General features: G+C 62.2%; 52 protein-coding genes, 2 tRNA genes and 1 pseudogene (2 of these 55 only partly in view). 28 read left to right on the top strand and 27 right to left on the bottom strand.

Annotation, left to right across the window (positions count from 1 at the left end; translation table 11 throughout):
- The 3 genes from AC19YR_RS03505 to AC19YR_RS03495 form a co-directional block, all read left to right on the top strand.
- Positions 1–246: the 3' portion of a hypothetical protein gene (locus AC19YR_RS03505; protein WP_500597164.1), read on the top strand. 60 nt of this gene lie to the left of the window's left edge; only the last 246 of its 306 coding nucleotides appear in the window; its start codon lies off the left edge, out of view; the stop codon is at positions 244–246.
- 98 nt (positions 247–344) lie between these two features.
- Positions 345–710 (top strand): hypothetical protein, encoded by a 366-nt coding sequence (locus tag AC19YR_RS03500; protein ID WP_500597162.1) that lies wholly within the window; start codon positions 345–347, stop codon positions 708–710.
- Between the two features lie 49 nt (positions 711–759).
- The gene (locus tag AC19YR_RS03495; RefSeq protein WP_500597160.1) at positions 760–1,854 is read left to right on the top strand and encodes a DNA-methyltransferase; all 1,095 of its coding nucleotides are present in this window, start codon (positions 760–762) and stop codon (positions 1,852–1,854) included.
- Positions 1,855–1,889: 35 nt separating this feature from the next.
- Here AC19YR_RS03495 and AC19YR_RS03490 read toward each other — a convergent pair whose 3' ends face one another.
- A complete protein-coding gene (locus tag AC19YR_RS03490; protein WP_220172829.1) occupies positions 1,890–2,132 on the bottom strand; it encodes a hypothetical protein in 243 nt (80 codons plus the stop codon).
- A 130-nt stretch (positions 2,133–2,262) separates the two neighbouring features.
- On the opposite strand from AC19YR_RS03490, the gene AC19YR_RS03485 reads away from it, so the two are divergent.
- Positions 2,263–2,757, top strand: coding sequence for a hypothetical protein (locus tag AC19YR_RS03485; protein WP_500597158.1), 495 nt, complete (start codon positions 2,263–2,265; stop codon positions 2,755–2,757).
- Positions 2,758–2,794: 37 nt separating this feature from the next.
- Complete coding sequence (locus tag AC19YR_RS03480) at positions 2,795–3,010, top strand: helix-turn-helix transcriptional regulator (protein WP_500597157.1); 216 nt, start codon at positions 2,795–2,797, stop codon at positions 3,008–3,010.
- A gap of 2 nt (positions 3,011–3,012) precedes the next feature.
- Here AC19YR_RS03480 and AC19YR_RS03475 read toward each other — a convergent pair whose 3' ends face one another.
- The 5 genes from AC19YR_RS03475 to AC19YR_RS03455 form a co-directional block, all read right to left on the bottom strand.
- Positions 3,013–4,239: a tyrosine-type recombinase/integrase gene (locus tag AC19YR_RS03475; protein WP_500597156.1), complete on the bottom strand. Its 1,227-nt coding sequence runs from the start codon at positions 4,237–4,239 to the stop codon at positions 3,013–3,015.
- Positions 4,240–4,401: 162 nt separating this feature from the next.
- Positions 4,402–4,488: transfer RNA gene (locus tag AC19YR_RS03470), tRNA-Leu, on the bottom strand.
- Between the two features lie 346 nt (positions 4,489–4,834).
- On the bottom strand, positions 4,835–5,767 hold the full coding sequence (locus tag AC19YR_RS03465) for a glycosyltransferase (protein ID WP_500597154.1): 933 nt from the start codon (positions 5,765–5,767) through the stop codon (positions 4,835–4,837).
- A 172-nt stretch (positions 5,768–5,939) separates the two neighbouring features.
- Positions 5,940–6,013 (bottom strand) — tRNA-Cys (locus AC19YR_RS03460).
- 275 nt (positions 6,014–6,288) lie between these two features.
- A complete protein-coding gene (locus AC19YR_RS03455) occupies positions 6,289–7,365 on the bottom strand; it encodes a sigma-54 interaction domain-containing protein (protein WP_500597153.1) in 1,077 nt (358 codons plus the stop codon).
- Positions 7,366–7,680: 315 nt separating this feature from the next.
- On the opposite strand from AC19YR_RS03455, the gene AC19YR_RS03450 reads away from it, so the two are divergent.
- The 4 genes and pseudogenes from AC19YR_RS03450 to AC19YR_RS03435 all read left to right on the top strand — a co-directional run bounded on the left by AC19YR_RS03450 (position 7,681) and on the right by AC19YR_RS03435 (position 10,493).
- Positions 7,681–8,751 carry an ABC transporter substrate-binding protein gene (locus AC19YR_RS03450; RefSeq protein ID WP_500597151.1) on the top strand — a complete coding sequence of 357 codons (1,071 nt, stop codon included), beginning with the start codon at positions 7,681–7,683 and terminating at the stop codon, positions 8,749–8,751.
- 97 nt (positions 8,752–8,848) lie between these two features.
- Positions 8,849–9,010: pseudogene (locus tag AC19YR_RS03445) on the top strand (alpha/beta hydrolase); the annotation flags it as partial.
- 15 nt (positions 9,011–9,025) lie between these two features.
- On the top strand, positions 9,026–10,234 hold the full coding sequence (locus AC19YR_RS03440; protein WP_500597149.1) for an LLM class flavin-dependent oxidoreductase: 1,209 nt from the start codon (positions 9,026–9,028) through the stop codon (positions 10,232–10,234).
- 4 nt (positions 10,235–10,238) lie between these two features.
- Positions 10,239–10,493: a hypothetical protein gene (locus AC19YR_RS03435; RefSeq protein ID WP_500597210.1), complete on the top strand. Its 255-nt coding sequence runs from the start codon at positions 10,239–10,241 to the stop codon at positions 10,491–10,493.
- Between the two features lie 28 nt (positions 10,494–10,521).
- Here the strand turns inward: AC19YR_RS03435 and AC19YR_RS03430 are convergent, their stop codons facing one another.
- The gene (locus AC19YR_RS03430; RefSeq protein ID WP_500597148.1) at positions 10,522–10,950 is read right to left on the bottom strand and encodes a type II secretion system protein N; all 429 of its coding nucleotides are present in this window, start codon (positions 10,948–10,950) and stop codon (positions 10,522–10,524) included.
- Positions 10,951–11,066: 116 nt separating this feature from the next.
- Between AC19YR_RS03430 and gspH the strand changes: the two genes are divergently transcribed.
- Together gspH and AC19YR_RS03420 are read left to right on the top strand one after the other, a co-directional pair.
- Complete coding sequence (gene gspH / locus AC19YR_RS03425) at positions 11,067–11,519, top strand: type II secretion system minor pseudopilin GspH (RefSeq protein WP_095108494.1); 453 nt, start codon at positions 11,067–11,069, stop codon at positions 11,517–11,519.
- A complete protein-coding gene (locus AC19YR_RS03420) occupies positions 11,516–12,127 on the top strand; it encodes a type II secretion system protein GspJ (protein WP_500597146.1) in 612 nt (203 codons plus the stop codon). The genes gspH and AC19YR_RS03420 overlap by 4 nt, the downstream gene beginning before the upstream one ends.
- A 91-nt stretch (positions 12,128–12,218) precedes the next feature.
- Here the strand turns inward: AC19YR_RS03420 and AC19YR_RS03415 are convergent, their stop codons facing one another.
- The 3 genes from AC19YR_RS03415 to AC19YR_RS03405 are packed head-to-tail and all read right to left on the bottom strand — an operon-like array spanning position 12,219 to position 14,405.
- Positions 12,219–13,169, bottom strand: coding sequence for a FecR family protein (locus tag AC19YR_RS03415; RefSeq protein ID WP_500597145.1), 951 nt, complete (start codon positions 13,167–13,169; stop codon positions 12,219–12,221).
- Between the two features lie 37 nt (positions 13,170–13,206).
- Entirely contained in the window at positions 13,207–13,752 is a 546-nt protein-coding gene (locus AC19YR_RS03410) for an RNA polymerase sigma factor (protein WP_095108496.1), read from the bottom strand.
- Entirely contained in the window at positions 13,749–14,405 is a 657-nt protein-coding gene (locus AC19YR_RS03405; RefSeq protein ID WP_500597143.1) for an STN domain-containing protein, read from the bottom strand. The genes AC19YR_RS03410 and AC19YR_RS03405 overlap by 4 nt, the downstream gene beginning before the upstream one ends.
- A gap of 189 nt (positions 14,406–14,594) precedes the next feature.
- On the opposite strand from AC19YR_RS03405, the gene AC19YR_RS03400 reads away from it, so the two are divergent.
- Positions 14,595–14,909: a hypothetical protein gene (locus AC19YR_RS03400; RefSeq protein ID WP_095108498.1), complete on the top strand. Its 315-nt coding sequence runs from the start codon at positions 14,595–14,597 to the stop codon at positions 14,907–14,909.
- A 110-nt stretch (positions 14,910–15,019) separates the two neighbouring features.
- Here AC19YR_RS03400 and rssC read toward each other — a convergent pair whose 3' ends face one another.
- A complete protein-coding gene (gene rssC / locus AC19YR_RS03395; protein ID WP_095108499.1) occupies positions 15,020–15,502 on the bottom strand; it encodes an anti-sigma factor antagonist RssC in 483 nt (160 codons plus the stop codon).
- Positions 15,499–16,683 (bottom strand): two-component system response regulator RssB, encoded by a 1,185-nt coding sequence (rssB, locus tag AC19YR_RS03390; RefSeq protein ID WP_095108500.1) that lies wholly within the window; start codon positions 16,681–16,683, stop codon positions 15,499–15,501. Before rssB ends, rssC begins: the two co-directional genes overlap by 4 nt.
- A gap of 275 nt (positions 16,684–16,958) precedes the next feature.
- Here rssB and AC19YR_RS03385 point away from each other — a divergent pair, with 275 nt between their 5' ends.
- Entirely contained in the window at positions 16,959–17,258 is a 300-nt protein-coding gene (locus AC19YR_RS03385; protein ID WP_095108502.1) for a PilZ domain-containing protein, read from the top strand.
- A gap of 61 nt (positions 17,259–17,319) precedes the next feature.
- On the opposite strand, the gene AC19YR_RS03380 is transcribed toward AC19YR_RS03385, so the two are convergent.
- The gene (locus AC19YR_RS03380; RefSeq protein ID WP_095108503.1) at positions 17,320–18,009 is read right to left on the bottom strand and encodes an MlaA family lipoprotein; all 690 of its coding nucleotides are present in this window, start codon (positions 18,007–18,009) and stop codon (positions 17,320–17,322) included.
- Between the two features lie 179 nt (positions 18,010–18,188).
- Here AC19YR_RS03380 and pcrP point away from each other — a divergent pair, with 179 nt between their 5' ends.
- Together pcrP and AC19YR_RS03370 are read left to right on the top strand one after the other, a co-directional pair.
- Entirely contained in the window at positions 18,189–18,797 is a 609-nt protein-coding gene (gene pcrP, locus AC19YR_RS03375) for an HAD superfamily inactivated hydrolase PcrP (RefSeq protein ID WP_095108504.1), read from the top strand.
- Between the two features lie 122 nt (positions 18,798–18,919).
- Entirely contained in the window at positions 18,920–19,183 is a 264-nt protein-coding gene (locus AC19YR_RS03370) for a DUF4404 family protein (RefSeq protein ID WP_500597140.1), read from the top strand.
- Positions 19,184–19,276: 93 nt separating this feature from the next.
- Here AC19YR_RS03370 and AC19YR_RS03365 read toward each other — a convergent pair whose 3' ends face one another.
- Entirely contained in the window at positions 19,277–24,136 is a 4,860-nt protein-coding gene (locus AC19YR_RS03365) for an NAD-glutamate dehydrogenase (RefSeq protein ID WP_500597139.1), read from the bottom strand.
- Positions 24,137–24,640: 504 nt separating this feature from the next.
- Between AC19YR_RS03365 and AC19YR_RS03360 the strand changes: the two genes are divergently transcribed.
- From AC19YR_RS03360 to AC19YR_RS03340, 5 genes are all read left to right on the top strand, one after another.
- The gene (locus tag AC19YR_RS03360) at positions 24,641–24,997 is read left to right on the top strand and encodes a hypothetical protein (protein WP_095108507.1); all 357 of its coding nucleotides are present in this window, start codon (positions 24,641–24,643) and stop codon (positions 24,995–24,997) included.
- A gap of 20 nt (positions 24,998–25,017) precedes the next feature.
- On the top strand, positions 25,018–25,770 hold the full coding sequence (locus AC19YR_RS03355; protein ID WP_500597138.1) for an amidohydrolase family protein: 753 nt from the start codon (positions 25,018–25,020) through the stop codon (positions 25,768–25,770).
- 321 nt (positions 25,771–26,091) lie between these two features.
- Entirely contained in the window at positions 26,092–27,342 is a 1,251-nt protein-coding gene (mexE, locus tag AC19YR_RS03350) for a multidrug efflux RND transporter periplasmic adaptor subunit MexE (protein ID WP_095108509.1), read from the top strand.
- A 15-nt stretch (positions 27,343–27,357) separates the two neighbouring features.
- Positions 27,358–30,537, top strand: a complete 3,180-nt coding sequence (locus AC19YR_RS03345; protein WP_095108510.1) for an efflux RND transporter permease subunit — start codon at positions 27,358–27,360, stop codon at positions 30,535–30,537.
- Positions 30,534–31,955 carry an efflux transporter outer membrane subunit gene (locus tag AC19YR_RS03340; protein WP_095108511.1) on the top strand — a complete coding sequence of 474 codons (1,422 nt, stop codon included), beginning with the start codon at positions 30,534–30,536 and terminating at the stop codon, positions 31,953–31,955. Before AC19YR_RS03345 ends, AC19YR_RS03340 begins: the two co-directional genes overlap by 4 nt.
- Before the next feature lie 140 nt (positions 31,956–32,095).
- Here AC19YR_RS03340 and AC19YR_RS03335 read toward each other — a convergent pair whose 3' ends face one another.
- Positions 32,096–33,043: a pirin family protein gene (locus tag AC19YR_RS03335; RefSeq protein ID WP_095108512.1), complete on the bottom strand. Its 948-nt coding sequence runs from the start codon at positions 33,041–33,043 to the stop codon at positions 32,096–32,098.
- Positions 33,044–33,257: 214 nt separating this feature from the next.
- On the opposite strand from AC19YR_RS03335, the gene AC19YR_RS03330 reads away from it, so the two are divergent.
- Both AC19YR_RS03330 and AC19YR_RS03325 read left to right on the top strand, forming a co-directional pair.
- Positions 33,258–34,157: a bestrophin family protein gene (locus AC19YR_RS03330; RefSeq protein WP_095108513.1), complete on the top strand. Its 900-nt coding sequence runs from the start codon at positions 33,258–33,260 to the stop codon at positions 34,155–34,157.
- Between the two features lie 79 nt (positions 34,158–34,236).
- Positions 34,237–35,292, top strand: a complete 1,056-nt coding sequence (locus AC19YR_RS03325) for a tetratricopeptide repeat protein (protein WP_500597136.1) — start codon at positions 34,237–34,239, stop codon at positions 35,290–35,292.
- A 180-nt stretch (positions 35,293–35,472) separates the two neighbouring features.
- Here AC19YR_RS03325 and AC19YR_RS03320 read toward each other — a convergent pair whose 3' ends face one another.
- The 5 genes from AC19YR_RS03320 to AC19YR_RS03300 all read right to left on the bottom strand — a co-directional run bounded on the left by AC19YR_RS03320 (position 35,473) and on the right by AC19YR_RS03300 (position 42,013).
- On the bottom strand, positions 35,473–35,850 hold the full coding sequence (locus tag AC19YR_RS03320; RefSeq protein ID WP_500597135.1) for a response regulator: 378 nt from the start codon (positions 35,848–35,850) through the stop codon (positions 35,473–35,475).
- Between the two features lie 78 nt (positions 35,851–35,928).
- A complete protein-coding gene (locus AC19YR_RS03315; RefSeq protein WP_500597133.1) occupies positions 35,929–37,110 on the bottom strand; it encodes a hybrid sensor histidine kinase/response regulator in 1,182 nt (393 codons plus the stop codon).
- Positions 37,104–37,709 (bottom strand): chemotaxis protein CheB, encoded by a 606-nt coding sequence (locus AC19YR_RS03310; RefSeq protein WP_500597131.1) that lies wholly within the window; start codon positions 37,707–37,709, stop codon positions 37,104–37,106. Before AC19YR_RS03310 ends, AC19YR_RS03315 begins: the two co-directional genes overlap by 7 nt.
- Positions 37,706–38,521: a CheR family methyltransferase gene (locus AC19YR_RS03305; RefSeq protein WP_095108517.1), complete on the bottom strand. Its 816-nt coding sequence runs from the start codon at positions 38,519–38,521 to the stop codon at positions 37,706–37,708. Before AC19YR_RS03305 ends, AC19YR_RS03310 begins: the two co-directional genes overlap by 4 nt.
- A complete protein-coding gene (locus AC19YR_RS03300; RefSeq protein ID WP_500597130.1) occupies positions 38,522–42,013 on the bottom strand; it encodes a response regulator in 3,492 nt (1,163 codons plus the stop codon).
- Between the two features lie 259 nt (positions 42,014–42,272).
- Here AC19YR_RS03300 and AC19YR_RS03295 point away from each other — a divergent pair, with 259 nt between their 5' ends.
- The 3 genes from AC19YR_RS03295 (at position 42,273) to AC19YR_RS03285 (ending at position 45,500) form a co-directional block, all read left to right on the top strand.
- Positions 42,273–42,659 carry a response regulator gene (locus AC19YR_RS03295; RefSeq protein WP_500597128.1) on the top strand — a complete coding sequence of 129 codons (387 nt, stop codon included), beginning with the start codon at positions 42,273–42,275 and terminating at the stop codon, positions 42,657–42,659.
- 192 nt (positions 42,660–42,851) lie between these two features.
- A complete protein-coding gene (locus AC19YR_RS03290) occupies positions 42,852–44,147 on the top strand; it encodes a glycosyltransferase family 4 protein (protein WP_500597126.1) in 1,296 nt (431 codons plus the stop codon).
- 135 nt (positions 44,148–44,282) lie between these two features.
- Positions 44,283–45,500: a hypothetical protein gene (locus AC19YR_RS03285; RefSeq protein ID WP_500597125.1), complete on the top strand. Its 1,218-nt coding sequence runs from the start codon at positions 44,283–44,285 to the stop codon at positions 45,498–45,500.
- Positions 45,501–45,572: 72 nt separating this feature from the next.
- On the opposite strand, the gene AC19YR_RS03280 is transcribed toward AC19YR_RS03285, so the two are convergent.
- The gene (locus tag AC19YR_RS03280) at positions 45,573–46,874 is read right to left on the bottom strand and encodes an OprD family porin (RefSeq protein WP_500597124.1); all 1,302 of its coding nucleotides are present in this window, start codon (positions 46,872–46,874) and stop codon (positions 45,573–45,575) included.
- A 250-nt stretch (positions 46,875–47,124) separates the two neighbouring features.
- Here AC19YR_RS03280 and eco point away from each other — a divergent pair, with 250 nt between their 5' ends.
- The gene (gene eco / locus AC19YR_RS03275) at positions 47,125–47,607 is read left to right on the top strand and encodes a serine protease inhibitor ecotin (protein WP_500597122.1); all 483 of its coding nucleotides are present in this window, start codon (positions 47,125–47,127) and stop codon (positions 47,605–47,607) included.
- Here eco and ilvA read toward each other — a convergent pair.
- The 6 genes from ilvA to AC19YR_RS03245 form a co-directional block, all read right to left on the bottom strand.
- Positions 47,556–48,614, bottom strand: coding sequence for a threonine ammonia-lyase, biosynthetic (gene ilvA / locus AC19YR_RS03270; protein ID WP_500597120.1), 1,059 nt, complete (start codon positions 48,612–48,614; stop codon positions 47,556–47,558). The genes eco and ilvA overlap by 52 nt on opposite strands.
- A gap of 203 nt (positions 48,615–48,817) precedes the next feature.
- Complete coding sequence (locus tag AC19YR_RS03265; RefSeq protein WP_500597119.1) at positions 48,818–49,969, bottom strand: PQQ-dependent sugar dehydrogenase; 1,152 nt, start codon at positions 49,967–49,969, stop codon at positions 48,818–48,820.
- Positions 49,970–49,994: 25 nt separating this feature from the next.
- A complete protein-coding gene (locus tag AC19YR_RS03260) occupies positions 49,995–50,309 on the bottom strand; it encodes a hypothetical protein (protein ID WP_500597117.1) in 315 nt (104 codons plus the stop codon).
- A gap of 156 nt (positions 50,310–50,465) precedes the next feature.
- Entirely contained in the window at positions 50,466–51,365 is a 900-nt protein-coding gene (gene lpxO / locus AC19YR_RS03255) for a lipid A hydroxylase LpxO (protein WP_095108611.1), read from the bottom strand.
- A 229-nt stretch (positions 51,366–51,594) separates the two neighbouring features.
- Positions 51,595–51,969, bottom strand: a complete 375-nt coding sequence (locus AC19YR_RS03250) for a GFA family protein (protein WP_095108526.1) — start codon at positions 51,967–51,969, stop codon at positions 51,595–51,597.
- Entirely contained in the window at positions 51,966–52,769 is an 804-nt protein-coding gene (locus AC19YR_RS03245; RefSeq protein ID WP_095108527.1) for a class I SAM-dependent methyltransferase, read from the bottom strand. The genes AC19YR_RS03250 and AC19YR_RS03245 overlap by 4 nt, the downstream gene beginning before the upstream one ends.
- A gap of 204 nt (positions 52,770–52,973) precedes the next feature.
- On the opposite strand from AC19YR_RS03245, the gene AC19YR_RS03240 reads away from it, so the two are divergent.
- Entirely contained in the window at positions 52,974–53,300 is a 327-nt protein-coding gene (locus AC19YR_RS03240) for a DUF2388 domain-containing protein (protein ID WP_095108528.1), read from the top strand.
- Positions 53,301–53,762: 462 nt separating this feature from the next.
- Positions 53,763–55,221: the 5' portion of an ABC-F family ATPase gene (locus tag AC19YR_RS03235; protein ID WP_095108530.1), read on the top strand. It continues 131 nt past the right edge of the window; only the first 1,459 of its 1,590 coding nucleotides appear in the window; the start codon lies at positions 53,763–53,765; its stop codon lies beyond the right edge, outside the window.

Genomic DNA, 55,221 nt, shown 5'->3' with positions numbered 1-55,221 from the left:
GAGCGCTGCTACGACGCCCGGGCGAAGATGATCATCGCCTTCAACGAAGCCAAAAAGGCCGGCGGTGATTTGGATGACGCCCTGGATGCAGCCTACAAAGCAGCGCTTCGCTTTACCCCGCATCCTGGTGCACCAGCGTTCGCATCTCGCGATGAATCGATAGGCTGGCTCAAGCGCATTGACGGCATCGGCCAGGCCCGTGCGGAGTTGATCTACTCGATGGGCTTCCGGCGTCTGGCCGATTAGCCAAAACCCGATAGGAGTACATCCGTACTCCACCCGCAAAACCTGTAACCCCTCCCCCTTCAAAGTCAGCCGCTATAGCGGCAAGGACGAACTCGCCCATGAAAACGGTGAAGCTCACGGAAAAACAGCAACTCGTCCTCGATGAGCTGCGAAAAATCGGGCGGAAAAACGCCCACCTCTATCGAGACAGCCGGCCGTACCTGCATCAGAAGGATTGCGAGAAGCTGGTACTTGGTGACCAGGCGTGCGTGTTCGGCATGGGCGGCCTTAGCTATCAGGTTGCGCACCGTCTTGGCACATCTGCACCGTCAGTGCTCAGCATCTTCAAGGCCCTTCGCCAAAAGGGCCTGGTGATTCGCGAAGAGAGCTATCCGGATTATCAGCGTGCGCGCTACTGGTGGCCGGTTGGCCTGGCTGCCGAACTCCACGCCGAATTGCAGGCGGCTGAAAGGGTGACGCCATGATCGCCACCCTCTGGTTCGCCTACGTCTTCATCTACAAAGGGCCCAGGCCATGAAACAGCATCGCGTTTTGATCGGCGACTGCATTGAGTCGATGCGGACGCTGCAGGATCAGTCGGTAAACACCTGCGTCACGTCACCGCCCTACTACGGGCTGCGGGACTACGGCATGACCGGCCAGATCGGCTTGGAGGAAACACCCGCTGAATTTATCGCGCGCCTGGTAGAAGTGTTCCGCGAGGTGCGCCGAGTGCTGCGTAATGACGGTACTGTTTGGGTGAACATGGGCGACACCTACGCATCAATCGCGGGCGGATACGCGCCTGGTGGATCAGCAGGTAAGCACGACATGGTTTCTCAGGCGACGCGTGGAGCGGTGCTGCGTGGCAAGCGACGATCACCGCCGATAGGGCTCAAGCAGAAAGACTTGATGGGCATCCCCTGGCGCCTCGCCTTCGCCCTTCAAGATGATGGCTGGTACCTGCGCCAGGACATAATTTGGCACAAGCCGAATCCAATGCCTGAATCCACCAGGGACCGGTGCACAAAGTCGCACGAGTACCTGTTCCTGCTGAGCAAGTCGCCACGCTACTACTATGACCAAGATGCGATCAAGGAGCCTGTAGCGCTCAGTTCGATCACACGAATGGCTCAGGATCTCGAGCAACAGCGCGGCAGTGATCGAGTCCCCGGAAAGTCAAACGGCCCGATGAAAGCTGTGCGCAGCAAGCGGGATAGTTTCAAGCGCGATGATTCAAAGCGAGAGCAACCTATCCCTGGGCAGTCACTGGGAACACACCGGCCAGATCGAGAGGAAAGTGCCTGGCCCTTGGACACTCGTAACAAGCGCAGTGTGTGGACGGTGCCGACGCAAGGTTTCAAGGGCGCGCACTTCGCGACCTTCCCTCCGGACCTGATCAGACCTTGCATCCTGGCCGGCGCGCCACTCGGCGGCGTCGTGCTTGACCCTTTCGGCGGTGCCGGCACTACAGCGGTGGTCGCCATGCAGGAAGGTCGCAAATCGATCCTGTGCGAACTTAACCCGGCATATGCCGCAATGGCTGAACGCCGGGTCGCAGCTGCCTGGCTCGACGGCGCGGCGCAGATGGATGTCTTCCGCGACACAGTGCAACACCCAGCAGCCTAACCCCAATCCCCCTACATGCCTGCCGGTGAGCGGCCTCAAGGCAATTGGCTGTCGATCCAACGCTCAGCAGCAGCCGTTGCCTCATCAATTGCTGCCGGGTAGTCGGGCCAAGGCCCGGTCAGCTCAGCCGCGACCTCGCCCAGCCCGTCAATTTGCGCGGGCTCGATGATCTTCGCGGCAATCGGTGCGTCGTCGTTCGGGCGCCGCCAGACGAACTTGAGAAACATTGTGTGGCCCCGGTAGGCGTGCGCAATCGGGATATCTAGTTGGTGTGGCATGCGCCCTCCTGGCGACCGGGTGGATTGAATACCCGTTTTACACCCATCCAAGCGACACAGATATCTAGGCAAAACGCCATTACTCCATTCCCCTACATACCTGCCGGTGAGCGGCGGGCGAGGTATTCCTATGTCAGCAGTTCAGCGATTCCACGAAGCAGCCAACGATGCCCTGGTCAAGCTCAGCGGGTACTGCACGCCGGGCGCCAAGCTTGCCCTGGTCATTGTTACCCCGGGCGAGCCGGAGCGAGACATCATTCTTGAAGATCAGGGCCTGGATAGAAACGAGGTGGTCAGCGCGCTGCGCCGGCGCGGCCTGAGCATCGACGGCGACAACACCTACAAGCGCGATTTGTGCGACGCGATTGTCGGCGCCCTGGCCATGGGCGCCCAGAACGTCAACCCGCCGCCGGCGGATCACTGGGGGCAGCGCTTCTGGGATATCGGCCGGGAGGAGCGTGCGCTGGGCGAAGAGTTGGTCGCGGCGCTGAAACTCACCCGAGAGAACCTGCGCGCCTGCCAGGCAACTATCCATCTGTGCGGTGGTTTCGATCCTGCCTATGTGAATGACGCCCAGGCAGCAATGAAGGTTGCAGACGCCGCAATCGCCAAAGCCACCCGCTAACCCACCTTCTGCCGCCACGCGCGGCATGGAGCATCAAATGAATACCGCACATACCGATCAATTTATCGAATACATCCGCTTGCCGGAAGTCCGCCGCATCTCGGGTCTCAGCACGGCGACCATTTACCGGATGGCCGTTGGGGGAAAGTTTCCACGCCAGGCCAAGGTGGGAGAGCAAGCCGTGGCCTGGATTCGCTCGGAAGTCGAAGCGTGGGCAGCAAGCCGGGCTGCTACCCGTCATAGGGCGCGCTAGGCCTAGGTCGTCATCAGCCCGTCCAGATAGTCGGCCCAATACTGCATCATCCCCCGGCGCTGCTCCACGTACTCTGCGTGGTTGTATGTCTTTCTGATCTTGCTTGAACCCGCATGCGAAAGCTGCGCCTCGATCCAGTCCTCGTTGTAACCCATCTCGTTCAAGGCCGTTGAAATCGTGGCACGGATACCGTGCCCGGTCAGTCTGCCTTCATATCCCATTCGTCGTAATGCAACGTTGACCGTGCCGTCACTGATTGGCTTGCTCGGGTCACTCCGGCCTGCGATCAGCAATTTATAGCGGCCGGTCAACTCATGCACCTTGCGCACCTCAGCAACCGCCTGTCGCGATAGCGGCACCAAATAAGGCGGTACGTTATCCCCTCCTTTCGCCCTGATTACCTTTTGCAATTGCTTCACGCTTGATGCTGGAATGGTCCAAAGCGCTCCATCAAGGTCGAACTGTGACCACATTGCGTTGCGCAGCTCGCCTGTGCGCACTGCTGTTAGCAGCAATATCCGGATGGCGCTCTTTGTGTATTCCGTGACGTCAGTACCATTCAACGCCTCTAAAAACTCTTTCAGCTCCTTCTGCCTAAGCATGGGGTTATGCTTTTCTGGTGGCTCTTTAGCAGCCACGATATCCAGATCCGCCGCAGGATTGATCTCCAAATAATCAGAAGCGATGCCAAAGCGGAATATTTCGTTGAGCCAGGTCCTGCATTTTCGAGCTACGTTGAGCGCTCCCCGCTTCTCGATAACCCTCAGGGCCGCAAGTACGTCGGCGCGCCTCACGTCTGCAATGGGGATTTTGCCTAGTGCTGGAACTAGGTCTTTGTCCAAATAGAGCTGAGCCTGCACGGCAGCGCCCTTCTTGGCCTTGGCCCATCGAGGCAGCTTGAAGTCGTACCACTCTTTGGCCACTACCTCGAATGTTTTGACGGCACCGGTACTGGCGGCACGTTTTTCTTCGCGGCGCTGAGATCGAGGGTCGACACCCTTGGCAATAAGGGATCTGGCCTCGTCTCGGCGCTCGCGAGCTTCTTTCAGGGAGATTTCTGGATAGGTGCCCAGGGATATTCGTGGCTGCTGTCCGTGCCATGAGAAACGGAAGTGCCACGCTTTCGTGCCTTTGGCGGCGACGAACAAAGACAGACCCGCGGTATCGCTGAGGCTGTAGTCTTTGTCTTTGGGCTTTGCTTGCCTGACGGCTGTGTCAGTAAGGGGCATTAGTACATCACCATGAGCAGTCGAATTCAGATGTGCTGATGAATGTACTAAAAATTATGAGAAGGGGTGAGATTAGCTGAGAAGAGCTGAGAACAAAAAAACCCGAAGGACAATGCCAGCCGGGCTTTTTGAGAAGGCTTGGTAATGCCTGAGAAGCGAAAATGGTGCCCGAAGCCGGAATCGAACCGGCACGCCCTTACGAGCGGGGGATTTTAAGTCCCATGCGTCTACCAGTTTCGCCATTCGGGCGGTAGCGCGAGTTGAGTAAAAAGCCCACTGGATATAACCACCAGCTCGCTCGTTTACCCATGCAGCAGGGGGAGAAATATATACATCCAGCCCCGATGACGCAAGCTGCGCAGCGGGGTTTTCAAAAACAAAACCTCACAGGCTTGCGAAAATAAAAAATCGGTAAATCAACGACCTACGGATCTTAATTTAGCGTGGAAGCCTAAATAAGTGCCAACCCACCACACTAGCGTGATGTGCAACCTTCGCCTGCCTAGCTCATGCGGTGCGCTCAACTACGAAGACCATCAATTGTCAAGCACTTATTCATCTAAAGCTTCATCCCCCAACCCGAGACGAAAAACCTTTAACTGTCACTTATCGGAATACGTTTAAGCGTTGGGAAATTCTCATGAAGATCCTGATCGTTAGGGTCGATTTTATCCCTGAAGAAGCGACTTTCTAATTCATCTAGTTGGGTGAACGAGTAGCCGGCGCGCGTAGCTCTTGCATCGTTAAAAGAGTGCTTGGTCCTGAATATTACATTTCTTGACCCATCGAGGATTACAGGAGCTTTCATATCTGTATTTCGATGAGGTCCTGGCGGCAAAATGAATTCTGAAGTAAAACCTTTCTTGACTGGACACCAAATAGCGATATGCGCCAAACCAATTCCGGTTTTCGGTGCGTCCATCATAGCATAAGCAACAAACTCGCCATTATTATAAAGCGCCTCATAACCTCGAGGCGAATGAATGGTATAACCCGCAAAATTAGGGTTCGCATATTTCTTAAGGATATGAAAGTAGTTATGAGATAGAAGATCGTCGTCATCAAGTCGCATAGCTGGTACTACAATTGATTCTTTGAGATGACCATAATGCTGCGACAACACCGCATCGATTTCGCCACGCATATCATAATAATCATCAACCGCATAGAACCTTACATGAAAACATGTATCAATAGACTGCAACTGAGCAATTTCATTCTTGATTTCTTCTGGGAGCAAGTTGGATGCATGAACCAGAATACGGATATCCATATCAGAATGCTGCTCCATCGCCTTTACCAGCAAGGGGATGGAGTATCCGAAGAAGATGTCGCGTCGGGTTTTTATACGATCGGGATCAAGAATCCTAGCAATATGCTGGGTCATATCGCTGGACAGCCGCTGTCCCTTCCAGGCTCCACCGGCCGAGTCAAGGATTAACGAAAACCGTACATGGATCAATACTACAGGTCTTGCGCTACTACTCACCTCTGCAGCTTGCGACATGCCTCCTCCTAAATTAGCCATTCTTTTTCCAGCCAGTAAAAATAACAAATTGTCACACTAGTAATCGAATTAAGCAAGAACACCAATACCGAGACGACATTGACATTGTTGTACATAGTCAACGTCAGTCTGACTACTTTTTCCCGTCCAATAAAAAACCCCGTAGACCATTGATCTACGGGGTTTTTAAGAGTGGAGGCCGAGGTCGGAATCGAACCGGCGTAGGCGGATTTGCAATCCGCTGCATAACCATTTTGCTACTCGGCCTCAAACGTTCGGTGCTCAAAAACCACACCAACCGTATACAAACTGGAGCGGGATACAGAAGCCAAGCTAAGGATCCGAACTCTTATCCTGTGGCCGCCTAGAATCAAGCGCCGCAGCGATGGGCGGCATTATGGAGAAGAACATATGACTTGGCAACCCCCTGAATTCTAAAAGATTTAACTCCTTGCCCAAGACGCTGTCATGGCTATTGCATCAGGATCTGCCGCGAGCGCGCGTGCTAACGCCTTGACCTTGCACAGGAAGCTCACGCGGCGTTAGCCGTGGCCACCCAATGCCGGGCGTGTAAGTTCGCCGATTTTTTCCAGCCGCGCCCGCACGATATTTCGGCTGATGTTGAGCAAGCGCCCGGTCTGCAACTGGTTGCCGTGGCAATAGCGGTAGGCCGTGCGAAAAATGGTTTCTTCGATGCGCTCGTACAAATCCGGGATGTTTTGCTCGAAGAGTGCATTGAGCGCCGCCTCCAGGTCTGCTGGTGCGGTACTGGTGGTGTGCAGCGCAGTAGATTGTTCCTGGCGAATGCCCGAGGAGCGCATGTCCACCAGATGCAGGTCCGCCGGTTGCACCACTTGGTGGCGGCACACCAACAAGGCATGGTGAATGGCGTTTTCCAGCTCGCGGATGTTGCCGGGCCAACTGTGGGCCAGCAGTTTGCGCTCGCTTTCGGGGCTCATGGTGGCGCGGTTGTAGCCCAGGCGCTGGCAGTGTTCCTCAAGGAAAAATTCGGCCAGGGGCAGGATATCGCCGGGGCGTTCGCGCAGCGGTGGCAGGCGAATGGTAGCGACGTGCAAACGGTAGAACAGGTCTTCGCGAAAGTGCCCCGCCACCACCGCGTCCGCCAGGTTGACGTTGGTGGCCGCCACCAGGCGCACGTTGATGGGGATCGGCGTGCGCGAGCCCAGGCGCACCACTTCGCGCTCTTGCAGCACCCGTAGCAGCTTGACCTGCATGTTCAGCGGCAGGTCGCCGATTTCATCGAGGAACAGCGTGCCGCCATTGGCCGCCTCGAACCACCCGGCCTTGTTGCTTGTCGCGCCGGTGAACGCACCTTTTTCGTGGCCGAACAGTTCGCTTTCCACCAGGGTTTCGGCGAACGCGCCACAGTTCACCGCCACAAAGGGCTCGCTGCCACGGCGGCTGAGCTTATGAATGTGCCGCGCCACCAACTCCTTGCCCGTACCGGTCTCGCCAATAATCAATGTATTGGCTTCGCTGGGCGCCAGGCGCTCGATGCGGCTCAGCAACTCCTGGGACCGCGGGTCTTTGAACACCAGCACGGTGGCCCGTACCGACTTGGTCAGTTCGCGGGCATGGGGATGGGTGATGAGGGACATGGTGCATTCCTGGCAGTAAAAGCGCGGAATCCATAGTGCATGAAGATCATTAGACTAAATAATTATTAATTAGTATTTACATATTCCATTTAGAGATATATGGATTTCAAGCATCCACGGTGTTGCTAGAGCAACACGTCGCCAGCACCCACCTGCCTACTGAGCAACATTCAGGGCTGGAGCGGCCGCCCCGAAAAAACCGTAAAAACCAATTAAAAACAGCCACTTAATCGCATAAAAAAGACGCTGGCATGCAATCTGCTCTGCCTCCTTCAAACGCCGGATCACCCGGCCCGTTATTGAAGGGGATGTCCCATGAAGAATATTTGGCGCAACAGCCTGGCCGCTCTTGCCGCCCTCTGGCTGGGCCAGGGAGTCGCTGCCCCGGCGCCCGAGTCGGTGAAGATCGCCATCGTCGCCTTCACCCAGGGCGGCAAACCGGTGTTCGGCGGGATCGCTGGGCGGGTCATTGAGGAAGGTTGGCTGCAACAGCAGCTCGACGAGCGCGGCATCCAGCTGGACTGGATCGCCCTGCCCCATGCCGGCGCCGGGCCGCAGATCAACGAAGGCTTCAGCAACAACAGCATCGACTTCGCCGTACGCGGCGACCTGCCGTCGGTAATCGCCGGCGCGGGTGGCGTGCCGGGCAAGCTGATCGTGCCCGGCGGCAATGGCAACAACATCTACCTGGTGGTACCCGCCCACTCCACGGCCAAGAGCATCGCCGACCTCAAGGGCAAACGCCTGGCCCTGCACCGTGGCCGCCCGTGGGAGTTCGCCTTCAGCAACTTCTTGGGTAGCCAGGGCTTGAGGCTCGATGACTTCAAGATCGCCAACCTTAACCCCCAGGTCGGCGCCGCAGCGGTGGCCGCTGGCAAGGTCGATGCCGCGGTGCTGCTCAATGAGGCCTACGCCCTGGAAGACAAAGGCGTGGGCCGCATCCTCTGGTCAAGCAAACAGGGGGCCAACGATTGGCGGCTGATCTCCGACCTATGGGGCACCGACCGCTTCATCGCACAGCACCCGGACATCACCCAGTTACTGGCCACCGCGTGGGTGAAGGCCGCGTGGTGGATCTCCCAGGAGCAGAACCAGGACGCCTACTACCAGCTCTCCTCCCGCGCCGGCACTGCCGAAAGTGTGCTGCGCCGCGACGACCAGGACGACCCGGTGGCCTGGAAGGAACGCTGGGCACCCAAGAACGACCAGCAACTCAAGGCCCACTACCAGGCCCTCAGCGCCTACGCCCTGGCCAATCGCCTGATCCGCGCGCCCTACGACATCAGCCAGGCCCTGGCCACCGGCTACACCCATCAGGCGCTGATCGACCTCGCACTCACCGACTACTGGCCCGCCCTACGCGGCCAACTCACTACCACACCTTGATAGGGCCATCCCGATGAAACGCCCCCACTTCCTGGCCTTTGGCCTCAGCGCCTTGACGCTGTCCATGGCCGCCCAGGCGGCCGGCCGTCCCCGGCAAACTGACGCCTGCAAGACCGGTTCGGTGGTCGAAGGCCACTTGCACAAAGGCCTGGGCCATAGCGAAACGGTCAACGCGTCCCTCAAGGATTCCGTGCCCTTCGCCCGCAAAGTCATCAGCGACCACCCCATCACCCCACTCTGCAACCCCAGCGTGCAGTAAGCCGGAGACCCAACCATGAGCATCGAATTCTTCACCCGCCTGCCCCTGCACGGCGAAACCCAATTCCTCCCCGGCGACCCGCGCAACCGGGGCGACTGGCACCGTGGCGGGCCGAGCACCGGCGCCGTCTCGGGGTTCAGCGTGGGCGATCACTTCACCTACATCGACTACCTGGGGCAAATCGCCCGCGCCGCCGAGATCAACGGCTTCGGCGGCGCCCTGATGGTCAACGCGCCCACCGGCGAAGAGCCCTGGACCGTGTGCTCGTTGCTGGCCCGGGAAACCCGCACCCTCAAGTTCGTCACCGCATTCCAGCCCTACCACTACACCCCGTGGGTAGCGGTGCAGCAGGCCGCCACCTACCAGCGCGCCACCGGCAATCGCCTGGTGTGGAACATCATCAACGGCGGCTCCGACGCGCTCCAGCGCCAGGTCGGCGACTTCAGCGACCACGATGAACGCTACGCCCGCGCCACCGAATTTATGGACGTAGTGCGCGGCTATTGGCACAACGAGAACTTCCACTACGAGGGCCGTTTCTACCGCGCCGAAGGCGGCGGCCTGCGCGGCCCGCTGAAAAAGGCCGAGTTGCCGCTGATCTGCACCGCCGGCTCGTCCAACGCCGCGCGGGAATTTGCCGCCAAGCACGCCGACTTCTACCTGATGCGCGCCGAGCACCCGGATGAAGTACGCGGGCTGATCGCCGACGTGCGCGAGCGTGCGCTGAAGTTCGGCCGCACGCATATCCGCTTCGGCCTGTCCATCGACGTCATCACCCGCGAGACTGAAGAGCTGGCCCGCACCGAAGCCAAACGTTTCTTCGACGAAGGCATCGCCAAAGGCGCGGTCAAGGCCGTGGCCGCCCACGCCGGGCTGCGCACCGCGCGCAAGCTCAGCTACGAAGAAGAATTCGCCAGCAAAAGCGAAACCCAGGGCTTCGACGACTTCTTCACCCACCCCAACGTCTGGACCGGCTTGGGCTACATCGGCATTCCGCCGGGCTGCGCATTGGTGGGCAGCTACGAAAACGTGGTGGCGCGCATCCGCGAGTACAACGAACTGGGCATCGACCTGTTCTTCCTCGCTGGCTACCCGCACCTGGAAGAGGCCTATCGCCTGGGCGAGCACATCCTGCCGCACTTTCGCGGCGAACGCAGCGCCCTGAGCCGCCCCACCACTGCACCACTGGCCCTGCATTCGGCCAACGGCCCGGCCGGCGCCTGAAGCCATGCCCCCAATGCAAGCCTATTTACTCAGCCGCCGGCGGCTCCTCGGCCACAGCGCCGAGGCGCCCGTCGCAAACGTAGCCGACAACCAGCCGCGCTACGGCGGGCGCCTACGCCTGGGCATCCTCTACGGCAACTGGCTGTCGTTCGACATGAACCTGGAAAAACCGCCGTTCAACGACCCCAGGGTGCGCGAGGCCTTGCGCCTCTTAGCCGCTTCGAACGGCTGTGGCTCAAGAACACGGCCTGAGCCCTGAAACCCATTGCGGGCGCGAGCCACTCACCTCACTGGCGGATCAGCACCGGCAAAAACGGCGCGTCCGGCAGTTTGGCCACGTTCAGGCGCAGGTTGCCCTTGCCCTGTTCGATCACCACCGCCTCGGCCTCGATCGCCACTAGCCGCACACCCTGGGCCAGGCGTTCGCCGGCGAGGTAGCTGCGCGGTGGGCCGCCGTTGAGGCTGAGGATCGCCACCGCTCCGCGCGTGCCGGCCATCACCCCGCTGACTTTGATGTCCACCTGCGCGGCCTGCTGGGAGAACCACTGCACGGCCGGGCTCTCGACCTGCGCCACCGGCGCTGCGGCGGGCACCGGGCTGTGGGATTGGGCCGGAGTGAGCAGCAGCGTCGACCACAGGGCCACCCCTGCCACAGCCGCGAGCAGCGCCGCCACCTGTACCCCTTGGGGGGCATGAAACCGCTTGATCCATGACATGGGCGCAACCTCGTGCTTGTCCAGCCACCGAGCCTACAGGGCAATTCTCACGTTTTTATTTCACACGCCCATCATGTTCGCCGTGCAGGATAAAAACCGACGTCAAGGAGCGCGCGATGAAAGTCTGCAAGCAGCACGGCTTTACCCTGATCGAACTGATGGTGGTGCTGGTGATCGTCGGCATCGCCAGCGCCGCTATCAGCCTGAGCATCAAGCCCGACCCGCTGCACCTGCTGCGCAAGGATGCCGAGCAACTGGCGCAATTGCTGCAAGTGGCCCAGGCCGAAGCCCGCGCCGATGGCCGGGCGATTACCTGGCAGGCCGACGCCAAGGGCTTTCGCTTCAGCCGCCAGAACGACAACGGCAAGGGCACGGAATATTTCGACCACGACCCGCAACTGCGCCCCCGCGCCTGGCACAGCCTGCCCATGAACATCGAGGTGCAGCCGCGCCGCGCCGTGGTGCTGAACAGCGAATGGGTCACCCCGCCGCTGTCGGTGCAGCTATCGGACGGTCAGCAGCGCATCCGTGTGGAACGCAATGGCGCCGGGCGGGTGGCGGTGCAATGAAGGCCTGTCAGCGCGGCTTTACCCTGATCGAGGTGATGGTGGCGATCATGCTGATGGCGGTGGTCAGCCTGATCGCCTGGCGTGGCCTGGACAGCGTGACCCGCGCCGACAGCCATTTGCAGGCCAGCGCCGGGCAGACCGAAACCCTGCTGCGCGCACTGAACCAATTGCGCCTGGACCTGGACCTGCGCGCCACCACCGAACTGATCGAGCCGCTGCTGCAAGACGAAACGGTCAAGCCCTCTGACTCCCCGCCCGCCCTGACCTTGCGCGGCGCCGACGGCAAGGGCTTTACCCTGGATATCATCCGCGCCGACCCGCAACGCAACGGTGACCTGCAACGGGTGCGCTGGTGGCTCAAGGGCAACACCCTGTACCGCGCCGCCGCCCCAGGGCGCAGCCGCTTCCCGCTGCCGGCGCCCCAAGACGGCGTAGCCCTGCTGGAGCAAGTCAGCGAATTGAGCGTGCGCACCTGGGAACCTGGCAAAGGCTGGAAACGCCCAGCCGGCAAACGCCAGAAAAACCCCCTGGGCCTGGAGATCAGCCTGGCCCGCCAGACACCCCAAGGGGTGGAGCGCTATCGGCAAGTGGTGGGGCCGTTGGAGTGAGGTTTTTGGGGTGGTTTTTCTGTGGGAGTGGGCTTGCCCGCTCCCACAGAAAGTACAAGCCCACAGAAGAAGCTGATGAACCAGCGCCGGGTCACCCCAACAACACTACCCCACCCGGCAACTGGGTGATTTTCACGCCGTAGGCGTCGCGGATCAGCAGGGCTACGCCGGCGAGTTGGTCGAGGCTGAAGCGGGCCTGGACTTTACGCTGGCCGACCTGGGCGTTGAGCAGCAACAACATGCCGGGGCGGTAGCGGTTGATTTCGTCGATGACGGTGGCCAGGGCCGCATCTTCAAACACCAGCACACGCTGGCGCCAGGCGCTGATGGCGCCGGGGTCCACGGATTGGGGCAGGCCTACTTCCTGGCTGCTGTAGGTCAGTTGCCGCCCTGCGTGCAAGCGCAGGCTGCGGCCCTGCACGTCAAGCAGCACCGTGCCTTCGATGCAGGTCACACACACGCTCTGCTCGGTGTGGCGCACGTTGACGCGAGCCTGGGCGGCGCTGACCCAGCCGGCCCCGGCTCGCACCTTGAGGGGTGCCGTGTTACACGCCAGCACTTCAACTTCGCCGCTGAGCAGTTCCAGGCCCTGGCCGCCGTCCGGCGCGGTGCGGTGGTTGAGGCGAGTCTGGGTGTTGAGCTCGATGCGATCCCCGCCCGCCAGATCGATGCCGCGCTGTTCCCCGACCTGGGTGCTGTAATCGGCGCCCAGCCCAGCAACGCCGCCGGGCAGGCTGGTTTGCAGCAACAGGGCACCGAGCGAGGCAGCAATCGCCCCACCCAGAAAGGCGCGCCGGCCAAAGCGCCGCGGCTGCGCTTGCTGTTGCAGGCGTTCAGCGGCCGGTTTCAGGCTTTGCCACAGGGCTTTGCTCTGCTCGAACGCCAAGGCGTGCTCGGGGCTTTGCGCGCACCATTGGCGCAGCGCCCGGGCATCGGCCGCGTTGGCGGTGCCGGAGGTGAGCAAAACCAGCCAATCCCGGGCTTCGCTCTGCAAGCGGGCGTCCGGTGGCGCCGGGGGTTTGGGGAAGGGAAGGATGTTCAAACGCTTACATACTCGAAAAATGTGCGGGGCTCTTCTTTCATGACGGTTTTCCCGCACCGGGACCGAACCGCTGAATGACTTTTCTTTCCAGGCGCGCGGCGCAATGGCCCAGGGCGGCCTTGAGTTCTTTTTCCACCATGCGCGTGGAAATACCGAAGCGCTGGGAGATTTCCAGGTGCGGGGCTTCCTCCAGGCGCGCCGCGATGAAGATCTGCCGTCGCCGCGCCGGCAGCTCGTAGAGGGCGCTGAGCAAGGACTGGACCTCCTTCTGCCCGCCCACCACTCGCGCCGGGTCGAGGGTTTCATCGCTGATGTGCAGCAGCTCTTCCACCTCGCTGCCCGTCAACAGGCGCGCATCGGATTCGCGCCGGTCGGCGGCGATGTTCAGCGCCATGCGGTACAGGTAGGCGTTGGGTTGCAACAGGTTGGGCGGCTCGTCCATGCGGTCGACCCGCAGGTAGGTTTCGTGGAGCACGTCGTTGGCCAAGTCCTCCGACCCCAGGCGCCGGCGCAGGCGCTCGCGAAAGTCCTCGTAGGAGCTCAGGAACAACCTGACCATCGCGCTTTGCCCGTTGGTTTTCATGGCCCCCAGGTTCCTTCCTGTTCTTTGCATTCCATGCGTGCCCCTGTTTGGTCCGGCAGTAAAAGCAGGGTCACCGGTTGGCGCAATGAACTGGGCGCCGCCCGGTCGATCCTGAGGTTTCGCAAGCTTTCCAACAGCGCGCCATCGCGCTCCCCATCGCCGGTGGAGGCCAGCAGGCGACTATGCTGGACCCGCCCGTCACGCCCCACCCACACCTGCAACGCCGCGCGGAAGCTGCCGGGGTGCGTCAGCGGCGAGCGGCACAAGGCCCGCTCGATGCTGCGCTGAATGACCGTGGCATAGCTGCTGCCCGGCGCGACCGCGCCCGCGCCTTTGCCTGTAACCGGGGGCGCTTCGTCGCGCACCTGCGCCGTTTGCAAGGTGAAGGCGTCGGCACGGGCGTAGCGGGCCATCAGGCCACTGCCAGTGAGCAACCGCTCCAACCCCTCGCCAGCGCTGTAGCGGCCTTTGACCTGCAACGAACGACGACCCTGGGTCAACTCGCGATCCACCAGCACCGCCATGCCCGTGGCGTGGCTGAACTGCGCCAGGGCAGCGGCCAGGTCCTGGGCGGGAATGTCCAGCTCGACCGGCGCGGCCTGGGCGGGCGCGCAAACCCAAACCACGCACAATGCCAATAGCGTGTACACCATCCCTCGACGCCCGACCCTGGCTTTGCCTTGCTGCACGGCGGCCTGTCCCTGAAAACCGTCATCCTGAAGGCTGTTTATGAATCTGGTATGACGGCCACTGCAAAAAAACCATCATCACCTATCAAAACGCCATGACGTAGACTCAAGCCCTTAATGCCCCTCTCTCGGGGGCAGGCCAGGAGGCCCGATATGAAACGAATGCTCGTACTCACCTGCAGCCTACTGATGGCCGGTACCCTGCCCTGGGCCCAAGCGCAAGAGGGGCAACAAAACTGCGTCGAGGTACAGGTCAATGGTTACAAGGCCCCCGACTACAACTGCCTGAGCCAGCAGTTGAGCAACCCCGATGGCACTGCCGCCCAGCAGAAAAACCAGGAGGCAATGCAGGTGCCGGTGCACAAACGCCCACCCAACCAGGTCGGCCTCGCCACCCCGGCGGCTACCAGCGTGCGCATGGGCAACACCTTCGGCACCTCGGTCAAGCCCCAGCGCCCGACGCCTTGACTGGCCGCCGAGGTCGCCCTGGCGGCACGGGCCCACCGGCAAGCAGCCCAATCGCAGGCATGAAAAAGGCGACGCCCGTTGGGGAGTCGCCTTTTTTTGTCAGCTCTGTCTCAATGCCGTTCTAGGGCATTGACCAGGTCGTGGAAGGCTTCGCGATTGGACTCGTTCAGGCCCATGAGGATCTTGTGCGCCTCCAGCACCTTGATGCGCACCACCTCTTCGGACTGATCCTGCTCCGGCAGGTCGGTCAGGCACTCGGGGCATGGCACCGGGTGATCGACGATGTTGAACACTTGGTCAAACCCCATGGACTCCAGCAGCCGGGTGATGTCTTCGTGGGTGGTGACCACAGTGGGCAACAGGCCGACCTTCTGGCGCGAGAGGATCGACAGCTTGGCCAGCAGGCCCAGGGTGGTGCTGTCGATGCTGCGGGTTTCGGTCAGATCGATGACGATCGCCGAGAAGTTCAGCGCGGTGAAGATCCGCTCGATCGTCGTATCCAGCGCTGAACACAGGGTCAGGCGCACTTCGCCGACGAATTTCAGGACAAAGGTGCCGTCCTGCTCGGCGAATTGGATTCTACCGGTACTCATTGAAGATTCCTGCTCAACACCATCAGGGCGATATCATCCGGCATCTCCCCTAACGTGGCCAATCCAAAAACCTGCCGCAGGCCATCCAGGCTGCCGCCCGCTGCTCTCACCCGTTCGGGCAAGGCTGCTTCTTTTTCTTTGAGTGTCGGTTCGGGCAAAAGGTCCAGAATGCCATCAGACATCAGCGTCAAGCTGAACACTGGCGGCAGTTCCAGTACGTGGTCTTCGTAGGTGGCCTCGTTGAACAAGCCCACCGGAAGCCCACGCCCGTCGAGATAACGAACACTGTCAGGCGTGTACAACACCGGCAATGGCAAATGACCGCCAATGCTATAAGTCAACAAACCCGTCTCCTCGTCGATGACACCACCGACCATCGTGACATGTTTGCCCAGCTTACAGCTGATGAGGCCCCGGTTGATATGGCCGAGTACCTCCGAGGGCTTGAACTCAGGCAGCGTGCCGTTGCGCCGCGACTCGAACAGCAGGCGCGTGGTCATGAACTTGAGCAGTACGGTGACGAACGCGGACGACGCGCCATGCCCGGACACGTCGGCCAGGTAGAACGCCACGCGGCGCTCATCGACCCGGAAGTAATCGACGAAATCGCCGGACAGGTACAACGACGGAATGATTTGGTGCGCGAACTGGAATTCGTCGATGGCCCAAGGGCTGACCGGCAGCATGTTCATCTGCACCTGGCGCCCGGCGTTCTGGTCTTCCTGCAGCAGGTTGAGGCTGGCTTCGAGTTCGCGGTTGGCGGTCTCAAGCTTCTCGCGATAGCGCTGGTTCTCCAGCAGCAGGCGCGCCCGGTCGAGCGCCCGGCGCACGGAGTGTTCCAGCACGGCGAGGTCTTCGAGGGGTTTTATCAGGTAATCGGCGGCGCCCAGACGCAAGGCTTCAACGGCATCGTTCATTACACCGGCACCGGAGACGACTATCACAGGGGTCTGCGGCGCAAGGTCGGTAACGTGGCGAATGAGTTCCAGGCCGCCCATCTGCGGCATGCGCAGGTCGCAGATCACCAGGTCGGGCTGGGCTTGCTCGAAGACCTTGAGACCCTGCTGGCCATTACCGGCCTGAAGGACGCTGAATCCACTGTCTTCCAAATAGGCGGCGAGGCTTTCGCGCACTACTTCGTCGTCATCGATTATCAGCAGCGTGGCACTGGTTTTCTGCATGTGGGCAAACGGCGCCAGAATGAGGTTGGCGTAGGCGCACCGGTCGAGGACCTGGGTTGCACTACTTAGATTCGCTTTCTAGCCTCTCTGGCTCGCGGCTGCGGGAGGTTTCCCGGTGGCCCGTGAGTCAGAGGTGCCCTTGTAAGGCGCAGACGGTACTCCCATCCGCCGGGGGTTTCAAGCTCATGCCGATGGTCACCAGGCGTCTTTACAGCACAAATCACCGGGAGTTATAAGAACAGGCAAATCCGTAACGGAATCGAAGGACAAAGCCCATGAGCCAAAACAATCGTGACTACAGTGAAAAGCGTGATTACATCCGCATGCGCGTCGATGCCGATGTCACCCTCCTTCACGAAGGCCAGGTCATTTCAGCAGTCTGCATCGACCTTTCCAGCAGCGGCATGCAGGTCCAGGCGCCGCGGGCCTTTAAGGTCGGTGACCAGCTCAGCGTAAAGATCGATTCCGAGTACCCGGCACTGGCGGGTTTGGAGGCCGAGACCGAGGTGGTGTGGGTCAAGCAGGCCGAGGATGAAAGCCAAAGGCTGGGGCTGACCATCCTGAAAATGAACTGACAGCCCACTGCAACGCAAGAAGGCGGCCCGAGGGCCGCCTTCTTTATAAGTATCGCCGGATTTAAAAGTCGTCTTCGACCTGGCCATCCTTGACCTTGAACTCGCGGTTCTGCAGGTAGGCGTTGCGGATAAACACGTACTTGTCGCCGTTAATCAGCTTCTCGGCCGACAACAGGCTGGCACGAGTGTCGATAACGTCCATGCCGATGGCCATGTTGCGGCTCGGTACGTGGTCCATGTAACGGTAGGGTTCGCCGTAGCTGTCGACGTACTTGGCCGGCGCGTCGCGCAAGGTGCTGGGGCCGAAGAACGGCAGCATCAGGTACGGGCCACTGGGCACGCCCCAATAGCCGAGGGTCTGGCCGAAGTCTTCGTCGTTGCGTTGCAGGCCCATTTGGGTGCCCACGTCGAAGAAGCCCAACAGACCGAAGGTGGTGTTGAAGATCAACCGCGCCGTATCCACTCCCGCCGCTTGGGGCTTGAGCTGAAAGACATCGTTGGCCAGGTTGCCGACGTCACCGACGTTGCGGAACATGTTGTGGATGCCGTCTTCGAGAAACTGCGGGGTGATCGCTTGATAACCCTTGGCCAGCGGCTTGAGGCCGTAGGTGTCGAGCACATCGTTGAACTTGTAGATCGGGCGGTTGATGCTTTCCCAAGGGTCTTCCTGCGTGGCGGCCTGAACCGCAAACGGCGCCAGTAGCACACTGGAACAAACACATAGCTGAGCTAGACGATGGCTCCAGCGCATATAAGAAACTCCTTGGTAATGACTGTCTCGGGCGCTGGGCCCAGGCAATAAGCTCGCTAGTATAAGGCGGATCGGCCGATTAGGCAGCACTTGTAAACGGCCGTGCCACCGTCACCTGGGCGTCACCGGACTGTCATCGATCGGCCTTAGCCTATGAAACCATTTCAGAGGCACTGCCCATGCTCCATGCTGCCCCCCTGCCCGGCCCCGTTCCCACCCTCACCGCCGTGCTGTTTGGCCTCAGTGGCTGCCTAGTGGATTTCGGTGCCCGTACCCGCCACCAGGACGCTGGCGGCGAAACCATCCACACCACGCCCGGCGCGCTGGACATCCTGAATGCGTTACGCAGCCAAGGCATTCCCTGCGCCTGGCTCGATGAGCTAGCGGCCGATACCTGCACGCACCTGGCCCAATCACTGCCCGAAGGCATCGTCGCCGCCCCCAACCAACACCCGTGGCCGACGCCCCACGCCTGCTGGGCGGCGCTGATGGCCTTGAACGTCGAACGCCTGGACGGCTGCGTGCTGGTCAGCGGTGAACCACGCCTGCTGCAATCGGGCCTCAATGCCGGGCTGTGGACCATCGGCCTGGCGTCCTGTGGTTCGCTGTGTGGTCTGGCGCCCAGCCAATGGCAGGCCCTCAGTCAGCAGGAACGGGAGCAAAAACGCGGCAAGGCCACCCTGCAACTGTTCAACCTGGGAGTGCACTCGGTGATCGATCACCTGGGCGACCTGCCCACCTGCCTGGCGGACATCAGCCTGCGCCGCCTCAAAGGCGAAAAGCCCTGACCGATCAATGTTGATTGAGATCATGCACGCGGCCTGCCGGTGCATTACTCTGCAAGGCGTAGGCATGGACCTTTCGCCCCCCGGTGCGGTCCATGCCAGTGACTATCTATAAGGAGAACGCCATGCCTGCCCGCGACCTGCAAGAACAGCTCAATACACTGCGCGAGCAACTGGAGCAAAACCCGCCCCTTTCACAAGAAGAGCGCGGCCATTTGCACGAGCTGATGGCTCAGATCGAGGCGCAGATCGAACTCGAAACCCAGACCCAGAACACCAGCCTGGCCGACAATGTGAACTTGGCCGTGGAACGCTTTGAACTTGACCACCCCGCCCTGGCCAGCACCTTACGCAACATAGTGCAGACCCTGGGCAATATCGGCATCTGAAGCCTAGGCCAAGCGATCCCGCCCCCGCCCAGCGCACACAAAAAAGCCCCGTATCTCGCGATACGGGGCTTTTTATTAAGGCTAATCAGCGGTTCACACCACCGATTGACCGCTCAACGCCAGGTCCAGCAGCTCGCGGTTGGCCACCGCGTACATGGCGTAGTCGGTGCCGCTGGCGGCACGCAACTCCACCAGCATGGCGCGCCAGCGCTCGACCATGCCATGGTGCTGCTCGATCCACAGCGCCAGGCGTGCTTCCACGTCCAACTCACCGTCGCCCATTTGCAGGACCGAGATGGTGATCGCCCGTTGCTGCCAGTCGATGTCATCACGGAACGCTTCACGGGCCAGGGCTTGCCAGTTGTTTTCCACCGCCAGTGCGCTGATCTGTTGCAGGTACCAGGTCAGGTCCAGCTCGCTGCCCACGGCAAAGTAGGCCTTGGCCACATCGGCCGCATTCTGGCCAGTGACGTCCGCCGCTTCGATGATCGGCAGCAAGGTGTACAGGTGCGTGGTCCCGGCCACCATCCGCGCCAGCAACTCGGGCACGCCAGCTTCGACGTAAGCCTGGTAGCGGGTCTGCCAGCCTTCGCGGGTCGGCCCTTCGAGCAGTTCGTCGAGTTTCAGGCCCAGGGCGGCCAGGTGCGGGCCGAAGTGCGCGACGTCACGGGCAGCGTTCTGCTCGTTGCGCCGACTGCGCAGGAACCAACGCGTGGCGCGGCGGCCCAGGCGCATCAGTTCGTCCATCAGCTCCAGTTGCACGTCGGCCGAGACCTGGTGGTCCAGGGCTTCGATCTGACGGAACCAGTGCGGGAGATGGAAAATGTCACGCACGATCACATAGGCGCCGGCCACGTTCGCCGGGCTCATCCCGGTGGACTCCTTGAGGCGCTGGACGAAGGTGATGCCCATGTGGTTGACCAGGTCGTTGGCGATCTGGGTGCTGACGATTTCGCGCTTGAGGCGGTGACGGCGCATCGCTTCGGCGAACTTGCTCACCAGCATCGGCGGGAACGCGGTTTCCATGTCGCGGGTCAGGTAGTCGTCGTCCGGCACCTGGGAACCGAGCAGGGCTTCCTTGAGGTCGATCTTGCTGTAGGAGATCAGCACCGACAGCTCAGCACGGGTCAGGCCCTGGCCCGCCGCGACGCGCTCGACCAGTTGCTCTTCGGACGGCAGGAACTCGATGGCACGGTCTAGCTTGCCGCGACCTTCGAGGTCGTTCATCAAGCGCTTGTACTCAGCGATTCGCTCGTAGGCACGGCGGGCCGCCAGGGACAAGGCCTGAGTCTGCTTGTAGTTGTTGCCCAACACCAAGCCACCGACTTCGTCGGTCATGCTGGCCAGCAACTGGTTGCGTTGCTTGTCCGTCATGTCGCCGGCCTGCACCACTTCGTTGAGCAGGATCTTGATGTTCACTTCATGGTCGGAACAGTCCACGCCGCCGGCGTTGTCGATGAAGTCGGTGTTGGAACCACCGCCATTAAGGCCGAACTCGACGCGGCCCAACTGGGTCATGCCCAGGTTACCACCCTCGCCCACCACTTTGCAGCGCAGTTCGTTGCCATTGACCCGCAGGGCGTCGTTGGCCTTGTCGCCGACATCGGCGTGGCTTTCAGTGCTGGCCTTGACGTAAGTACCGATGCCGCCATTCCACAGCAAGTCCACCGGTGCCTTGAGCAAGGCGTTGAGCAGTTCGGTTGGGGTCAGCTTGTCGGCCTGGATGGCGAAGCGTTCTTTCATCTGCGGCGAGATGGCGATGCTTTTCGCGCTACGCGAAAAGATACCGCCGCCCTCGGACATGATGCTGGTGTCGTAGTCGCTCCAGGCCGAACGCGGCAGCTCGAACAGGCGCTTGCGCTCAACGAAGCTGTTGGCGGGTTCAGGGTTGGGGTCGACGAAGATATGCAAGTGGTTGAAAGCGGCCACCAGTTGCAGCTTGTCAGACATCAGCAAACCGTTGCCAAACACGTCGCCAGCCATGTCGCCCACGCCGACCACAGTAATGCTGTCTTCCTGGACATTGATGCCGCGCTCGCGGAAGTGGCGCTGCACGCCCACCCATGCGCCCTTGGCGGTGATGCCCATTTTCTTGTGGTCGTAACCTGCCGAGCCGCCCGAGGCAAACGCATCGCCGAGCCAGAAGCCGTAATCGATGGCGATGCCATTGGCGATATCGGAGAAGGTCGCGGTGCCCTTGTCGGCCGCCACCACCAGGTACGGGTCGTCGTTGTCATGGCGCACGACGTTGACCGGTGGCACCAAGGTGCCGTCCTTGAGGTTGTCGGTGATGTCCAACAGGCCCGAGATGAAGATGCGGTAGCAGGCGATGCCTTCGGCCGCAATCTCGTCCCGGCTACCGCCCAAGGGCAGGCGACGGGGCAGGAAACCGCCCTTGGCGCCCACCGGCACGATAACCGAGTTCTTCACTTGCTGAGCTTTAACCAGGCCCAGGACTTCGGTTCGGAAGTCTTCTTCGCGGTCGGACCAGCGCAGGCCGCCACGGGCAACGTTGCCAAAGCGCAGGTGCACGCCTTCGACCCGTGGCGAGTAGACGAAGATCTCGAACTTCGGCACAGGCTTGGGCAGCTCTGGAATGGCATGGGGGTTGAACTTGAAGCTGAAGTAAGACTTGTTCTGGCCCTTGGCGTCGGTCTGGTAGAAGTTGGTACGCAGCGTGGCCTTAATCAGGTCCAGGTAGCGGCGCAGGATACGGTCTTCGTTGAGTACCTGGACATCGTCCAGGGCGGTAAGGATCGCTTGCTCCAGACGCTGCTGCTTGTCATCCAGGTCATCGCCACTGAGCTTGCGCGCCAGGTAGAAACGGGTCTTGAACAACCGGGTCAACTCGCGGGCGATGTCGGTGTGGTTGTTCAGCGTGCTGGCGATGTAACCCAGGTCGAAGCCCAGGCGGATCTGCTTGAGGTAGCGAGCGTAGGCGCGCAGCAGCGCCACATCGCGCCATGGCAGGCCGGCCGTGAGCACAAGGCGGTTGAAGGCGTCGTTCTCCGCGTCGCCGCGCACGATGTGCACGAAGGCGTCTTGCAGGGTGTCATTGAGCTGCTGGATATCCAGGTTCAGGCCTTCAGCAGCAGTGAACGCGAAGTCATGGATCCAGAACTCGCGGCCGTTGCTGTGGCGCAGGCGATACGGGAACTCACCCAGCACACGCAGGCCGAGGTTTTCCAGGATCGGCAGCACGTCCGACAGCGCCAGCGGCGTGTCCGCGTGATACAGCTTGCAGTGCAGCTCCTGCTGGCCGGTGACATGGCCCAGGGGCTGGTAGAAGCTCATCACCAGCGGGTTTTCCTGGGTCAGGTTCAGCAAGTGCTGCATATCGACCACGGCCGAGTGCGCGGCGAAACGCTCGCGGTAGCCGGCCGGGAAGCCCTTGGGGAAGTCCGCCAGCACGTTGGTGCCGTGGGCCTCGCCAAAGCTCTCGACCACCAGGCTGGCATAGTCGTCCTGCCAACTGCGGCAGGCCTGCACCACTTCTTTTTCCAGCAACAGCGGGTCGATATCCAGGCGATTCTTCGGGTCTACCCGCAGGATCAACTGCACACGCGCCAACACCGACTCGGAGAAGAAGGTCCAGAACTCGCAATCGCTGGCCTTGAGGCGGTCCATCAGCACTTGCTGGATTTTCTGCCGCACTTCGGTGGAGTAGATGTCGCGCGGCACGTAGGCCAAGCAGTAGCAGAAACGGCCGTAGGGGTCTTTGCGCAGGAACACGCGGATCTTGTTGCGTTCCTGGATTTGCACGATGGACATCACGGTGCTGAACAGTTCATCCACCGGGGTCTGGAACAGGTCATCGCGGGGCAGCACTTCGACCACCTGGGCCAGTTCCTTGCCCAGGTGCGCCTTGGCCTGGAAGCCCGAGCGGCGCTCGATTTCCTCGACCTTGCGGCGGATGTAGGGAATGACCCGCACGCTCTCGCCGTACACCGAGGAGGTGTACAGGCCCATGAAGCGGCATTCCTTGATGACCTTGCCATCGGCGTCGATCTCGCGGATCGACACGTAGTCGGGGTAGGCCGGGCGGTGTACGCGGCTTGGGTGCGCAGCCTTGGCAAACGACAGCGGAGTCGGTTCGCGCAGGTAGTTGACGGCGTAGTCTTCGATGCGCAGGTCATCGGCGGTGAGGCCGGCGCGCAACAGTTTGGTCAGGCCCAGGAACGACGACGGGTCGTATTCGATGTGGCCGCCATCGGCCTCATCGCGCACCACGAACTCTTCATAGCCCAGGAAAGTGAAGTGGTTGCCCACCAACCATTCCAGGAAGCTCTTGATCTCGGCTTTTTCATCGCCGTCGATGGCAAAACGGCTGTGGTCCAGACCGGTCAGCAGTTCCTGGACCTTGGCTTTCATCGGCTCGAAATCGGCCACTGCGACCCGCACTTCGCCCAACACCTGCTCCAGCTCCTTGCTCAACACATTGAGCTCGGCGGCGTTGGCGCAGCGGTCGATTTCCAGGTACATCAGCGACTCTTGCAGCACGTCGTCGCCCTGGGTGCCCTTGGGCAGGATTTCCAGCAACTCGCCCTTGGCGCCGCGGCGCACGCTCAACACGGTGGTTTGCAGGGTGTGGATGCTGTAGCCCCGGCGGTTGAGCTCGGTACGCACCGAGTCCACCAGGAACGGCAGGTCGTGGTGCAGCACCTCGACCGCGGTGTGGGTCGATTGCCAGCCATGGCGCTCGTAATCGGGGTTGTACACGCGCACCTGGGGCTGGGCGTGGTCAAAACGCTCCAGCAGGCGCCAGGCAGACAGGGTGCAACCGGCCAGGTCGGACATCCGACGCTGGGTCAGTTCATCCAGGGAAATGATGCCGAAAAATTGCTCGGCGAACAGCGCCACTTGTGGCAGTGCCTGTTCACTGATGTGCTGGGCCAGTGCTGCTTGCAGTTGGTGCTGGAAGTCGGCTTTGCTGGCTGCGGTGAAAAACGCCATCTGTGGTACTCCGCTTGGGCTTGTTATTGATGGAAGCGTCGCGTGCAACCCCTTGCGGGGTGAGTCGCCATCCTGGTCCTGATGCTCGGGTAGAGCGTTGCAGGACGGCAGGAGGATGAAGCCGGACATGACCGCCAGGTCACATCCCCCTTCACGGCAGATGGGCATCTGCAAAAGCGACTGGCGGCGTGCCGCCAATGCCTTTACAGGTGTCCATCCGTTGCGCAGCTTAACGAGTGCGGCAACGCGCCTGCTTGCGGTGCTGCGACATATTCGGTCACAGGCACGCTGCTCACTGGGCAGACCCTGGAACAACCCTAGCAGTCACGTAGGAAAACACTGTTTTTAACGAATGAATCGCACCCAGCAAGCGCATGAAATGACCGACACCCAGCCTGCCGCCCATAAAGCGTCCCGCCAACACAAGCCAGCAGAAATCCCCCGAGGCTGGCAGAATCGCACCCTGCCCGCTCACACACCGCTCTTGGAGCCAGGAATCTCTCTATGCAAATGACCACCGCCCACCTGATCGCCAACCCGTGCGACGACGAAGAAGACAACATGGCCATGCTGTGCTGCCACAGCAACCAGGGCGACATGTTCCTGATGACCCGCTACCCCGACGAAGACGAACTGGAAATCACCCTAGACGGCGAACCTTCAACCCTTGAAGGCGTCAAGGTCACCCTCAGCCCCACTCACCTGCTGATCGAAATCGCCGCAGGCGACAACGACGCCCTCAATGGCGACGATCATCTGGAAATTCACCACAGCACCGCCGCCGGCGACTTGGCAGAAGTGGAACTGACTTTGCAAAACATCCTCAAGGGCACAGGGACCTACATCAGCCAACTGGCGTAAACCCGAATGCGGAGATTGCCATGGCTTCGCCGATTTTCGATGCTCATTGCCACATTATCGACCCCAACTACCCACTGATCGCCAACCAGGGCTTTTTGCCTGACGCCTTCACGGTGGACGACTACCGAGCCCAGGCCGAGCCCCTCGGGATGGTGGGCGGTGCCGTGGTGTCCGGCTCCTTCCAGGGTTTCGACCAACGCTACCTGCTCGCCGCCCTGCAACGCCTGGGGCCCGGGTTTGTCGGCGTCACCCAGTTGCCCGAGGACGTCAGCGATGCGCAACTGCTGGCGCTCGATGCCGCCGGCGTGCGCGCCTTGCGCTTTAACCTCAAACGCGGCGGTTCGGCGCCACTGGAGCAATTGGAGGCCATGGCCTTGCGGGTGCATGCCAACCTGGGCTGGCATGTGGAGCTGTATGTCGATGCGCGGGAGCTGCCCGACCTGGAAACGCGCCTGCTGCGCCTACCGGCCGTGAGTATCGACCACCTGGGCCTGAGCCACGCGGGCTTGCCCAGTGTGCTGCGCCTGGCCGAGCAAGGTGTGCGCATCAAGGCCTGCGGCTTTGGCCGGGTGGATTTCGCCGTGGCACCGGTGCTGCAACACATCCACCGCGCCAACCCCCATGCCTTGATGTTCGGCAGCGACCTGCCCTCCACCCGCGCGCCACGCGCTTTTGAAGCCGGGGACATTGCCCTGCTGGCCGACGCCCTGGGCGAAGACGGCGCCCGCATGGCGCTGTGGGACAATGCGCGGCGTTTTTACCGCTTGGGCTGACTGAGAAAACTATCGCGAGCCGGCTCGCACAGTTGAACGGTGGTGCGGATGGGATGTTCGTTTTTCCTCTGTGTGCGAGCCTGCTCGCGATGGCGGCACGCAGTGGCGATGACGAATAGTCGGGGTAAGACTGTTGCTGCCACAGAGGCAGGCCCCCAACCATCAACGATATTGATAGCCGCCTAACGAACCCCCCGTCCCAGAGGGCTATGGCGCGGCTTATATCATTGCGGATGATAGTTACCTTCGCCTCATTCGATTCGTGACTTGCACCCGCGCCACGCATCATCCGCCCATCTCACTACATTGGCGGATGCATCCATGGAACAGTCACTCAAACATTTGCGCTATCCCCTCGCCGCGTTGGCGGTGCTGGTGATGAGCGCATGCGGCAAGGCCCCGGAGACGGCCGCCAATATGCCTGCCACCAAAGTCAGCGTGGCCAAGGTGCTGGAACAACCGGTCAACGAGTGGGACGAGTTCACCGGCCGCCTCGAAGCCCCAGAAACCGTAGAGATCCGCCCGCGCGTGTCGGGCCAGATCGACCAGGTGGCGTTCACCGAAGGCGCCCTGGTGAAAAAGGGCGACGTGCTGTTCCAGATCGACCCCCGGCCGTTCCAGGCCCAGGTGCGGCGCCTCGAAGCCCAGCTGCAACAGGCCCGCGCCAGCGCCAACCGCAGCGAAAACGAAGCCCAGCGCGGCGAGCGCCTGCGCACCAACAACGCGATTTCCGCTGAACTGGCCGACTCGCGCACCAGCGCCGCCCAGGAAGCCCGGGCCGGTGTGGCAGCCATCCAGGCCGAACTGGACCTGGCCAAGCTCAACCTGAGTTTCACCCGCGTCACCTCGCCCATCAGTGGCCGCGTCAGCCGTGCCCAGATCACCGCCGGCAACCTGGTCAGCGCCGACACCACGGCCCTGACCAGCGTGGTGTCCACCGACAAGGTCTACGCCTACTTCGACGCCGACGAGCGCGTGTACCTCAAGTACACCGAGCTGGCGCGCCAGGGCCAACGCGGCCAGACCACCCCGGTGTACCTGGGCCTGTCCAACGAAGACGGCCACCCGCACCTGGGCCAGATGAACTTCGTCGACAACCAGGTCAACCCCAAAACCGGCACCATCCGTGGCCGCGCGGTGTTCGACAACCGTGACAGCAGCTACACCCCAGGCCTGTATGCGCGCCTGAAACTGGTGGGCAGCGGCACCTATTCGGCGGTGCTCATCAGCGACGAAGCCGTGGGTACTGACCTGGGCAAGAAGTTCGTGCTGGTGATGGACGGCGACAAGTCCACTTACCGCGCCGTGGAACTGGGGCCCAAGATCGAAGGCCTGCGCATCGTGCGCAGCGGCCTGAGCAAGGACGACACCATCATCGTCAAGGGCCTGCAACGGGTACGCCCCGGTGCGCCGGTGGCGCCCGAGGTCATTCCCATGGCCGACCAGGCCACCCTCGCCGCTCTGGCACAACAACGACAAGCGCTTGAAGCCAGCAACCTGCCGCAGGTCACCCCTGCCAAGGCTGCGCCAGGCTCGGCGGTAAAACTGGCCGCTGCCACGCCACGCGGTTAAGGGACGACACTTGCGATGAATTTTTCCCAGTTCTTTATTTCCCGGCCGATCTTTGCCGCAGTGCTATCGCTGCTGATCCTGATCGCCGGTGCAATCTCGCTGTTCCAACTGCCCATCAGCGAATACCCGGAAGTCGTACCGCCCACCGTGGTAGTGCGCGCCAACTTCCCCGGCGCCAACCCCAAGGTCATCGGCGAAACCGTGGCCGCGCCTCTGGAACAGGCGATCACCGGGGTGGAGAACATGCTGTACATGTCCTCCCAGTCCACCGCTGACGGCAAGATCACCCTGACCATCACCTTCGCCCTGGGCACCGACCTGGACAACGCCCAGGTGCAGGTGCAAAACCGCGTGACCCGCACCCAGCCCAAGCTGCCCGAAGAGGTGACGCGCATCGGGATCACGGTGGACAAGGCCTCACCCGACCTGACCATGGTCGTGCACTTGACCTCGCCGGATAAGCGCTACGACATGCTCTACCTGTCCAACTACGCCTTGCTCAACATCAAGGACGAGTTGGCGCGCCTCGATGGTATCGGTGACGTGCAGTTGTTCGGCATGGGCGACTACTCCCTGCGGGTGTGGCTCGATCCGAACAAAACCGCCTCGCGCAACCTCACCGCCACCGACGTGGTCAACGCCATCCGCGAGCAGAACCGCCAGGTTGCCGCCGGCGCCCTGGGCGCGCCACCCGCGCCGAGCGCCAGCAGTTTCCAACTGTCGGTCAACACCCAGGGGCGCCTGGTCACCGAGGAAGAGTTCGAGAACATCATCATTCGCGCCGGCGACGACGGTGAAATCACTCGCCTCAAAGACATCGCCCGCATCGAACTGGGCTCCAGCCAATACGCCCTGCGCTCGCTGCTCAACAACCAACCGGCAGTGGCGATCCCGATCTTCCAGCGCCCGGGCTCCAACGCCATCGAGATCTCCAACGACGTTCGGGCAAAAATGGCCGAACTCAAAAAAGATTTCCCCGAAGGCATGGACTTCAGCATCGTCTATGACCCGACGATCTTCGTGCGCGGCTCCATCGAAGCAGTGGTGCACACCCTGTTCGAGGCCCTGATTCTGGTGGTGCTGGTCGTCATTTTGTTCCTGCAAACCTGGCGCGCCTCGATCATCCCCCTGGCCGCCGTGCCGGTGTCGTTGATCGGTACCTTTGCCGTGATGCACATGTTCGGCTTCTCCCTCAACGCCCTGTCGCTGTTCGGCCTGGTGCTGGCCATCGGCATCGTGGTCGATGACGCCATCGTGGTGGTGGAGAACGTCGAACGTAACATCGGCCTGGGGCTCAGCCCGGTAGACGCCACCAAGCGGGCGATGCGCGAAGTGACCGGGCCGATCATCGCCACGGCGCTGGTGCTGTGTGCGGTGTTCATTCCAGCGGCCTTCATCAGTGGCCTGACCGGGCAGTTCTATAAACAGTTCGCCTTGACCATCGCCATTTCGACGGTGATCTCGGCCTTCAACTCCCTGACCCTGTCCCCGGCCCTGGCGGCGGTGTTGCTCAAACCCCATGACGCGCCCAAAGACCGTTTCTCCAAGGTTCTGGACCGTTTGTTCGGCGGCTGGTTGTTCCGCCCGTTCAACCGTTTCTTCGACCGCGCCAGCCATGGCTATGTCGGCACCGTGACCCGGGTCATCCGCAGCAGCGGCATTGCCCTGGTGCTGTACGCCGGGCTGATGGTGCTGACCTTCTTCGGTTTCTCCAGCACCCCCACCGGTTTCGTGCCGCCCCAGGACAAGCAATACCTGGTGGCCTTCGCCCAACTGCCGGATGCCGCGAGCCTGGACCGCACCGAAGACGTCATCAAGCGCATGTCCGAGCTGGCCCTCAAGCAGCCTGGCGTGGAAAGCTCGGTGGCCTTCCCCGGCCTGTCGATCAACGGTTTCACCAACAGCCCGAACAACGGCATCGTCTTCGTCATCTTGAAGCCATTCGATGAGCGCAAGGACCCGAGCATGTCGGCCGGTGCCATTGCCGGCGCCCTGAACGCCCAGTACGCGGACATCCAGGAAGCCTACATGGCGATCTTCCCACCGCCGCCGGTACAGGGCCTGGGCACCATCGGCGGGTTCCGCCTGCAAGTCGAAGACCGCGCGGGCCTGGGTTATGAGGAACTGTACAAAGAAGTGCAGAACGTCATCGCCAAGAGCCACAACGTGCCGGAGTTGGCCGGGTTGTTCACCAGCTACCAGGTCAACGTGCCCCAGGTCGATGCCGCCATCGACCGCGACAAGGCCAAGACCCACGGCGTGGCCATCACCGACATCTTCGACACCCTGCAGGTTTACCTCGGCTCGCTGTACGCCAACGACTTCAACCGTTTTGGCCGCACCTACCAGGTCAACGTCCAGGCCGAGCAGCAGTTCCGCCTCGAACCTGAGCAGATCGGCCAGTTGAAAGTGCGCAACAACAAAGGCGAGATGATCCCGCTGGCGACCTTCATCAAGGTCAGCGACACCGCAGGGCCGGACCGCGTGATGCACTACAACGGCTTTGTCACCGCCGAAATCAACGGCGCGGCAGCCCCCGGCTACAGCTCCGGCCAGGCCGAGGCGGCCATCGAAAAACTGCTCAAGGAAGAACTGCCCAACGGCATGACCTACGAATGGACCGAGCTGACTTACCAGCAGATCCTCTCGGGCAACACGGCGCTGTTCGTCTTCCCGCTCTGCGTGCTGCTGGCGTTCCTCGTGCTCGCGGCCCAGTACGAGAGCTGGAGCCTGCCGCTGGCGGTGATCCTGATCGTGCCCATGACCCTGTTGTCGGCCATCGCCGGGGTCATTGCCTGGGGCGGTGACAACAACATCTTCACCCAGATCGGCCTGATCGTACTGGTGGGCCTGGCGTGTAAGAACGCGATCCTGATCGTCGAGTTCGCCAAGGACAAGCAAGAGGAAGGCATGGACGCCTTGAGCGCGGTGCTCGAAGCCTGCCGCCTGCGGCTGCGGCCGATCCTGATGACCTCGTTCGCCTTCATCATGGGCGTGGTGCCCCTGGTCTTCTCCAGCGGCGCGGGGGCGGAAATGCGCCACGCCATGGGTGTAGCCGTGTTCTCTGGGATGTTGGGGGTGACCTTCTTCGGCCTGCTGCTGACCCCGGTGTTCTACGTACTGATCCGTAATTTCGTGGAGCGCAGCGAAGCACGCAAAGCGGCCAAGGCCCTGATACTGGAGGCACGCCCATGAGCCCCAAAGCCTTCCTGCCCAGCCTGTTGGCCCTGGCCCTGAGCGCGTGCGCCGTGGGCCCGGACTACTCGACACCGGCCACCGAAGCGGCCCACATCACGGCCGCCACCGACGGCGCGGCCGGCCAGAAGAACTTCGACCGTGCGCGGTTCGAGGGCATCTGGTGGCAGCAGTTCGACGACCCGACGTTGAACCAATTGGTCAGCCAGTCGCTGCAAGGCAACCGCCAGTTGCGCGTGGCGTTTGCCCGCCTGCGGGCGGCGCGGGCGATCCGCGATGACGTCAGCAATGACGCCATGCCCACCATCACCAGCCGCGCCAGCAGCGACCTGGGCAAAGGCCAGGTGCCGGGGCAAACCGAGCGCCGCGTTAACAGCGAACGCTACGACCTGGGCCTGGACATGGCCTGGGAACTGGACCTGTTCGGCCGCATCCAGCGCCAATTGGAAGCCAGCGACGCCGAGCAGCAAGTGGCCGAAGCCGACCTTTACCAGTTGCAAGTGACCCTGATTGCCGAACTGGTGGACGCCTACGGCCAACTGCGCGGCGCCCAACTGCGCGAGGGCATCGCCCTGGCCAACCTGAAGAACCAGCAGGACTCGCGCAAGATCACCGAAAGCCTGCGCGATGCCGGCGTCGGCGATCAGCTTGACGTGGTCCGCGCCGATGCGCGCCTGGCCTCGGTGGAAGCCAGCGTGCCGCAATTGCAGGCCGAGCAGGCGCGCCAGCGCAACCGCATCGCCACCCTGCTGGGCGAACGCCCGGACAAACTGAGCGTGGACCTGAGCCCGGCGACCCTACCCGCCATCGCCAAGGCCTTGCCCATTGGCGACCCGGGTGAACTGCTGCAACGCCGGCCCGACATCGCCAGCGCCGAACGCAAACTGGCCGCCGCCACCGCCCGCATAGGCGTGGCCAAGGCCGATTTGTTCCCACGGGTCAGCCTCAGCGGCTTCCTGGGCTTTACCGCCGGGCGCGGCTCGCAGATCGGCTCCTCGGCGGCCAACGCCTGGGCGCTGGGCCCGAGCATCACCTGGGCGGCGTTCGACCTGGGCAGCGTGCGCGCCCGTTTGCGCGGCGCCGATGCCGAAGCCGAGGGCGCCCTGGCCAGCTATGAACAGCAGGTGTTGCTGGCCCTGGAAGAATCGGAAAACGCCTTCAGCGACTACGGCAAGCGCCAGCAACGGCTGATCTCGCTGATCCGCCAAAGCGAATCGAGCCGCGCCGCCGCTGACCTGGCCCAAATCCGCTACCGCGAAGGCACCGAGGACTTCCTCGTGCTGCTCGACGCCCAGCGCGAACGCCTGGCCGCCGAAGACGCCCAAGCCCTGGCCGAGGTGGACCTGTATCGCGGCATCGTCGCCATCTACAAAGCCCTGGGCGGCGGCTGGCAACCCGAGACCCTGGCCCGTAATTAACCCCTGAGTTGCTCCTTTGGTTGGCCGCAACCAACCAAACCTTTGCCCCGCGAATCATTCGATCGCGGGGCTTTTTTTTGCGTCTCAAACCGCCATCGCGAGCCATCCAGCGCCCGCAGGGGATTGCTCGCGGCCTGTGCTCAAACCTTCTGCCACGGCAGGTCCGGGGCCGTCAGCCGGGGGCCGTCGAAGCCTTCTACCTCGCCAAAGCGTTGCAGGTCACCCTGGTTCCAGGCCTCCAGGGCCAGGACGATGTCCACTTTGCTGTGGCTGACGAAGTTCCAGAACATGTAGATCTCCTCCTCGAACGGCGCGCCGCCCAGCAGCAGGGCACGGGCGCCGTCGCGGGTGTGCAGTTGCACCTCGTCCAGGCCCCGGCCCAGATAGGCCAGTTCATTATTGGCGAACATCTGGCCGTTAACCTGAAGCGCCCCGTCCAGGGGCAGGATGCCGTACTCGAAGGTAGGGTCCAGGGCCAAGCGCGCCTGGGCCGCGCCTTCGGCCAGCAGGTCCAGGCCCACCAGCGGTGTGTAGACCTTGCTCGGTGCCTGGCGCCCGGCGAAGTGCCCGGCCAGCAAGGTGATGTGCAGGCCACCTTCATCCCACTGGGGCAAATCCGGGTAATGATCGAACGCCGGCGCGCAGTCGGCGTGGCTGGCGGGCAAGGCGATCCACAACTGCGCGGCGTGCAGGCGCCGTTCTTCGGGCAGGGACTCTTCGGTGTGGACGATGCCGCGCCCGGCAGTCATCAGGTTGACCTGGCCAGGGCGCACCACTTGCTCGTTGCCCAGGCTGTCGCGGTGCAGCACTTGGCCTTCGATCATCCAGGTGAACGTCTGCAAGCCAATGTGCGGATGGGGCCCCACCCGCAAGCCGCCCAGGGGCTCGAACAGCGCCGGGCCGGCATGGTCGAGAAAACACCAGGCGCCGATCTTGCGCCGCTGGCGCGAAGGCATCAGGCGACTGACCGGGATACCGCCACCCACCTCGGCGGTGCGGGCGGTGATGCGCTGGATCTGCCGCTCGCCGTCCTCGCTGGGGCAGTCAGAGGAAAGGGACAGGGAAGGTTTGGGGTCTTGGTTGCTCATGGGAAATCCTTCTGTGAATGCGCCATGGACCGCTGCCTGTAGGTAGAAAGCGAGCTTGCCCGCGCCGGGTTGCCACGACAGCAGCATTGATTAAGGAGAATCCATTAATAGATCTTATCGATCAAGCCGTCAGCCAAAGCGATTGGACAAGCCCTAGGGGCGATCCTACTCTGGCGGGGCCACGAAAGCCTCCCACTGGGTAAATCCTGCACCGATGATCGTTCGCCCCAAGCCCAACCTGGTCAGCATCCTGTTCTCCCTCAAGGGCTCGATTGCCCGGCGTATCGCCTTGCGTAGCCTGCTGGTGACGTTGCTGGCGTCGGTGATCGTGTTGATCGAAACCCTGCACCCGGCCTATTTCGCCAAGGTCAGCGCCACGCCCTTCACCCTGCTGGGGCTGTCGCTGTCGATCTTCATGAGTTTTCGCAACAACGCCTGCTACGACCGCTGGTGGGAGGGCCGCAAGCAATTGGGGCAGTTGATTATCGAAGTGCGTTCGCTGATCCGCGAAAGCCAGGTGATCGCCGACCCGCAGGTGCGCGAAGCGCTGCTGCGTGAACTGTGCGGCTTCGCCCATGGCCTGATTGCGCGGCTGCGCGGCGAGGCCGAGCACGCGGCCATCGCGCCCTGGGTGCAACCGGCGGTGGACAACGCCCACCCCAACCTCACCGACAGCCTGCTGCAACGCATCGGCGCACGCTGCTCGCGCCTGGCCGAGCAAGGCCTTATCAGCGACTGGCGCTACACCCAGCTCGAATCGCGCCTGGTCAGCCTCAGCGGCGTGCAGGCCGGTTGCGAGCGGATCAAGAGCACGCCGCTGCCCTTCCCCTACACCCTGCTGCTGCACCGCACCATCTACCTGTTCTGCATCCTGCTGCCATTTGCCATGGCCGAGCCTCTGGGCTGGATGGCGCCGATCTTCACCGCCGTGGTCAGCTACACCTTTTTTGGTCTGGACGAAATCGGCGACGACCTCGAAGACCCCTTCGGCTTCGACGAAAACGACCTGCCGTGCGATGCCATCGTACGCACCCTGGAACGGGAAATCCTCGCCGCACTGGGCCACACCGACCTGCCACCAGCCCTGGAACCCAAAGACTTCGTCCTCACTTGAACACCGGGGTTTGACTCGCAGCGCGCTCTGGCCGAAGCTTGGCCCCCTGCGCAAAACCCGCCCGCGCCCGGATACCTGCATGTTCAAGCCCCGCCGTCACCTGTTGATCTGCCTATCGCTGGTAGTGGCCGCGGGCGTTGCCTGGCTGCTGTTGCGCGATACCACCCCCGACGTGGCCCCGGCGGTCAAGCACGGTTTCAACAAGGCCCTGGCGCAGGCGCGCAATGGCCAACCCGGCGCGGCGCGGGTGCTGTACCAGCAATTTGCCCGCAGCGACCTGCCCGACAGCCGCCGCGTGCGCCTGCATGCCGAACTGCCCAACTACCCCAGCCCCCAGGCCTTGAAACTGGCGGACAAAGACTTGCACCACCCCTCCCCAAAGGTGCGCCAAGCGGCGATCCAGAGCGTCGTAGCCTTGGTGCCCGGGGGGCCACGCAGCCTGTTGCTCGGGCCGCTGTTGGACGACCCCGAGCAAAGCGTGCGGTTTGCCGCCGCCAGCGCCTTGCTGGGGTTGTCGCCGGATGACCTGGGGTTGTACTTCGGCCCCTTGCAGCAGGTGCTGGAGGAGTACCAAGCCGTACTCAAGGCCAGGCCCGACGACGTCGACAGCCAATACCTGTTGGCGCGCCTGTACCTGCACAACGCCGACCTCAAGGCCGCGCAACAGGCCCTGGAACGGGCCTTGCGCCTTGAGCCGGATAACTTGCGCGCCGTGGTGCTGCAAGTGGAAGTGCTCGACAAACAAGGCCAGGGCGACGCCGCCCGCCAGTTACTGGCGCGGCAACTGCAAGCCCATTCCGACTCGGCCTACCTGCAACACGCCCTGGGCATGTGGCTGCTGCAACACGGCCAGGGCGAATACGCCTTGCTCGGCCTGTCCCGGGCGGTGGAGCTGGAACCGGACAACCCCCATTACCGCTATGACCTGGCCACCACCCTGCACGACGAGGGCGAGTTGCAAGCGGCGCAAAAGCAGTTGCAAGAGATCGTCCAGCGCCAACCCGCCAACCGCAAGGCGCGGGTGCTGCTTATCAATTACTGGAAAGAATCGGGGCAGTTGCAGAACGTTCAGGTGCTACTGGCCTTGCTGGAACAGCAAAACCCCGATGACCCGGCGTTGCAGCAGGGGTTGTAGAAGGGGCCGCCATCGCGAGCAGGCGCGCTCCCACAGAGGAAAAATCAAAATCCCACCCACACCACCGTTCAACTGTGGGAGCGGGCCTTGCCCACGATGAGGCTGGCACAGCCGACACCGGTCTACCCGCAATCATGCCGCTATCGCGGGCAAGCCCCCACATACAGGGTGGGCGTGCACTCAGGCGAGCATGTCCTGCATGATTTCCTGCAGCACATCGAGGTCAAAGGGCTTGGCCAGGATCGGCGCCTTGAGGGCGATGGGGCTGCCGGATTCGCGGATTTCCTGAGGGTAGCCGCTGATGAAGATCACTTTCAGTTCCGGGCGCAGCTTGACCGCCGGTTCCGCGATCTGCACCCCGGAAATGCCGCCCGGCAGGCGGAAGTCGGTAATCATCATGTCCAGGTGCGGCTTGGTGGCGAGGATCTGGAACGCCTGTTCGCCGTTTTCCGCCTGAAGCACCCGGTAGCCTTCCCCGGACAGGTAAGCCGCCAGCACCATCAGGATCGAGGGGTCATCTTCGACGATCAGTACAACGTCTTGCGCATCTTCACTCATGGGACGCCTTTGTTCGGTCAATTGCTGCCGGATACGACCACCCGGTCACGCAGAGGTTGCGTCGCCCGGCGCTGTTTTTCACAGCGGCAGGCTCACGCGAAATAAAGCACCTTCGTGGATCCGGCTCTCCACGTCGATGGTGCCGCCATGGGCCGCGACAATCTGCTCGGAAATGAACAGCCCCAACCCCAGGCCCGCCACCACCGTTTTGTCCGAAACCCGCTCGAACTGGGCGAAGATGCGCCGCTGGTTCTCTTCGCTGATGCCGATGCCGTTGTCCTGCACTTCCACCCGCGCCTCGCGGCCGGCGCAGTATACGCGCACTTGGATCAGGCTTTTACCGCCATAGCGCAAGGCATTGGTCAGCAAGTTGGACACCACTTGCTCGATGCGGAACTCGTCCCAGTCGCCCTCCACCGGCTCCGGCGCGTCAAGGCTGACCGAGCATTCGGCGGCCTCGATCTGCGCGGCAAAGCCTTGCAGCAGGTTACGCACCAATTGCGCCAGGTCGAAGCGGCTGGGGCGGATGGACAATTTGCCGGTGCGGATGCGCGACACGTCGAGCATGTCTTCGATCAGGCGGATCAGGCTTTTGATCTGCCGTTCATCGCGGTCGACCATGGCGTGCATCTTGTCCAGGCTGAACGCCGCCGCATTGCCCCGGGCCAGGTGCATCTTGCGCAACTGGGTTTCCAGGATCAGCCCGTTCAACGGCGTGCGTACCTCATGGGCGACGATGGACATGAAGTCATCGCGCATGCGCACCGCTTGCTGCAGTTCGTTCTGGGTGGCCTGCAAGCGCTCCAGCAGGGCCTGTTGCTCGCGACGGCTCTGCTCCAGGGCTTCGACCTGCTGCTTCATGGCCTTGCTCTGGCGGTACAGGTCGACGAACACGTTGACCTTGCTCTTCACCGCGTGGATATCCAGGGGCTTGTGCAAAAAGTCCACGGCGCCGCTTTCATAGCCCTTGAAGGCGTAGTTGAGCTCACGCCCGGCGGCGCTGACGAACACGATGGGGATGTTCTTGGTTTTTTCCGTGCCGCGCATCAGCTCGGCCAGCTCGAAGCCGTTCATGCCCGGCATCTGCACGTCGAGGATGGCCAGGGCAAATTCGTGCTGCAACAGCAGCGACAGGGCCTCGTCCGCCGACAGCGCCTTGTACACCGTGCGGTCCTCACGCTTTATCAGGGCGTCCAGGGCCAGCAGGTTCTCCGGCAGATCGTCGACGATCAACAATTTGGCTTGGATCGGGCTCAGCATGCGATGTGTTCCAGTTCGGCCAGCAGACGGCTGATGCCGCGCAGCGGGAGGACATAATCCGGTTGGTGCAGCGCCAGCGCCGCCGCGGGCATGGTGGCAACTTGTGCCTCTTGGGGGTCTTGCACCACGGTCAGGCCCCCGTATTGCTTGACTCGCGCCAGGCCCCGGGCGCCGTCGTGGTTGGCGCCGGTCAACAACACGGCGGCCAGGCCCGGGCCGTAGGCGTCGGCGGCGGACTCAAAGAGGAAGTCGATGCTGGGCCGCGCGTAATGCTCGCGCGCCTCCAGGCTCAACGACAGGCTGTGGTCCTGCTCCACCGACAGGTGATAGCCGGGCGTGGCCACGTACAACGTGCCCGCCTCGATGGGCGCCTTGTCGTCGGCCTCACGCACCGGGATCGGCAGGCGCCGGGCGAAGACGTCCACCAGTTGGCTGCGCGCCTGGTCGGGCAAATGCAGCACGATGATGATCGGCAGTTTAAAACCCGCCTGCAACTCGCTGAAAACGCTCAATAAGGCCTCGACCCCACCGGCCGAAGCACCGATCACGATAGCCTCGATCCGAGGCAGGGCACTGCCCTTGACGACGTCGTCCTTCATAGTTTGCGGTAGATCCGTTGTTGTTTGACCAAAGGCTCGAAACGCTTGCCGTAGGCCGAAAATTCCAGGGTCTCCTTGCTGCCCAGCACCAAAAAACCACGGTGGCAGAGGGATTCGTGGAACAGCCCAAAGGCGCGATCCTGAAGTTTTTTATTGAAGTAAATCAACACATTGCGGCAAGAAATCAACTGAGTTTCTGAGAATACGCTGTCGGTCGCCAGGCTGTGGTCGGCGAAGGTCACGTTCTCCATCAGGCTCTTGTCGAAAATCGCGTAATCATAGGCCGCGGTGTAGTAGTCGGCGAACGAACGTTCCCCACCCGCCTGCTGGTAGTTATGGGTGTAGGCGCGAACGTTCTCCAGGGAAAAGATCCCCTGCTTGGCCTTCTCCAGCGAGTGCGGGTTGATGTCGGTGGCATAGATGATGGTGCGTTCGAGCAAGCCTTCCTCACGCAGCAGGATGGCCATGGAGTACACCTCCTCCCCGGTGCTGCACCCGGCGATCCAAATCTTGATCGAGGGGTAGGTCTTGAGCAGCGGCACCACTTCCTGGCGGATCGCCAGAAAGTGCGCCGGGTCGCGGAACATCTCGCTGACCGGGATCGTCAGCAGTTGCAGCAACTGCATGAACATCGCCGGGTCGTGCAGCACCCGCTCCTGCAATGCGGAGATGGTCTTGCACTCGAACTGCTTCAAGGCGTGGTTGACCCGGCGCTTGATGGATGCGCCGGAGTAATCGCGAAAGTCATAGCTGTACTTGAGGTAGATCGCTTCAATCAGCAGCCGCAGTTCAATTTCGGTATTTCGCTCCACTTAGATACGTTCCATCTTCGGTAACCACACGCGAATCAGCGAGAACAGGCGATCCAGGTCGATGGGCTTGGCCAGGTAATCGTTGGCGCCGGCCTGCAGGCAGCGCTCTTGATCGTCCTTCATGGCCTTGGCCGTGACCGCGATGATCGGCAGCTTGCGCCAGCGCGGGTCCTTGCGGATCTCGATGGTGGCTTCAAAACCGTCCATCTCCGGCATCATCACGTCCATCAACACCAGGTCGATGTCTTCCACTTCCTCCAGTTTCTCAATCGCCTCACGGCCGTTACGGCCGATCACGACAATTGCCCCTTTGTGCTCCAGGGCGCTGGTGAGGGCGAAGATATTGCGTACATCGTCGTCCACCAACAGCACTTTGCGCCCCTCGAAGACCTTGTCGCGGCTGCGGGCGGTCTTGAGCATCGTTTGCCGTTCATGGGACAACCGCGATTCGACTTTGTGCAGAAATAACGTCACTTCATCGAGCAAACGCTCGGGCGAGCGCGCGCCCTTGATGATGATCGAGCGCGAATACTTGCGCAGTTCGCTCTCTTCATCGCGGGTCAGGTTACGCCCGGTGTAGACGATCACCGGCGGGAACGAGCGGATGTCCTCGGTGGACATGCGCTTGAGCAGGTCATTACCCAGCATATCCGGCAGCTTGAGGTCGATAATCATGCAGTCGTAGACGTTGCTGCGCAGCAGGTCCAGGGCTTCTTGGGCCAGGCCAACGGCAGTGATCTCGATGTCATCGTCGCCGATCAGGCGGGCAATGCTATCGCGTTGCAGGTCGTCGTCCTCCACCAGCAGCACGCGCTTGACCTTCTGCGTCAGCTTGGCCTCCAGGCGCGCGAACACGTCCTTGAGCTCTTCGCGGGTGGTGGGTTTGACCGCGTAGCCGATGGCGCCCATGTGCATGGCGGCCTCGACCCGGTCTTCCACGGAGATCACGTGTACCGGGATGTGGCGGGTCTGGGCGTGCTCCTTGAGGCGTTGCAGCACCGTCAGCCCGGAGTGATCGGGCAGGCGCATGTCCAACAGGATCGCGTCGGGGATGAACTGCTCGGCCAGGTTGTAACCCTCGTCCGCGCCGTGGGCGACCAGGCAGTGGTAACCCAGCTCATGTGCAAGATCGAAGAGGATGCGCGCAAAGTTCGGCTCATCCTCCACCACCAGGATGCAGCGGGTGGCGAACGGCGCTTTGTCGCGATCGTCGGCGAACCGGGCGATTTCCACATCGTGTACCACCGGCAGCGGCGAGACCCGCACCGTCGCCGGCATTACCGCGGCGCTGCTGATTTTCGTCGGTTCGCTGGGCTGCTCGCCCTGCTCGACGTACTGCAACGGCAGCACCAGGGTGAAAATGCTGCCCTTGCCCGGCTCGCTGGTGACCGCAATGGAGCCGCCCAGCATGGCCGCCAGGTCGCGGGAGATAGACAAGCCCAGGCCGGTGCCGCCGTAACGGCGGTTGGTGGTGCCGTCGGCCTGGCGGAACGCCTCGAAAATGCTTTCTTGCTGGTCGGCGGCAATGCCAATGCCCGAATCGCACACGGCAAAGGCAATGGCGCCGTCGTCCTGGGCCGTGACCGTGAGGCTGACCGCGCCGCGTTCGGTGAACTTGACCGCGTTGGACAGCAGGTTCTTGAGGATCTGCTCCAGGCGCTGACGATCAGTGAACAGCAGTGTCGGGGCACTGGCGGCCAGATTGATCTCAAACTCCAAGCCCTTGTCACCGGCCAGGGGCTCGAACATCCCGCGCAGGCCATCCACCAGGCGCGCCACGTGGGTGTTTTCCGGGCGCACGTCCAGCTTGCCGGCCTCGACCTTAGAAATGTCGAGGATGTCGTTGATAAGGTTGAGCAAATCGTTGCCCGCCGAGTAAATCGACTCGGCAAACTTGACCTGCTCGGCGCTGAGGTTTTCCTGGGGGTTCTCCGCCAGCAGCTTGGCCAGGATCAGCGAACTGTTGAGGGGCGTGCGCAGTTCGTGGGACATGTTGGCCAGGAACTCGGACTTGTACTTGCTTGAACGCTGCAACTCCAGGGCGCGCTCTTCGAGCTGCACTTGGACCAGGCTCAACTCGCCGTTTTTCACGTCCATGGCATCGCGCTGCTCCGCCAGGGCCAGGGCCTGCTCGGCCAATTGTTCGTTGGTTTGCTCCAGCTCCACTTGCTGGGTTTCCAGGTGAGCCTGGGATTCCTTGAGGATGCGTGATTGTTCTTCCAACTCTTCGTTGGCGGTCTTGAGTTCTTCCTGCTGCACTTGTAGCTCTTCGTTGAGCTGCTGGGTCTCGGCCAGCACCTCCTGCAAGCGCTGGCGGTAACGGGCAGCTTCGATGGAGGTGCCGATGTTGTCGGCGATCAGCTCCAGCAGCTCCACATCGCGGTCGGTGAGCGGGCGCAAGAAGCCCAGCTCCAGCGCGCCGTTGATCTGCTCGTCGTTGCTCAGGGGCACCACCAGCACACTGCGCGGGGTGCCTTCGCCCAGGCCGGAACTGACCTTGAAGTAGTCCTCGGGTACGTCATCGAGGCGGATCAAACGGTCCTGGGCCACGGCTTGGCCGAGCACGCCTTCACCGACGAACACCGTCTCACCGTGCGCTTCCTGCTCGCGGGAGAAGCCATAGGACGCCACCCGGAGCAGGCCGCCGTGCTCTTCGCGTACGTACATGGCCGCCACGGCGCTGCCCAGGTACTGGGCGCAGAACTGCAAAATATTGCGCCCCAGAATATTGAGCGTCAGTTGCCCCAGCACTTGCTCGGCCAATTCGGTCTGGCCATTGCGCAGCCAGGCCTGCTGTTCCAGGCGTCGCGCACTCTTTTGTTGGGACGCCAGGTTTGCGCTGTAACTGGTTGAAAGATTGACCAAATCGCGGCGGCCGATAAACGCCAGCAACCCGCTGATGCCCAACACGAACAGCAAATACAGGCTGATGGTCAGAATCGTGGTGTGGCGCACGTCTTCGTTGCGGTTGACGCGCAACTGCTGCTCCATGGCCACGAAAGTGTCGAACTCACTGCGCACCTCATCGGTCAGACGCTTGCCACGCCCGGCCTGCACCGCGCCGCGGTAATCACCATTGGCACGGCGCAGGTTAATCATCTCTTGGGCGAAGTTGTCCCACTCGGCCTGCAAGGCTGCCAGGCGCTTGAGGCGGTCAACCTGGGGCGGGTTGTCGGCCACCAGTTCCTGCAAACCCTTAAGGTCGGCCATGATCCGCGGCCGCGCCACTTCATAGGGGTCAAGGAAGTGCTCGTCGCCGGTAATCAGGAAGCCGCGCATGCCGGTTTCCTGATCGATCATCAGCTTCACCGTCTCATTGGCGTTGTTGATGACCCGGTCGGTGTGCTCCACCCACTGGATCACCGACAACAAATAGGTAATCAGGGAGACGAAAAACACCGCGCTCAGCACGCCAACGCCCAGGGGCAGGCTGACGTTGCGGCTCAGGAGTTTGCGAAAACTCTGTTCATCGACCGACGGCGAAAGGGTCATGTGCAGGCCTTGGTGAAGGGTTAAAAACCAGGGAGTTTGCCCCATGCACGGGCAAAGCAGCTATTTTTCTGACAATGTTAGGCGCATTTTCCTATGCGTCACTGCCAGAAATCACGCGCAGCGGTTATTCTGAGCCTGCCTGTACGGTCGGATTTTTTTGTACAACTTCAGGAACTTGTGACAATTGGCGGCTTACTTAAGCAAGAAGCCGATCCATCGCAGCGCCGGCACACCTTTTTCCTTTATCGAGAGCCCGACCATGTCCACCACTGCCTCCACCATCCTCGTCGTCGAAGACGATCAAATCGTGCGCATGCTGATTGTTGATGTCTTGGAAGAACTGGCATTCAAGGTGCTGGAAGCGAAAAACGGCCAAGCGGCGCTCGAGCTGGTGCAGGACCGGGGCCAGACCATTGACCTGCTGATGACCGACGTCGGCCTGCCGGACATCGACGGCAAGAAACTGGCCATCCAGGCCCAAGGGTTTCGCCCGCAATTGCAGGTGTTGTTCGCCAGCGGCTACGCCGAAAACCTGGTCGTACCCGACGGCATGCACCTGATTGCCAAACCCTTCTCCATCGACCAGTTGCGCGACAAAGTCAGTGCCATCCTCGCCCTCCGATCCCAGGCGCCGTGCGCGCGGTAAGGCTTATGTAGCAAGCGGGCTCGCCCGCGCTCGGCTGCGCAGCGGCCGTAAAAAACCGGCGAGGCGCCGTACCGCTGAAGGGGCGCCATGTACCCCGGCGCGGGCAAGCGCGCCTGCTACAAAAAAGAGTTCGTGTGGTTTAATTGCGACCTTTTCGCGTCCTGCGCCCTGCCCGTTCCTAGGAATTCCCTGATGATCCCGTCTGCCACCACCCAAGTGCTGGTCATTGGCTATGTGTGGCCCGAGCCGCGTTCTTCGGCCGCCAGCGGCCATGTCATGCAAATCCTCGAAGCTTTTTTGCAGCAAGGCTGGGCGGTCACCTTCGCCAGCCCCGCAGGGCCCGGAGAGCATAAGGCCGACCTAACCGCCCTGGGCATCCGCGAATGCCCGATCGAGCTCAATAACAGCAGTTTCGACGACTTTGTCCGCGAACTAGCCCCCGATATCGTGCTGTTTGACCAATTCATGATGGAAGAGCAGTTCGGCTGGCGCGTCGAGCAGCAGTGCCCCGACGCCTTGCGCGTGCTGGAGACATCTGACCTGCAAAGCCTGCGCCACGCCCGCCACCAGCGCCTCAAGGAGCGCCTCAAGGCCAGCGATGACGGTGACGATTTCAGCCAGTTGTTCGCCCTGGCCCCGGTCGACGAGTTCCGCTTGATGGCCGATACCGACCTGGCCAAGCGGGAAATCGCCGCGCTGTACCGCTGCGACCTGAACCTGATGATTTCCGAGGTGGAAATCGAGTTGCTGGTAAATCAGTTCAAGTTACCGCGCACCTTGCTGCACTGCTGCCCGCTGATGCCCGACAGCCCACCCCACCACTTCGTGCCGTTCGAGGAGCGGGCGCATTTTTTGACCATCGGCAACTTCCGCCACGCGCCCAACTGGGACGCAGTGCTGTGGATGAAGACCAGCCTGTGGCCATTGATCCGCCAGCAACTACCCGGCGCCCAGCTGCACATCTACGGCGCCTACACCCCGCCCAAGGCCACCGCCCTGCACAACCCGGCCCAGGGCTTTCATGTGATGAACTGGGCCGAAGACGCCTTGCAGGTCATGAGCGCGGCACGCATCTGCCTGGCGCCGCTGCGTTTTGGCGCCGGGATCAAGGGCAAGATCGTCGATGCCATGCTCTGCGGCACGCCCAACGTCACCACCCCCATCGGCGCCGAAGCCATGGCCGGCGACCTGCCCTGGCCCGGGGCCATTGCCGACAGCGCCAGCACCCTGGCCGCCGCCGCCGTGCAGTTGTACCAGGACCGCGCCCTGTGGACCGAGGCGCAACAGCGCGGGCGGGATCTGCTGGCGGCGCGCTACAGCAAGCAGGCCCATGGCGCGGCCCTGATCGAACGCTTGCAAGCCTGCCGCCAGGACCTGGCGCAACGTCGGCGCGATAATTTCACCGGCAGCATGCTGCGCCACCATCACCACAAAAGCACCCAGTACATGGCGCAGTGGATCGAGGCGAAGAACCGCGCCGGCCAGTGATCCAGAGGCGATTTTCACGGGCGCTTTACTTCATTTTCACGGGGCGCACAAGCTGTCAACTCTGACAGTTGCGGCCCCGTGCCAGTACCGCGTAGGTTCAGGTCACCCACTCCGGGCTCAACCCAAGGAATGACCATGAACAGCCAATGGAAGGCTCGCGACTTAACACGCCCCTTGTTTTTCAGCCTCTGCGTTGTCTTGCCCCTGTCCGCCGCCCACGCCATCAGCCTGCAAGACGTCGGCCCCACCGGCCCAGGGCAAACCGAAGCGTTGAGCGTCAATTTCAACGGCGACATCGTCGGCTCACAGCTCTCCACCGCCGCCAACAGCCAGGTGTGGGTGGCGACGCTGCCCAACCCGGCCGTGTTCCTCAAGCCGTTGATCGCCAACACCCAATGCGACACCACTTTTCTGCGGGTAGCCAACAACCGCACCATCGTCGGCGTTTGCCCCGGTTTGCTGGGCGGTAAGCAAGGGGTGATCTGGAATGCCAGCAACCCAGCAGCCAACCCGACGCGGCTGATGCCTTTGCTGCTGCCAGAGGTCGGCTTGCGTAGCAACCCCACCGCGATCAACCGCAATGGCGAAGTGGCTGGCGTGAGCATCGGCGCACTGGGCACCAAGGCCGCGGGTTGGCCGGCGGGCAGTGGCACCGCGTTCGCGATCTCCAATATTTTCGATGGCTGCATGCCCGTTGACCTCTCGGAGGTCTACAGCAGCGGCAAACCGGTAGTAGCCCTCAACTGCCCCAACGCCTCTGGTGCGATGCGCGGCCACGCGGCCGTCAACGGCGCCGGTGGCTACACCCACACCCTGCTGCCGGTGCCCGCCGGCGCCAGCCGTTGCGTGGCGGTAGGGGTCAATAACAACTTCCAGTACACCGGCACCTGCTACTTCCCGGGCAATGTCACCAAAGCCACGTTTTGGAACAACGCCACCGCCACCCCCAGCACCTTTGCCCTGGTGCCCGGCGTGACCAGCACCACCGCGTTCGCCCTCAACGAGACCGCCAAGGTCTATGTCAGCTACCAGGACACCTCGGGCAACCCGGCCGCCGCCTATTGGGACCCGGTGGGCAGTTTTGTCACCGTGATCCCCCCGCCGCCCACCTACAACAACGTGTACCTGGCCGATATCGCCCAGGACACGATCAAAGTCGCCTTCAACAGCTACGCCGCAGGGTTCTACCGCTGCGCCATCTGGAGCCCCTCGGCCGGCACACAAATCATCGATAACCTGCTGGCGGGTAACGCATGCCGCCTCTACGCCATGTCCACCAATGGCCAATACGTGGCGGGCGGGGCCACGGATAACACCGGGGTGAGAAAAGGCGTGATTGCCATCACCCCGTGAACGTTCATCAGCCCGGTGCCGAGTGCCACGGGCAGGCCTGGCATTAAAACCCCAGGCCTGCCCGCAACCTTCCTACAACAGCGAAAAGTTGTAGCTGACGATCACCCGGGTTTCATCCATATCCCGGGCAAACTTCTCGTAGTTACTGCGGTAAGTGGCGTTGCGTAAGCGCAGGCTGACGTCCTTGAACGTGCCGCTTTGCACGATGTACTTGAGTTCGCTGTCGCGTTCCCATTCCTTGCCTGGCTGGTCGCTGCCGGGGACTTTGATGTGGTCGCCGCTGACGTAGCGGGTCAGAAAACTCAGGCCGTTGAGGCCGATGGCCTTGAAGTCGTAGTCGTAACGCAGTTGCCAGGAACGCTCCTGGGCGGCGGCAAAATCGTTGACCTGCACGTAGTTGACCAGGTTGGGGTTGCTGCCATCGAGGTACGGCATTGAATTGTCGCCGTTCATGCGCTGCCAGCCGACGCTGACTTTATGGCCGTTGAGGCCGTAGCCCAGCATCGTGCTGAGGGCGCGGTTATCGATGCGCCCGGCGTTGGCGGCGCCGCTGTCGGCGCTTTTGAGCAAGCGCACATCGGCGCTCAGGCTGCCGGCGCCCAACGGTTGGTTAGCGAGCAGGCCGATGAAGTGCTGGCGGTAGATGTCTTCCAGTTCGGCGTAGTGGTACTGGCCGCTGAGGCGCTCGTTGAAGCGGTAGTCCAGGCCGTACATGTCAAAGTGCTCGGCGGTAACGTTGCAGGCGTAGCGCTTATTCTTGCAGTGCACGCGGATGTCCTGGGCGTCGGTGGAATCCCGGGCGGTGTAGTGATCCAGGCGCGCAGCCATCACGGTGAGGTCCTTGACCTCGCGGGAGCTGAGCATCGCGCCATTGAACATCGTCGGCAGCAGGCGCCCGTCGTTGTACTTGAGCAGTGGCAGGTCGGGCAGCAGCGCACCGTACTTCACGACGGTCTCGGAGACCCGGGCCTTGGCGGTCAGGCCCAGCTTCGCGTATTGGTCCTTGGAACCGCGCGGGTTCTGCCCACTGGAGGGCAGCAGGCCGCTGTTGCTGCTGTCGGCGCTGGAGTCGAGCTTGAGGCCGAGCATGCCCAACGCATCCACGCCAAAGCCGACCGTGCCTTGGGTGTAGCCCGATTGCAGGTTGAGGATAAAACCCTGGGCCGCCTCTTCACGCTTGGATGCACCCTGGTCGCTGGCGGTGTGGCCGTCGCGAAAGTCCCGGTTGAAGTAGACGGTGCGCGATTCCAGCTTGGCGCTGGCGTCATCGAAAAAGCCCGCGGCCCGCACCTGGGCAGTAAAACCGGCGCACAGCAGCAGCGCACCGAAACCCAGGGTCTGGCGCGCGGGGGTGAAGCAAAAAGGGGGACGCATGCAAAAAGCTCCAGCGGTATTGCCTTGCGCCAGGCCTGGCCCGGCGCAAACAACGGTCCGTCCAACGCGGCGCAGTGCCGTGAAGGAAGGTTCAAATCAAAGGGGTGAAGGCAAATGATGGCAGAAGGCTTGTAGGTACCCCACCCGACCTTAGTCGCAAACGGCGACGGCTGCGGTTTGCATTGCCTCGGCCGGCCAGTAAGAATGCCCACCCCCATACACCGCGCAATCCCACCCGCCAGGAGGCCTTATGCGCTTATCGATACGCTCCCTTCCCACTGCCCTATTGCTGGCAACGACCTGCACCCAGGCCCTGGCCGCCAAGCTCGAAGACGTGGCGCCCTATCCCAAGGCCGACAGCGGTTTCACCCGCTCGGTGATCCGCCTGCCCGAGCAAAGCCAGGAAGACAACTACAAGGTCGAGATCCTCGCCGGCAAAACCCTGGAGGTAGACTGCAACCGCCAACGCCTGGGCGGCGACCTGCAGGAAAAGAACCTCGAAGGCTGGGGTTACCCCTTCTATCGCCTCGACAGCGTGATCGGCCCGATGAGCACCCAGATGGCCTGCCCCGACAGCAAGGGCAAGTTCGCCTTCGTGCCGGTGGTCGGCGACGGTTACCTGCTGCGCTACAACAGCAAACTGCCCATCGTCATCTACGCGCCCAAGGACATCGAGGTGCGCTACCGCCTCTGGTCGGCTTCGGCCAGCGTCGGCAAAGCCGTGGCCGAGTAAGCGGCGTCGTACACCGCCGCACGCTCGGCGACGTGGCGCAGGCTGTCGAAATTGATGTTGGCGCCGGAGTCGATCGCCACCAGGGTCTGGCCACAGGCCCCGGTGCGCGCCACGTACTGCTTGATCCCCGCCACCGCCAACGCACCCGACGGTTCAGTGATGGAGCGGGTGTCGTCGTAGATGTCCTTGATGGCCGCGCACAGTTGGTCGTTACTCACCGTCAGCACTTCGTCCACATGGTTGCGGCACACCTCAAAGCCATAGGCGCCGATCTGCGCCACCGCCACGCCATCGGCGAATGTGCCGACGCTGGGCAGCACCACCCGCTCCCCGGCCGCAAGCGCCGCGTGCAGGCATGCCGAATGCTCGGATTCGACGCCGATGATGCGGATCTCGGGCCGCAGGTATTTGACGTAGGCGGCGATACCGGCGATCAAGCCACCGCCGCCCACCGGCACGAAGATCGCGTGCAGCGGGCCCGGGTGCTGGCGCAGGATCTCCATGGCCACGGTGCCCTGGCCGGCGATCACGTGGGGGTCGTCGAAGGGCGAGACAAAGGTGCAACCACTGTCCTCGGCCAGGCGCAGCGCATGGGCCAGGGCAAAGGGGAAGCTCTCGCCGTGCAGCACTGCGTTGGCACCGCGGCTGCGCACGCCGAGTACCTTCAACTCGGGCGTGGCGCAAGGCATCACGATAGTGGCCTTGATGCCCAGCTCCCGCGCCGCCAGCGCCACGCCCTGGGCATGGTTACCTGCCGAGGCGGTGACCACACCCCGCAGCCGCTGCGCCGGGGTCAGTTGCACCAAGCGGTTGTACGCCCCGCGAATCTTGAAGGAAAAGGTCGGTTGCAAATCTTCGCGCTTGAGCAGGACTTGGTTGCCCAAGGCTTGGGACAACGCCGGCGCCGCTTGCAACGGCGTACACACGGCCAGGTCGTAAACCGGTGCGGCGAGGATTTTTTTCACGTAGGACTCAAGCAGGTCGGGTCCGGGGGTGTGGTCGGGCATGAGGCGCTCCTGGTGCTTGTGCAAAGCCCTGGAGACAGAAAGAGAAAACCCGCCTCTAGGGCGGGTTGGGTGCAGCCGTCAGCTAACCCGCCAAATAAGGAATGGCGGTAATAATGCTGGGCTGGCTACGCAGTACGGGGAAAGTCATGGGCTGAACTTAAACCGCGCCATGATGGCGAGTCAATGGCCAATTTCCCCCGCCGCTATTGCAGGCCCACCCGATACAGGGCGCCCTGGTCTTCGTCGGTCAGCACATAGAGGTACCCGTCCGGGCCCTGGCGCACGTCGCGGATGCGCGACTTCAGCTCGCCGAGCAAACGTTCTTCATGCACTACCTGGTCGCCGTCGAGTTGCAGGCGGATCAGCTCTTGCGAGCCCAATGCGCCGATGAACAGGTTGTGCTGCCAAGCCCTGAAGCGATCGTGGTCATAGAACGCCATGCCACTGATGGCTGGGGACTTTTCCCACACATGGTGCGGCGCCAGGGTGCCTTCGACGCGGCTTCCCTGGGCTTCGGGAATCGCCAGCCCCGAATAGTTGACGCCATGGGTAGCCAGGGGCCAGCCGTAGTTGCTGCCACGCTCGACGATGTTCACCTCATCGCCGCCACGGGGGCCGTGTTCGTTGACCCACAGGGCGCCGGTCCAGGGGTTGAGGGCCGCGCCCTGGGGGTTGCGGTGGCCGTAAGACCAGATTTCCTCGCGCACGCCGGGTTGGCCGACGAAGGGGTTGTCGTCCGGCACCTTACCGTCGGGGTACAGGCGCACCACCTTGCCTTGCAACTTGTCCAGGTCCTGGGCGGTGGCCCGTTCGTTGTTTTCCCCCAGGGTGATGAACAAGGAGCCATCACGGTCGAACACCAGGCGCGAGCCGAAGTGGTTGCTGGTGGACAGCTTTGGGGCCTGGCGAAAGATCACCTGGAAGCCCTTGAGGCCGCTCAAATCTGCGGCCAGGCGCCCGCGCCCCACCGCCGTGCCGGCCTTAGCGCCCTCGCCGCCGCCCTCGGCGTAGGCCAGGTAGACCATGCGGTCGTCCTTGAAAGTGGGCGACAGCACCACGTCCAGCAAACCGCCCTGGCCCTTGGCCCAGACCTCGGGTACGCCGCTCAGCGGCTTCGACACCTTCCCCGCCGGGCTCACCAGGCGCAGGTTGCCCGCCCGCTCGGTGACCAGCATGCCTTGCCCCTCGGGCAGGAACGCCAGCGCCCAGGGGTGTTGCAAGTCGCCCGCCACGCGGGTCGCGGTGAGCGGGCCGAGCTCGCTATGCAATGGGGTTTCTGGTGCTGCCAGGGCAGGTGCAGCACCTGCCAACAACGCGCCAGCACAGAGGCTGACCAAAAGGGTTTTACGCAACATGTACAGTTCCTTCTAAAAAATTTGCTTAACGTGCCGGGTGAGCCGGCGTTTGCAGGCGGGGTGCGGGCGCGGTGTTGTCCGGGGTACGCGGGTAGCCGTTGCCGACGCCACCGTTGGGCACGCTCGGCGAGCGGGGCACCGGCACCGTGTTCGGCGCCCGCAGCGGCGGCGCGCTCGGTTGCGTGCCTTGCAGGCTGTTGGGGTTGGCCCGGCGAATCGGGCTGTTGTAGGGGTTGGAGCTATTGGCCCCCGGCAGGTTTTGCGCCAGCCACAGGGGCGTTTCAGCCTGGGCCAGGGCGGCCATGGCCCACAGGCTCAAAGCAAGTACACAGCGGTTCATGGCTGCCTCACAAACACGGGAAGACACAGGCTTGGAGAACAGACTAGGCGCGCGGTTCGAATTTTAAAGCGAACAGTGCCGGGCAGATGTAACAAGAACTGTGGCGACTGGCGGCCTAAGGCTGAATGGCGGCCGCCGGGCCACGATGGGAGGGAGTCAAATGAGGATGAAGATCGCCAGCAGTGCGCCGAAGATCGCCCACTTTTCCAGGTAATAGCGTGCGCGATTGCGTTTTTTCAGCTCTTTGCCCCGCAAGCGGATCTTGTACAGGCGGGTAAAGGCGCGGTTAAGCCCGCCGGTCTTGTCCCCGGCATCGTTGGGCGCACCCGCCGCCGCCATCACGGTGCGGCTGAACCAGCGGTTGAACGCCGCCGCCCAGCGATATTTCATCGGCCGCTCCACGTCGCAGAACAGGATGATGCGGTTCTGTGACGTGGTGTTTTCGGCGTAATGGATAAAGGTTTCGTCGAACATCACCGCCTCGCCGTCGCGCCAGTGGTAGCGCTCGCCGTCGACCTCGATGTAGCAACCCGGGTCGTTGGGGGTATCCAGGCCCAGGTGATAGCGGTACGAGCCGGCATAAGGGTCGCGGTGGCGCACCAGTTTCGACCCCGGCGGCAACTCGGCGAACATCGCCGCCTTGATGCTGGCAATGCCTTGCACTAACTCCGTGGTGCGCGGGCACAGCTTCATGGCCGAGGGGTGGCTGTCGCCGTACCACTTGAGGTAGAAGCGCTTCCAGCCGCTTTTGAAAAACGAGTTAAACCCCACATCGTCGTACTGCTGCGAGCGCTTGATCTCACCGGCCCTGAGCAGGTTCTGCCCTTCGCGGCGAATTTCTTCCCAATGGGTTTGCAGCGCCTCAAGCTCGGGGAATTCGGCCGGGTCCAGGTACGGGCGGTTGGGCTTTTTTGAGAACAGGTAAAGAAAGCAGTTGATCGGCGCGAGGAAGGTGGAATGGTCGCTTAACTGGCGGCCGATCTTATGCCGCACACGGCCGCGAAAATGCACATAAGCGATGGATAAAAGGTAAAGGCTGGCGATGATGAGTTTCACGGTGTAGGTCACAAGTCAGAGAACAACAGGCTGCTGTAAAAAAATGCAGCGTCCGAAAGCGAAAATTCCGGCAATGAATGAGGACAAGCGAGGCTCGGATATCACCATTCAATAGCCAATGGCCGTTATTTAGCCACAATCTGTAACAACAGGTTAACGCTCAATTGTTAAAGACTGTCCGGGACTTTCGCCGGGTAGACATCCGCGCATTAGCCTGCGCAACGGCCACTCAGGGGTGCCAACCGGGCGGGCAACCGTCGGCAAAAGAGTGGGATTGCGGCTGCAAGGCCGGTTGCACCGGCTGATCGAAGCTGCCCAGTAACAGCGCCACCACAGGCTCGTCGTCCAGTGCGCCCAGGGTGCTACCGCACACGGGGCAGAAGGCGCGGCTCGAATAGTCCGAGGACCGGTAACGCGCAGGCTCACCGCCCTCGCCCGTCCACTGCACCGCGCCTTTGGGGAACTCCACCCAGCACAGGGTCAAGGCCCCGGAATGGCGCTGGCAGTTGCGGCACGAGCAACTGTGGGGGTTGAGCGCCTCGCCACGGGCGGCAAAACGCACCTGCCCGCACAGGCAGCCTCCTTCGTACACCGCCGCGCTCACGCCTTGACCGCCATCAGGGTGTAGCTCATGGGCAACTGCGCCACCTGGTCTTCGTACTGGTCGTAGAGTTCCTCCCGGTTGGAGTGCGGGTACTCCTTGAAATGGCTGATCTGCAACCCGGCGGCGATGGCGGCGCCGAAGATGTCGCCCAGGGTGTGCACGAACCAGTAGGACGCCGGGCTTTTACCCTCGGCCTTGCCCTCGTAGACGATGGCTTGCTCTTGCACGAATGGCTCACGGCGGAAATACGAGGTGGCCAAGGCAAAGGGCTCGGCGGCTTCAGGCTCGAACATCTCCAGGAACGGGTGGGTTTCATAGATCACCAACGTGCCGCCGACCTTGAGGGTGGCAGCCACCTGGGTAAAAAACCCGGCGATGTCCGGCATCCAGCCCAGCACGCCGATGGTCACCAGCGCCAGGTCGAAGCGATTGTGCAGCTCAACCGGCAGCGCATAGACGTTGGCTTCCACCAACTCCAGAGCGTGGGGCGAACGGGCCGTTAACTCACGGGCCTGCTCCAGGAACTCATGGGCTTGATCCACCCCCACCACATGGCGCGCGCCCAAGCCGAACAGCGACAGGCACTCGCGGCCATTGTTGCAACCCAGTTGCACCGCCTCCTTACCCGCCACCCCAACACCCAGCAGCACCTCGCTCAGCGTCTCATCCAGGCAGGAAAACCGCGGGCCGGTGACGTCCGCCAACAACCGCTGCCAACCCTCGGTGCCCTTATGGTGCCGGGCCGAGTCGTTCCAGGCGTCGCGGTTGCTGGTGATGATGCGCGGGTCGTGTCTGTCCATGAGGGATGCTGTCCTTGAGATATCGCGGGGCCGGGCTTCAACGCTGCTGACAAGCCACCGCACAGCGCACCGCCTCCGGCAAAGGGCACAGTTGTAAAGACTGCGCGGGGAAATGGCAATGTGAAATCACCGGGACAGTGTCGCAAGCCCCCTGCTCTGCTATCGTGCCGCCCTCAAAGCGCACTGCAATGGAAGTACCGAAGAATGGACTTATGCAAAGCCCTGGCGATTGCCCTACTGGCGTCGATCGGCACACAGGCCACGGCAGCCGAAAACAACAACCCGTTCCAAGCCGCGCTGATGCTTACCACCATCGTGCCGGCCGTCATCATCTCTGGCGCTACGGCAGCCACATCCAGCATTCCTGATCTTTTCAAGTCAGCCAAAGGCGATGCACTGGCGTTCATTGGCTCTGACGGCCAGATCCGTGGCGCGGAGTTTGAGCAGGCGTCCCGGTACTACCGTTCGGCCTACCGCTCTCCCCTGATGTCCGACGCGCAGTTGGCCCAGGCCATCGCCACCACTTTCTAAAAAAACTCCCGAACCCGGCCCAGCGCCATTTTTGGGGGGGGGGCGGCCTATCGGTGCTTACCCGCTCCCGCTTACTCCTTGCGAGGACCAGGATGACATTTACGGTCGGTGCGTATGCCTGTGCGCCAAGCAAGGGAGGTATGTGGATCAGGACGAGCAGTGTTACAATCGCGCTCTTTAAGTCCGCACTTAGCGCCCTCGGTCTCCGCGAGCGGCGCCAATACGACACGCGCCACACCTACACGACGATGTGCCTGACGGCCGGAATGAGCCCCGCGTTCATTGCCAGCCCACTTGGCCACAGCGTCGAGATGCTGCTTTCAACCTACGCCAAATGGCTCAGCTCTACCTGCGACTGCAGAGAGCTTGAGACGCTGCCGGTTCGTTACGAACGGGCCCCACGTTGGCCAAGGACGAAGGCTCCTACTCAATACATCGCTGAAACCCCAGCAGGATAAGCAATTGATCTCCACAGCTAACATCACGATGCAGTTCGGCGCCAAGCCGTTGTTCGAGAACGTCTCGGTCAAGTTTGGTGCAGGTAACCGTTATGGCCTGATCGGCGCCAACGGTTGCGGCAAGTCGACGTTCATGAAAATCCTCGGCGGTGACCTCGAGCCGTCCGGCGGCCAGGTCATGCTGGAGCCGAACGTGCGCCTGGGCAAGCTGCGCCAGGATCAGTTCGCCTACGAAGAATTCACCGTGATCGACACCGTCATCATGGGCCACGAGGAGCTGTGGAAGGTCAAGGCCGAGCGCGATCGCATCTACTCGCTGGCGGAAATGACCGAAGAAGACGGCATGGCCGTGGCCGAGCTGGAAACCGAGTTCGCCGAGATGGACGGCTACACCGCCGAGTCCCGCGCCGGCGAACTGCTGCTGGGCCTGGGCATCGGCATCGAGCAGCACCTGGGCCCGATGAGCGAAGTCTCGCCAGGCTGGAAGCTGCGTGTGCTGCTGGCCCAGGCGCTGTTCTCGGACCCGGAAGTGCTGCTGCTCGACGAGCCGACCAACCACCTGGACATCAACACCATCCGCTGGCTGGAAAACGTGCTGACCCAGCGCAACAGCCTGATGATTATCATTTCCCACGACCGTCACTTCCTCAACAGCGTGTGCACCCACATGGCTGACCTGGACTACGGCGAGTTGCGCCTGTTCCCGGGCAACTATGACGAGTACATGACCGTGGCTACCCAGTCGCGTGAGCAATTGCTCTCGGACAACGCCAAGAAGAAGGCCCAGATCAGCGAACTGCAATCGTTCGTCAGCCGTTTCTCGGCCAACGCCTCCAAAGCCAAGCAGGCCACGTCCCGCGCCAAACAGATCGACAAGATCCAACTGGCCGAAGTCAAGCCATCGAGCCGGGTCAGCCCGTTCATTCGCTTTGAGCAGAACAAGAAGCTGCACCGCCAGGCCGTTATCGTCGAGCGCATGGCCAAGGGTTTTGACGGCAAGCCCCTGTTCAAGGATTTCAGCTTCACCGTCGAAGCCGGCGAGCGCGTGGCGATCATCGGCCCCAACGGTATTGGCAAGACCACCCTGCTGCGCACCCTGGTCAATGAGCTGAGCCCGGATGCCGGTTCGGTGAAATGGACCGACGCCGCCGAAATCGGCTACTACGCCCAGGACCACGCCTCGGACTTCGAAGACGAGTCGAGCCTGTTCGACTGGATGGGTCGCTGGACCCAGGGCGGCGAGCAACTGGTACGCGGCACCCTGGGCCGCATGCTGTTCTCCAACGACGAGATCCTCAAGTCGGTCAAGGTCATCTCCGGTGGTGAGCAAGGCCGCATGCTGTTCGGCAAGCTGATTTTGCAAAAGCCCAACGTGCTGGTGATGGACGAACCGACCAACCACTTGGACATGGAATCGATCGAGGCGCTCAACCTGGCGCTGGAGAACTACCCCGGCACGCTGA

This window comes from Pseudomonas sp. MF08817, from assembly GCF_059862705.1.
Note: the sequence above shows the minus strand (reverse complement) of the source record. Positions and strands in the feature narration are given on the sequence as shown.

Bases quoted from the DNA above. Each gene is read 5' to 3' on its own strand.
- AC19YR_RS03500 (WP_500597162.1), top strand. From the start codon at position 345: ATGAAAACGGTGAAGCTCACGGAAAAACAGCAACTCGTCCTCGATGAG.
- AC19YR_RS03495 (WP_500597160.1), top strand. From the start codon at position 760: ATGAAACAGCATCGCGTTTTGATCGGCGACTGCATTGAGTCGATGCGG.
- AC19YR_RS03490 (WP_220172829.1), bottom strand. From the start codon at position 2,132: ATGCCACACCAACTAGATATCCCGATTGCGCACGCCTACCGGGGCCAC.
- AC19YR_RS03485 (WP_500597158.1), top strand. From the start codon at position 2,263: ATGTCAGCAGTTCAGCGATTCCACGAAGCAGCCAACGATGCCCTGGTC.
- AC19YR_RS03480 (WP_500597157.1), top strand. From the start codon at position 2,795: ATGAATACCGCACATACCGATCAATTTATCGAATACATCCGCTTGCCG.
- AC19YR_RS03475 (WP_500597156.1), bottom strand. From the start codon at position 4,239: ATGCCCCTTACTGACACAGCCGTCAGGCAAGCAAAGCCCAAAGACAAA.
- AC19YR_RS03465 (WP_500597154.1), bottom strand. From the start codon at position 5,767: ATGGCTAATTTAGGAGGAGGCATGTCGCAAGCTGCAGAGGTGAGTAGT.
- AC19YR_RS03455 (WP_500597153.1), bottom strand. From the start codon at position 7,365: ATGTCCCTCATCACCCATCCCCATGCCCGCGAACTGACCAAGTCGGTA.
- AC19YR_RS03450 (WP_500597151.1), top strand. From the start codon at position 7,681: ATGAAGAATATTTGGCGCAACAGCCTGGCCGCTCTTGCCGCCCTCTGG.
- AC19YR_RS03440 (WP_500597149.1), top strand. From the start codon at position 9,026: ATGAGCATCGAATTCTTCACCCGCCTGCCCCTGCACGGCGAAACCCAA.
- AC19YR_RS03435 (WP_500597210.1), top strand. From the start codon at position 10,239: ATGCCCCCAATGCAAGCCTATTTACTCAGCCGCCGGCGGCTCCTCGGC.
- AC19YR_RS03430 (WP_500597148.1), bottom strand. From the start codon at position 10,950: ATGTCATGGATCAAGCGGTTTCATGCCCCCCAAGGGGTACAGGTGGCG.
- gspH (WP_095108494.1), top strand. From the start codon at position 11,067: ATGAAAGTCTGCAAGCAGCACGGCTTTACCCTGATCGAACTGATGGTG.
- AC19YR_RS03420 (WP_500597146.1), top strand. From the start codon at position 11,516: ATGAAGGCCTGTCAGCGCGGCTTTACCCTGATCGAGGTGATGGTGGCG.
- AC19YR_RS03410 (WP_095108496.1), bottom strand. From the start codon at position 13,752: ATGAAAACCAACGGGCAAAGCGCGATGGTCAGGTTGTTCCTGAGCTCC.
- AC19YR_RS03405 (WP_500597143.1), bottom strand. From the start codon at position 14,405: ATGGTGTACACGCTATTGGCATTGTGCGTGGTTTGGGTTTGCGCGCCC.
- AC19YR_RS03400 (WP_095108498.1), top strand. From the start codon at position 14,595: ATGAAACGAATGCTCGTACTCACCTGCAGCCTACTGATGGCCGGTACC.
- rssC (WP_095108499.1), bottom strand. From the start codon at position 15,502: ATGAGTACCGGTAGAATCCAATTCGCCGAGCAGGACGGCACCTTTGTC.
- rssB (WP_095108500.1), bottom strand. From the start codon at position 16,683: ATGCAGAAAACCAGTGCCACGCTGCTGATAATCGATGACGACGAAGTA.
- AC19YR_RS03385 (WP_095108502.1), top strand. From the start codon at position 16,959: ATGAGCCAAAACAATCGTGACTACAGTGAAAAGCGTGATTACATCCGC.
- AC19YR_RS03380 (WP_095108503.1), bottom strand. From the start codon at position 18,009: ATGCGCTGGAGCCATCGTCTAGCTCAGCTATGTGTTTGTTCCAGTGTG.
- pcrP (WP_095108504.1), top strand. From the start codon at position 18,189: ATGCTCCATGCTGCCCCCCTGCCCGGCCCCGTTCCCACCCTCACCGCC.
- AC19YR_RS03370 (WP_500597140.1), top strand. From the start codon at position 18,920: ATGCCTGCCCGCGACCTGCAAGAACAGCTCAATACACTGCGCGAGCAA.
- AC19YR_RS03365 (WP_500597139.1), bottom strand. From the start codon at position 24,136: ATGGCGTTTTTCACCGCAGCCAGCAAAGCCGACTTCCAGCACCAACTG.
- AC19YR_RS03360 (WP_095108507.1), top strand. From the start codon at position 24,641: ATGCAAATGACCACCGCCCACCTGATCGCCAACCCGTGCGACGACGAA.
- AC19YR_RS03355 (WP_500597138.1), top strand. From the start codon at position 25,018: ATGGCTTCGCCGATTTTCGATGCTCATTGCCACATTATCGACCCCAAC.
- mexE (WP_095108509.1), top strand. From the start codon at position 26,092: ATGGAACAGTCACTCAAACATTTGCGCTATCCCCTCGCCGCGTTGGCG.
- AC19YR_RS03345 (WP_095108510.1), top strand. From the start codon at position 27,358: ATGAATTTTTCCCAGTTCTTTATTTCCCGGCCGATCTTTGCCGCAGTG.
- AC19YR_RS03340 (WP_095108511.1), top strand. From the start codon at position 30,534: ATGAGCCCCAAAGCCTTCCTGCCCAGCCTGTTGGCCCTGGCCCTGAGC.
- AC19YR_RS03335 (WP_095108512.1), bottom strand. From the start codon at position 33,043: ATGAGCAACCAAGACCCCAAACCTTCCCTGTCCCTTTCCTCTGACTGC.
- AC19YR_RS03330 (WP_095108513.1), top strand. From the start codon at position 33,258: ATGATCGTTCGCCCCAAGCCCAACCTGGTCAGCATCCTGTTCTCCCTC.
- AC19YR_RS03325 (WP_500597136.1), top strand. From the start codon at position 34,237: ATGTTCAAGCCCCGCCGTCACCTGTTGATCTGCCTATCGCTGGTAGTG.
- AC19YR_RS03320 (WP_500597135.1), bottom strand. From the start codon at position 35,850: ATGAGTGAAGATGCGCAAGACGTTGTACTGATCGTCGAAGATGACCCC.
- AC19YR_RS03315 (WP_500597133.1), bottom strand. From the start codon at position 37,110: ATGCTGAGCCCGATCCAAGCCAAATTGTTGATCGTCGACGATCTGCCG.
- AC19YR_RS03310 (WP_500597131.1), bottom strand. From the start codon at position 37,709: ATGAAGGACGACGTCGTCAAGGGCAGTGCCCTGCCTCGGATCGAGGCT.
- AC19YR_RS03300 (WP_500597130.1), bottom strand. From the start codon at position 42,013: ATGACCCTTTCGCCGTCGGTCGATGAACAGAGTTTTCGCAAACTCCTG.
- AC19YR_RS03295 (WP_500597128.1), top strand. From the start codon at position 42,273: ATGTCCACCACTGCCTCCACCATCCTCGTCGTCGAAGACGATCAAATC.
- AC19YR_RS03290 (WP_500597126.1), top strand. From the start codon at position 42,852: ATGATCCCGTCTGCCACCACCCAAGTGCTGGTCATTGGCTATGTGTGG.
- AC19YR_RS03285 (WP_500597125.1), top strand. From the start codon at position 44,283: ATGAACAGCCAATGGAAGGCTCGCGACTTAACACGCCCCTTGTTTTTC.
- AC19YR_RS03280 (WP_500597124.1), bottom strand. From the start codon at position 46,874: ATGCGTCCCCCTTTTTGCTTCACCCCCGCGCGCCAGACCCTGGGTTTC.
- eco (WP_500597122.1), top strand. From the start codon at position 47,125: ATGCGCTTATCGATACGCTCCCTTCCCACTGCCCTATTGCTGGCAACG.
- ilvA (WP_500597120.1), bottom strand. From the start codon at position 48,614: ATGCCCGACCACACCCCCGGACCCGACCTGCTTGAGTCCTACGTGAAA.
- AC19YR_RS03265 (WP_500597119.1), bottom strand. From the start codon at position 49,969: ATGTTGCGTAAAACCCTTTTGGTCAGCCTCTGTGCTGGCGCGTTGTTG.
- AC19YR_RS03260 (WP_500597117.1), bottom strand. From the start codon at position 50,309: ATGAACCGCTGTGTACTTGCTTTGAGCCTGTGGGCCATGGCCGCCCTG.
- AC19YR_RS03245 (WP_095108527.1), bottom strand. From the start codon at position 52,769: ATGGACAGACACGACCCGCGCATCATCACCAGCAACCGCGACGCCTGG.
- AC19YR_RS03240 (WP_095108528.1), top strand. From the start codon at position 52,974: ATGGACTTATGCAAAGCCCTGGCGATTGCCCTACTGGCGTCGATCGGC.